The following is a 56,207-nucleotide window of genomic DNA, read 5'->3' on the forward strand; positions in this document are numbered from 1 at the left end:
ACAGCCAGATGCCCGCCAGAATCAGCGCGCCGCCCAGAAACATGCTCAGCGTCAGCCGTTCGCCCAACAGGATCGCACCCGCCAGGGTGATGCGCTCACCGTAGTGGCCGGAGGTTCGTTGCCTTTCGATCCCGATCCGCGCTTTGTAAAGCGGCCATTGCCCCCCGCAATAACCCGGCAGGTCGGTCTGGCGGTGCTGGATCAGCGCCAGGCATCGCCCGCCACAGGGGCATTCATTCAACTGGCAACACGACTGGATTATCGTTGAGCGGCGCAGGCGTCACTGGCCATCTATCATGGGCTCACACCTTGGGCGCTGCGCGCACGCTTCGGCTGCAATCCAGAGCTCTATTCCATCGCGACAGGAAGCGCCCATGCCACTGACCGTCAGGCCCCGCCGCAAGCGCAGCACCCGGATAATAATGACTTTGCTGTGCGGCTTGCTGCCGATCGTACTCGGCAGTGTGATTCTTTATATGCAGGCCGGACGCGCCCTTCAGCAGAGTTCGCAACACACCGCCGATGAAGCCCTGCGTCAGTTCGAATTGATGCTGGACAACACCGCCCAAGCCGCCCGCGAACTGTTGCCTTTGGCCGGCCAGACCTGCGAGACCGTCAAGCTGGCTTTACGCGAACAAGTCACCCGGCGCCCGTTCGTGCGCTCGACCAATCTGGTGTGGGACGACAATCTCTATTGCAGTTCGCTGTTCGGTGACTTCAAGGAGGCCGTGAATCCGGGCGACTACGCCCAGGGCAAATTGTGGCTCATGAACGGCAACCCGGTCACGCCCGACACCGCGCTGCTGGTCTATCGCCTGAGCGAAGGCCGCGGCGGCGCGCTGACCACGCTGGACGGCTATCACCTGAGCAACATCCTGCGTCTGATTGGCCGGCACACACTGTTGCTCCTGCAAGTCGGCAACAACTGGCTCAGCGCCGACGGCAAAGTGCATCAAGGCGCCCTGCCCGCGCTGCCGGTTGCACAAAGTACCTTGCACTCATCGCACTATGCGTTCTCGGTAACAGCCGCTTTTGCGCCAGGAGAAACCTGGCGTTACATGAAAGAAGAGTATCCGCCATTGTTCAGCCTGCTGATGTTCTTTGGTGCGGTATCGGGGGTAATCGGCTACACCCTGCAGAAGCGCTCGACGTCGCCCAGTCACGAGATGCGTAGGGCATTGGAGGCAGGAGAATTCATTCCGTACTTTCAACCAGTGGTGCACGGTGACAGTAAACGGTGGTCGGGCGCGGAAGTGCTGATGCGCTGGAACCATCCCAAGGAAGGCTTGGTGCGTCCGGATCTGTTCATACCGTTTGCCGAACACTCCGGGCTGATCGTACCAATGACCCGGGCACTGATGCAGCAGACGGCTGTCGTGCTGGGGCCGCTGTCATCGACCTTTACCGCGCCGTTCCACATTGGCATCAACATCACCGCCAGCCATTGCAACGATCTGGAGCTGGTTGAGGATTGCCGTGAATTTTTGTCAGCTTTTCAGCCGGGCAGCATCAGCCTGGTTCTGGAACTGACCGAACGCGAGCTGATCGAGCCGTCCGACATTACCCATCAACTGTTCGCGCAACTGCGTGCAATGGGCGTGAAGATCGCGATCGACGACTTTGGCACCGGCCATTCAAGTCTTGGCTACTTGAGAACCTTCAATGTCGACTTCCTCAAGATCGATCAGACATTTGTCGCCATGATCGATAAAGATGCGCTGTCACGGCATATTCTGGACAGCATCATCGAGCTCTCGACCAAGCTGGATTTGGGCATTGTGGCTGAAGGTGTGGAGACGCAAGCCCAGTGTGATTATCTGGCCGCCCACCATGTCAACTTTCTGCAGGGCTACCTTTTCGGCAAACCGATGCCGGCTGCAGACTTCATCGAAGCATTAACTCATCATTAACTTCTCTGGATAAATCCTGATTCGCCGACAGCTCGCACCAAATTGATACAAAACAGCCTTGTTGTTACATGAAGAAAAAGTCAGGATTTACTCTTGCCGCATTAACTACTACAATTTTTCTTACCTGTTGCAAGATGGGCAGGTGAGCCATTATCACCGAGTCGCTTCAAGGCTCTTGGCTTATAGCTTTGTTTGCGGTTGGTATCAGCCAAACACACTATTGGAGTAAAGATATTGTCCAGACTCGCTGAATTTCGTGCAGCTGAAAAGGCCCTTCAAGAACAGCTCAAGCAGCTGGAATCGCTGAAGAACGATGCCGGGCTCAAGAAAGAAATCGAATTCGAAGAAAAGCTCCAGGGGCTGATGAAAACCTACGGCAAAGGCCTGAAAGACATCATCGCCATTCTCGATCCGAACCCGGCGAAATCCGGTCTGCAACTGACCGCCGCACCTAAAACCCGCCGCGCTCGCGTGGTCAAGGTCTATCAGAATCCACACACCGGCGAGCTGATCGAGACCAAAGGTGGCAATCACCGCGGCCTGAAGGCCTGGAAGGAACAATACGGTGCAGCCACCGTTGATTCCTGGTTGCGCGGTTAATCCCTTGCAAACATGAAAGCCCTGCATATGCAGGGCTTTTTTTCGGACAATATTTAACAAATGCAACGATTTTTGTGGCGGGCAAGTTGAGTTTCAAATCGCTCTCGCGCTGAAACTATGCTTCCGAATGTTGCCCCGTTAGCCGGAGATTAACTTTATGTTTAATCAGTTCCGGTATCTAACACCAGACTGACCCCGAACAGACGACTAGAATTTCAAGCTGTTTCGCGCAGCCACTATGTCGTCGCCGCTGGCCTTATAAACCTCCGCCTGCCCTGCATACGAAAGTACATAGGCCTTATCCGCCTCGACCGCTGCAACCAATGTTTGCGACAACACATGACGGCCGTTTTCAGTCACCGTACAAGTGGTCTCAAGCGCTGTCAGCGAGCCCAGCGTACTCGCGTGAACCTTGTTGCAGACACTCTGATAACCGCTCTGGAAAAAGTCTTTCTGCACCGACTTGCGCATCTCAAGCAACACGCCTTGCAAGTTGACCTGATGACCACTTTCCACACGGGTCATCGTCAACTCCATCACCATGACCTGATTGCCATTGGCGTCAGTCTTCACCGCGCGTTGACGGGAGACTTGCGGGGAGGTTTCGGGTAACGCCTCGACTTCCCAGCCGGCGGGCCAGGTGATGCTCGGCACCTCGGCAAAGGCCGGGAGCGCCAGCAGAGAAAAACCCAGGAAAACGAACAGCGATTTGAACGGTCGGATCATTACCAGAGGCACTCGCGGATTGAGTCGTAAAGTCTGAGGCCCGCCCGCTCGCAGGGCAAGCCCGCGCTTTCGGTTTGGCGATGCTGCCAGGCATGCGTATCATTGCGCCCATTCACTCGCCCCAATTTGTTACGGAGGGCCCATGAGCCTGCAAGAACTGAACACCTTCCCTGGCGTCACCGCCACCCCGGACAGCGCAACCCGCCACTTCGTTTTCAACCACACCATGCTGCGCGTCAAAGACATCACCAAGTCGCTGGATTTCTACACCCGCGTACTGGGTTTCTCGCTGGTAGAGAAGCGTGATTTCCCGGAAGCGGAATTCAGCCTGTACTTCCTCGCCCTGGTCGACAAATCGCAGATCCCGACCGACGCCGCCGCCCGCACCGAGTGGATGAAGTCGATTCCCGGCATTCTCGAACTGACCCACAACCACGGCACCGAGAACGACGCTGATTTCACCTACCACAACGGCAACACCGACCCGCGCGGTTTCGGCCACATCTGCATCTCGGTACCGGACATCGTCGCTGCCTGCGCGCGCTTTGAAGAACTTGGCTGCGATTTCCAGAAGCGTCTGACCGATGGCCGCATGAAGAGCCTGGCGTTCATCAAGGATCCGGATGGCTATTGGGTCGAGATCATCCAGCCAGCTCCGCTGTAAAGCTGAACCTGGGCAGAACGCACCCCGCAAAGAAAAAACCCCATCATCGCTGATGGGGTTTTTCTTTTTCAGGCTCGGGATTTACGCCGGAGCCGAAGTGCGAATCAGGTGATCGAAAGCGCTGAGGGAAGCCTTGGCGCCCTCGCCTACTGCAATCACGATCTGCTTGTACGGCACAGTGGTCACGTCACCGGCGGCGAAGATGCCGGGGATCGAGGTTTCACCGCGATTGTCGACAATGATCTCGCCGCGCGGCGACAGCTCGATGGTGCCTTTGAGCCAGTCGGTGTTGGGCAGCAGACCGATCTGCACGAAGATCCCTTCCAGCTCGACAGTGTGCAGCTCGTCAGTATTGCGATCCTTGTAGCGCAGACCGTTGACCTTCTGGCCATCGCCGGTGACTTCAGTGGTCAGCGCGCTGGTGATCACGGTGACGTTCGGCAGGCTGTGCAGCTTGCGTTGCAATACGGCGTCGGCGCGCAGCTGTACGTCAAATTCCAGCAAGGTGACGTGGGAGACAATACCGGCCAGGTCAATGGCCGCTTCGACGCCGGAGTTACCGCCGCCAATCACCGCCACACGCTTGCCTTTGAACAGCGGGCCGTCGCAGTGCGGGCAGTACGCCACGCCTTTGTTGCGGTATTCCTGTTCGCCCGGCACGTTCATTTCACGCCACCGCGCACCGGTCGCCAGAATCACGCTCTTGGCCTTTAGGGTCGCACCGCTCGCGAAGTGAACTTCATGCAGCTCGCCATTCTTGCCCGGGATCAGCTTGTCGGCGCGCTGCAGGTTCATGATGTCGACGTCGTACTGCTTGACGTGTTCTTCCAGCGCGGTCGCCAGTTTCGGGCCTTCGGTTTCCTGCACGGAAATGAAGTTTTCGATGGCCATGGTGTCCAGCACCTGACCGCCGAAGCGCTCGGCCGCCACACCGGTGCGAATGCCTTTACGTGCGGCATAGATCGCCGCCGAAGCACCGGCCGGGCCACCGCCAACCACCAGCACATCAAAGGCTTGCTTGGCGCTGATTTTCTCCGCCTGACGCTCGATGGCGCCAGTGTCGAGTTTGGCGAGAATTTCTTCCAGGCCCATACGGCCCTGGCCGAAGTTTTCGCCGTTCAGGTAAATGCTCGGCACAGCCATGATCTTGCGATCGTTGACTTCGTCCTGGAACAGCGCGCCGTCGATGGCGACGTGGCGGATATTCGGGTTCAGCACGGCCATCAGGTTCAATGCCTGAACAACGTCCGGGCAGTTCTGGCAGGACAGCGAAAAGTACGTCTCGAAGTTGAACTCGCCCTTGAGCGAGCGGATCTGTTCGATCACTTCGACACTGGCCTTCGAAGGGTGGCCGCCGACTTGCAGCAGGGCCAGCACCAGCGAAGTGAATTCATGGCCCATCGGGATGCCGGCGAAACGCAGGCTGATGTCGGCACCGGGGCGGTTGATCGAGAACGACGGTTTGCGTGCATCGTCGCCGCTGTCGATCAAGGTAATCTGATGCGAAAGACTGGCAACGTCTTTCAGCAGGTCGAGCATTTCACGGGATTTCGCACCGTCGTCGAGTGAAGCAACGATCTCGATCGGCTGGGTGACCCGTTCCAGGTACGATTTCAACTGGGCTTTAAGATTGGCGTCCAACATACGGGCGATCTCCTGACTTTATTTGAGGCGAAAAAAAGCCCGAGCGAATCTCGCCCGGGCTTTTCTATTGGGCGGTGCAGCTTACTTGAGTAGGTGCGGAGTCCCGCCCTGCATTGCGTGTGTCACAGACTTAGATCTTGCCGACCAGGTCCAGGGACGGAGCCAGAGTGGCCTCGCCTTCTTTCCATTTGGCCGGGCAAACTTCGCCTGGGTGAGCAGCGACGTATTGAGCAGCCTTGATTTTGCGCAGCAGCTCGGAAGCGTCACGGCCAACGCCGCCGTCGTTCAGCTCAACGATTTTGATCTGACCTTCAGGGTTGATCACGAAGGTGCCACGGTCTGCCAGACCTGCTTCTTCGATCAATACGTCGAAGTTGCGGGAGATGACCTGGGTCGGGTCGCCAATCATGGTGTACTGGATTTTGCCGATGGCTGGCGAAGTGTTGTGCCAGGCAGCGTGGGCAAAGTGGGTGTCGGTCGAAACGCTGTAGATCTCTACGCCCAGTTTCTGGAAGGCGGCGTAGTTGTCAGCCAGGTCTTCGAGTTCGGTTGGGCAAACGAAAGTGAAGTCGGCCGGGTAGAAGAACACTACGGACCATTTGCCTTTCAGGTCAGCGTCCGAGACTTGTACGAAGTCGCCGTTTTTGAACGCGGTAGCTTTGAACGGTTTTACTTGGCTGTTGATGATAGGCATTGATGACTCTCCGTCAGGGTTGTGAATTCGATGGGTGAATCCTACCCAGTCACTCGACGGATGGCTCATTGGCAAACCTGATGCTGCTGATTTGTTTTCGCTATTAGCTGAAGGTATTAATAGAAGAAAACGATATCTACGGCGACAGCGGCTTATCCGTAATCCGGGCCATCCCGTGAAAGGGGCTCGCTTCAACATAGCGCATGGCGGACTTCATATCCTTCCAGCCCACGTAACTCATCAATGATTTGAGATCCCAGCCGCTTTGATGGGCCCATGTTGCGAAGCCGCGACGCAGGGAGTGGCTGGTGTAGCGCTCGGCGGAGATCCCGGCTCGCTCCAGGGCCTGACGCAGCAACGGAATCACGCTGTTGGCGTGCAACCCCTCTTCGCTCAGGTTGCCCCAGCGGTCGACGGCGCGAAACACCGGTCCTCGCACCAGTGCTGCCTCGGTGATCCACTCGATATAAGCCTGCACCGGGCACAACTTCAGCAGCGCCGGGGCCTGATAAGTCTGCCCGAGGTTTTCTCGATCGCCTTTGCTGCGCGGCAGGTACAAGGTGATGCCGCTGCCGGCGTGCGCCTGCACATGCTCGATCTGCACCCGACACAGTTCATCACTGCGAAAGCCGCGCCAGAAGCCCAGCAGGATCAACGCGCGGTCGCGGCAGGCTCGGAGCAGCAGTGGCCGGTCCTGTTTTTCTCGGGCGTCTTTCATTTCTTGCTCAAGCCAGGCGACGGTCTGCTCAAGATCGCGCAGTTGGAGTGGCTCGGCCTGTTTTTCCTGCGCGGGGTGCAGGGCGCGAATGCCCTTGAACACTTTACGCACCACCGGCGACTTGGTGGGATCGGCGAAGCCCTGACTGTTGTGCCACTGCGCCAGTGCCGATAGACGCAACTTCAGCGTGTTGACCGACAGCACGCCCGCATGCGCCACCAGATACCGCGCGATGCTGTCCGCTGTGGCCGGCAGGAACCCTCCCCACCCGGACTCGAAGTGCTCGATCGCCGCGCGATAACTACGGCGGGTGTTGTCGCGGGTGGCGGCTTGCAGATAGCGATCAATATCGCTCATGGGCTGATTTTCTCGTGGCGTACTGAGGGTTCGTGCAGAAACGGATTTTATGGGTTTCACATGGGGTAATACCAGTATATCCCGTCCGTTTATCGGCGCTTATTTCACTTTATTTTCAACATGGTACACTGCGTACTTTAGTGGCATGTACCACAGTACGAAATGGTAGGAGCAGATATGGCCCGTGGCGGCGTTAACAAAGCAGTAGTCCAGATCGCGCGCGCAGCGATCCTCGCCCGTGGCGAACACCCCAGTATCGATGCAGTACGCATCGAGCTGGGCAATACGGGCTCAAAAACCACGATTCATCGCTATCTAAAAGAGCTGGATGACGGCAGCGAGCCAGCGGATCCGTCGGCAGAACCCATCGATGACGAACTGCTGGCGCTCGTCACGCGCCTTGCCCAACGCCTGAAAGAACAGGCGCAAGAGCCGATTGATCAGGCCCGCGAGCAATACGAGCAACAGCGTCAGGCTCTGGAGGACGAACTGAATCAGCTTCGTCAGGATCATGTGCAACTGGAGAAGAAACACGACATTCAGACTGCCGCGCTGTCCAAGGAATCCGAAGCACTGAGTGATACACGCTCAATGCTGCAGACCGAGCAGACGCGCAACGCCGGGCTGAATCAGGCACTGGCGGATTTTGAATTGCGCCTGCAGGACAAGGACGAGCAGATCCGCTCGCTGGAAGAGAAGCACCTGCACGCCCGCGATGCGCTTGAGCACTATCGCAATGCCATCAAGGAGCAGCGCGAGCAGGAGCAAAGCCGTCATGAAAGCCAGGTGCAACAATTGCAGATGGAGTTGCGTCAGGCGCAGCAAAGCGCCTTGGTACGCCAGGACGAAATCACCCAGCTGCACCGCGACAACGAACGCCTGCTGACCGAGAATCGCGGCACCGTACGCGAACTGAGTCTGATGCAGGATCAGCTCAAGCACAGCAATCAGCGTCAGGATCAACTGTTGGAGCAAGCATCTCGAGTCGACAGCGAGCGCACCCTCCTCCAGGAGCGCCTGCGCGTGGCGTTACTGGAAAGTCAGACGCTCAAGCAGAACGTCGACGAACAGTCGCAGCTTAATCAGTCACTGGAAAAGGAATTGGCCACGGTTCAAGCCAGCCTGCGCCTGGCCACCACCATTGCAGCAGCGCCAGACGCAGCAGAACCGAAAAAGACCTAAGCGCCGACCGGCGTACGCATGGTGACAAACTCTTCGGCCGCCGTCGGGTGCACCCCGATGGTGTCGTCGAAGTCACGCTTGGTCGCACCAGCCTTCAAGGCGATTGCCAGCCCCTGCACAATCTCGCCAGCATCCGGACCGACCATGTGACAACCCAGCACCTTGTCGGTTTTGCCATCGACTACCAGCTTCATCAGCGTGCGCTCCTGGCAGTCAGTCAGGGTCAGCTTCATTGGCCGGAAGCGGCTTTCGTAGATCACGACGTCGTGACCCGCTTCGCGCGCCTCTTCTTCGGTCAGGCCGACGGTGCCGATGTTCGGCAGACTGAACACCGCCGTCGGGATCATCTTGTAATCCACCGGACGGTATTGCTCAGGCTTGAACAGACGTCGCGCCACCGCCATGCCTTCGGCCAGTGCCACTGGCGTCAGCTGCACACGACCGATGACATCGCCCAGCGCCAGGATTGATGGCTCGGTGGTCTGGTATTGCTCATCGACCTTTATGAAGCCCTTGTCGTCGAGCTGCACATCAGTGTTCTCCAGCCCCAGATTGTCCAGCATCGGACGTCGACCAGTGGCGTAGAACACACAATCCGCTTCCAGTACGCGACCATCCTTGAGGGTCGCCTTCAGGCTGCCATCCGATTGCTTGTCGACGCGGGCAATATCGGCATTGAATTGCAGACCCATACCGCGCTTGGTCAGTTCTTCCTTCAAATGGTTACGCACCGAACCGTCGAAGCCGCGCAGGAACAGATCCCCGCGATACAACAACGTCGTGTTCGCGCCCAGGCCATGGAAAATCCCGGCAAATTCGACGGCAATGTAACCGCCACCGACGACCAGCACGCGCTTGGGCAGCTCTTTCAGGAAGAACGCCTGGTTCGAGCTGATTGCATGCTCATGCCCCTGAATCTCGGGAATCTGCGGCCAGCCACCGGTGGCGATCAGAATATTCTTCGCGGTGTATCGCTCACCGTTGACCTCGACCTCGTGCGGACCGACGATTTTCGCGTGAGCCTCATGCAAGGTCACACCGCTGTTGACCAGCAGATTGCGATAAATACCGTTCAGACGATTGATCTCGCGATCCTTGTTGGCAATCAGCGTGGCCCAATCGAAATCCGCTTCACCCAGATTCCACCCGAAACCCGAAGACTGCTCGAAGTCTTCGGCAAAATGGGCGCCGTACACCAACAGTTTTTTCGGTACGCAACCGACGTTGACGCAGGTTCCGCCAAGATAACGGCTCTCGGCCACCGCCACTTTCGCACCGAACCCGGCAGCAAAACGCGCAGCCCGCACACCACCGGAACCGGCACCAATCACATAAAGGTCAAAATCGTAGGCCATTTCTATCTCCTCGGCAGGCGATCAGCATACCCGCCGTCGTCCGTTGGGCAAGCACTCCTGCCGATATAGGGGCGGAAAATGAAAAAGCCACCCGAAGGTGGCTTTTTCGTGCAAGCAGATAAGGCGCTATCAGTAAGCCTTGCCAGTCTTGTAGAAATTCTCGAAGCAGAAGTTGGTTGCCTCGATGTAGCCTTCAGCACCACCGCAGTCGAAACGCTTGCCCTTGAACTTGTAGGCCATCACGCAGCCGTTCTGGGCTTGTTTCATCAAGGCGTCGGTGATCTGGATTTCACCACCCTTGCCTGGCTCGGTCTGTTCGATCAGGTCGAAGATGTCCGGGGTCAGGATGTAACGACCGATGATCGCCAGGTTCGACGGCGCGTCTTCCGGCTTTGGCTTCTCGACCATGCTGTGTACGCGGTAGATGTCGTCGCGGATCATTTCGCCAGCGATCACGCCGTACTTGCTGGTTTCTTGCGGATCAACTTCCTGAATGGCGATGATCGAGCAGCGGAACTGCTTGTACAGCTTGACCATCTGGGTCAGTACGCCGTCGCCATCGAGGTTGACGCACAGGTCGTCCGCCAACACCACAGCGAACGGCTCATCACCGATCAGTGGGCGGCCGGTCAGGATTGCGTGACCCAGGCCTTTCATTTCGGTCTGACGGGTGTAGGAAAAGGAACACTCGTCCAACAGCTTGCGGATGCCGACCAGGTATTTTTCCTTGTCGGTGCCCTTGATCTGGTTTTCCAGCTCATAGCTGATGTCGAAGTGGTCTTCCAGGGCGCGCTTGCCACGGCCGGTCACGATGGAGATTTCGTTCAGGCCAGCATCCAGAGCTTCTTCGACGCCGTACTGGATCAGTGGCTTGTTTACCACCGGCAGCATTTCTTTGGGCATGGCCTTCGTCGCTGGGAGGAAGCGAGTACCGTAACCGGCTGCTGGGAACAAGCATTTCTTGATCATATAAGTCCTTGAAAGGGCTGTGTGTACGAGTTTCGGCGCAGTCTAATCAGGCGGCGTGCACCTTACAATGCCCCGCACTGGCTAACCGATGTCAACATAGAGAAATAATCTGGCGGATAGTTCAATCCGCATACAGAGGCTGCGCATTCAGCTTAGCCCAAAGATCTCGGTACGCCGCATCGACCTGCGCCCAATTGCCGATTTACCGTTATCATGGCGCCTTTGAACCAGCCAACGAGGCCGCTAGATGTCCGCAGCAAAAATCATCAACGGATACACCGTCGCCAAGGCGAAAGATGGCCAGTGGCATATCACTGCCGCTAACGGCGAAGATGTGTCCGGGCCGTTGCCCACTGAAGCGATGGCGATTGAAGTAGCCGCGGTGCTCGATTACACGCCTGCAGCACCGAAACGTCGCGGCAAGGATCAAGACTGATCGGCGACGACAAATCCCGGCCCTGCCTTCGCGCAGGGCTTTTTTTGGGCGGCGCACAAAGAAGTGGCCAAACGCTATAACCTTTTCCTGCCTGCGCTGTCATAGCGTCTAGCCCCCTCCTCCTCGAAGACGACACTGCCATGAAAAAAAGCCACTTCATCAACTGCCTGCCCCTGATTGCGCTCGCAGCCCTGGCCGGCTGCGCTACCTCGCAGACCACCTACCTGAACAACGGCGAACAAGGCTTGAGCATTGACTGCTCCGGTGAAGCCAATTCCTGGGCCAGCTGTTATGAAAAGGCTGATGCGTCCTGTGCCGGAACCGGCTATCGCATCGTCGGTACCGACGGCACGCCAGCACCGAAGGAAAGCGACAAGACGCTGGGCGTCGACGTCGGCAACTATAAAAACCGCAGCGTGGTGGTTGTGTGTAAATAGCCTTACATGTGAATTTCGGCGAACTTGATCCCCAACCCGCGCACGACCTCGATCAGGTCGTCGAGCCGGTTGAAGGATTCGACTTCGTCGTTATCGTCGACCAGGAAATAACTGCGACCGGCGCTCTTCTTGAAAAACACGATCCACTCCCCCGGATTCGCCGGGTTCTGGATCACATGGGTCGCCGCAATGAGCCCTTCCTTGTGTCGCTCCCGCACCTGCTCTCTCTTCATTCACTTCTCCAGAAATGAGAATGCCGCCTCAGCAACGCTGTGACGGCATCAAATGCTGACGGCCGACAGTCTATCAGCCGGAGATGCAGGCCGTGGCGGCTTTGCGCACATCCCAGGGACGCAGCGGTACATTGGACATCCGCTCATGCAACTTGATACTGCTGCCACCCGAGCGATCCTCGATGTCGAACACCGCAGCCGGGCCTGACCCCAGCTTGCCCGGAACGATCACTCTGACTTCATCCTTGTGCCGCTCCACCTGCAAGGCACCCCGGCTGCTGGACAGCTTTTCGGACAGGCACTGAGCATATTCATGGGGTTTCTTGCCGGAAATGACGTTCATGGTCGGCAGGGTTTCATTGATTTCCGAAACGCTTGCGCAACCACCCATTGCCAATGCCAATGGCAGAATCACCACACCCCACTTCATACAAAACCTCCAATAAAGACCTTCCGACAGCACGAATGCCGTTTTTCTCCGAGGCCTGCTGTATTAAACCCACATGAAACGTGAATATCTGTTTTTAATTGTCAAAGCGGCGCCCGACGGCCGGATAATAACCCGTCCGGGCTGATAAACTGCGCCAATCGACAATGCTATCGTTTTGATTTTGTAGAAAAAGCCCTTCTGGAGGCGCCCATGAAATTCATTCACCAGCGCGAGCACCTCAACGAAGACGACATCGTCGTCATTCAATGCTCGCAAACCTGCAATATCCGTCTAATGAACGACGCCAACTTCCGCAGCTTCAAGAATGGCGGCCGCCACACCTATCACGGCGGTGCTTTCGACACGTTCCCGGCCCGCATCACGGCCCCAAGCACCGGTTTCTGGAACATCACCATCGACACCGTCAGCCGCCGGGCAATCAGCGTGACCCGCAAGCCGACGCTGACACACTCGATCAAGATCATTCGCCGCTCGAGCTCCAAACTCAGCTGAGCGATTCCGCCAACGCAGACAGGTAAGCATCAACGTGGCCCAAACGACCAAATACGTGATCAAGTACAAACTCAACGGTGAGCGCCGCTTCGAGTTCGCGCAACTGGAAAACGGCACGCCGGAAGAAGCCAAGGCAGCACTGGATGCTCTGCACGGGCAGAGCAACGATGTGATCAGCGACATCAGCGTCAGCAAGGCCCTGTAAGAACCGGGTGACAATTCGACCGCAAGCGGCGGAGTGTTCCAGCTGGGTGAACGGCTCAGACTGATACCTGAATGTGAGCCAAGGAATCAGCATGTCACCCTCACCCGCTACCCCGCTCGAAGCGCTCGAAGCGCTCGACTGGATTGCCCTGGAGCAGCAACTGGATCACGACGGTTGCGCCGTCATCCGCACGCTGCTGCGTCCGCAGACCTGCGATCGGTTGAGTGCGCTTTACCCGCACAGCGAACCGTTTCGGTCACAGGTGATCATGTCCCGCCACGGCTTTGGGCGCGGCGAATACAAATACCTGCGCTATCCGCTTCCTCCCGTGGTGGAACGCCTGCGCAGCGCGCTTTACCCACGGCTCGCGCCTCTGGCCAACCGCTGGCATGAACGAATGGGAATACCAGAACGCTTTCCAGCGCAACACCGTGAATTTCTCGAGCGCTGCCACGCCGCCGGTCAACTGCGACCTACTTCGCTCTTGCTGCAATACGGCCCGCAGGACTACAACTGTCTGCATCAGGATCTGTACGGTGAACATGTCTTTCCGCTGCAAGTGGCGATTCTTCTGTCAGCACCCGGGGCTGATTTCACCGGTGGCGAGTTCGTCATGACCGAGCAACGTCCGAGAATGCAGTCGCGCCCACTCGTGATGGACCTGAGAAAAGGCGACGCGCTGATCTTTGCCGTCAATCAGCGACCGGTCAAAGGCGTGCGCGGTGACTATCGGGTGACCATGCGCCACGGCGTCAGCCGACTGCACAGCGGAACGCGGCATACTCTGGGCATCATTTTCCACGACGCGACCTGACGATCATGCAAACCACCTTCGACCTGTTCGCCGACACAGAATCCGAACAACCTCGGCGCGCCGAACAGATCGGCGAGCAATCCTGGGTGCTGCGCGGTTTTGCCCTGCCGCAAATCGAGCAGCTATTGCCGGCCCTGGAATCGATCATCGCCTGCGCCCCGTTGCGCCACATGATGACGCCCGGGGGCTTCAGCATGTCGGTGGCCACCAGCAGTTGCGGCGCACTGGGCTGGATCACCGATCGAAGCGGCTACCGCTATTCATCCGAAGATCCCGTGAGCCATCAACCCTGGCCAGCGATGCCCGAGGTGTTTCGCGAACTGGCCCAGGCAGCAGCGAAACGCGGCGGATTTGCCGACTTCATGCCGGATTCCTGCCTGATCAATCGTTATGTCCCAGGCGCGAAGATGTCATTGCATCAGGACAAAGACGAAAATGCCTACGAAGCGCCGATCGTTTCGCTGTCATTGGGCTTGCCGGCCACGTTCCTGTTCGGCGGTTTCGCGCGAGGTGACAGGAGCCAGAAAATCTCGCTGCTGCACGGCGACATGGTGATCTGGGGCGGTGTCGACCGGCTGCGCTATCACGGCATCCTGCCGATCAAGCCTGGCCGGCACCCGCGCCTTGGCGAACAGCGTTTCAACCTCACGTTTCGCACCGCTGGATAATCCTGCAAAGTTTGACCGCAAGGGTCGGAGTGTGCCGGCCGGTGGCACTGGTTAACCTGACATTCACAGGTCAACGGACTCTCCATCATGAAAACGCTTTCCACCTCGCTGAACACTGAAGACGATCCACGCTGGGCCGCTGTCGTGGCACGCGACCCTCGGGCGGACGGCCAGTTTGTCTACGCCGTGAAAACCACCGGCATCTATTGCCGCCCCAGCAGCCTGGCGCGCTTGCCGAAACCGCAGAACGTCGAGTTCTTCGACACCGCCGAAGAAGCCGAAGCCGCGGGCTATCGCCCAAGCAGACGAGTGCGCAAGGATCAGACCGAAGTCGCAGCGCAGCACGCCGCTACCGTTGCGGCAGCCTGTCGCCAGATCGAAGCGTCGGACAGCCTGCCGGCGCTCAACGAGCTCGCCGCGTCAGCCGGCTTGAGTGCCTTCCATTTTCACCGGGTCTTCAAAGCCGCAACGGGGCTTACGCCCAAAGGCTACGCCGCCGCGCATCGCTCGCGCCGGGTTCGCCAGCGTCTGGCGGACGGCGGATCGGTGACCGAGGCGCTGTATGACGCCGGCTTCAATTCCAACAGCCGGTTCTACGAGGCGGCCGATCAGGTGCTGGGCATGAAACCCGGCGACTTCCGATCCGCCGGGCAGAACAACGACATCCGCTTCGCCGTCGGCCAGTGCTCGCTCGGCGCCATTCTGGTGGCGCAGAGCGAGCGCGGGATCTGCGCGATTCTGCTGGGGGACGATCCGCACCAATTGGTGTGCGACCTGCAGGACCAGTTTCGCCGGGCCAACCTGATCGGCGCCGACACCGAGTTCGAACAACTGATCGCGCGCGTGGTCGGCTTCATCGAAGCGCCTGCCATCGGCCTGGATTTGCCGCTGGATGTGCGCGGCACGGCGTTTCAGGAACGGGTGTGGCAGGCGCTGCGCGAAATACCGGTCGGCAGCACCGCCAGCTACGCGGACATCGCCTTACGTATCGGCTCGCCAAAAGCCGTGCGCGCAGTGGCCCAGGCTTGTGGCGCCAACAGCCTGGCGGTAGCGATCCCCTGTCATCGCGTTGTGCGCAGTGACGGCAATCTGTCGGGCTACCGCTGGGGCGTGGAGCGCAAGCGCGAATTGCTCGAGCGCGAAGACAAAACCCGACAGTGATCAGCGATTCACATCCACCACGACCCGCCCCCGGAGCTGCCCCGCCAGCAACTTCGGTGCCGCGTCGATAGCTTCGCCGAGGCCGATTTCATGGCTGATCAGTGACAACAGAGCGAAATCCAGATCCTTCGCCAGACGATCCCAGGCTTCGATGCGGCGGGCCTTGGGCTGGGTCACGCTGTTGATCCCTGCCAACGTCACGCCACGCAAAATGAACGGCGCGACTGAGGCCGGGAAGTCCATGCCCTGAGCCAGACCGCACGCAGCCACGGTGCCTTCGGCTCGAGTGCTGGCGCAGGCATTGGCGAGCGTGTGGCTGCCGACCGAATCGATGACGCCCGCCCAGCGCTCCTTGGCCAGCGGCTTGCCGGGTTCGGACAGTGTGGCGCGATCAATGATTTCGCTGGCACCCAGTTGTTTCAGGTATTCGTGTTCCGACACCCGACCGGTCGAAGCGACCACGCGGTAGCCCAGCTTGCTCAACAATGCGATGGCAAAGCTGCCGACGCCACCGTTGGCACCGGTCACCAGCACTTCGCCCTGTTGCGCTGTCACGCCATTACGCTCCAGTGCCATGATGCACAGCATCGCCGTATAGCCCGCGGTGCCGATGGCCATGGCTTGCGCGGCGGTGAATGCCTTGGGCAGCGGAATCAGCCAGTCACCGTTCAATCGCGCTTTCTGTGCCAGGCCACCCCAGTGGCTTTCACCGACGCCCCAGCCATTGAGCAGCACCGCGTCGCCAACCTTGTAGTCCGGGTGTGAGCTGATTTCGACGGTGCCCGCCAGATCGATCCCCGGCACCATCGGAAACTTGCGCACCACCGGGCTGCTGCCGGTGATCGCCAGGCCGTCCTTGAAGTTCAGCGTGCTGTACGCGACGCGAACCGTCACATCGCCCTCGGGCAACTGCTCGTCGTTGATCTCATGCAGGTTGGCGCGATAACCGCGGTTGTCTTTATCGATCAGAATGCCTTTGAACATGACTGCCTCTTACCGGTGAAATTCAGGATGTCGAGGCATTGGAATAACACATCTGCAACATTTTGCCCCACTCGACCTTTAGCCAATCGCGCCCCGACGACGAGCCAGCTTCGACTGTTCAAGCTACAAATCTGTGCTGGTCATGGGGTTGGCTTTGCGTTAAAAAAACCGGCAGCTACCGTCCCTGCCCTGTTTTGTCGTCGGAGAAGCTATTCCATGAGCCAATGGCCTGATACCCACATTCTTGACCTGTTCGGCATCGAACTGCCGATCATCCAGGGCCCCATGGCCGGAGCCACTAACTCATCCATGGTCATCGCGGCGTGCAACGCAGGTGGCCTCGGTTCAATGCCAGCCGCGATGCTGACCATCGAGCAACTGCGCGAAGAACTGAAGACCATTCGCCAGGGCACGAACAAACCGTTCAACGTCAACTTCTTCTGCCATCAACCGCCGGCCGCCGATGAGCAAAAGGCACGTGACTGGAAAAACCTGCTGGAACCCTACTATCGCGAACTGGGTGTCGACTTCGATGCACCGACGCCGGTGTCCAACCGCGCGCCGTTCGATGCGGCTGCCTGCGAAGTGCTGGAAGAATTCCGCCCTGAAGTGGTGAGCTTTCACTTCGGCCTGCCGGAAAAAACCTTGCTGGATCGGGTGAAAGCGACCGGCGCGAAAATCATCTCGTCGGCGACCACGGTTGATGAGGCGATCTGGCTTGAGCAAAACGGCTGCGACGCGATCATCGCCATGGGTTACGAGGCCGGCGGCCATCGCGGGATGTTTCTCAGCGACGACCTGAGCAGCCAGGTCGGTACCTTTGCCTTGGTGCCGCAAGTGGTCGACGCCGTGAGTGTGCCGGTGATCGCCGCCGGTGCGATTGCCGATGCGCGCGGCGTGGCGGCAGCGTTCCTGCTCGGTGCTTCGGCGGTTCAGGTCGGCACGGCTTATCTGTTTACTCCGGAAGCGAAAGTCAGTGCGTCGCACCACAAGGCCCTGCGCACCGCCAAGGAAAGCGAAACGGCGGTAACCAATCTGTTTACCGGGCGCCCGGCGCGGGGGATTCTCAATCGGGTGATGCGCGAACTGGGCCCGATGTCGGACAAGGCCCCGGCATTCCCGCTGGCGGGTGGGGCCTTGATGCCGCTGCGCGCGAAGGGCGAAGCGGAATTCAGCAACCTCTGGGCCGGCCAGGCTTTCACGCTCGGCAAAGACCTCGGCACCGCCGAACTGACCCGGCAACTGGCGGAAGGCGCACTGGCAAAACTGACCCGTTGATGAGCCCGAACGGGTGAGGAGCGTGGCACCCTCACCCGGTTTAAAAGCAGTGCTTCCCGTTTGGCGGCGTTTCGCTATATATTTCGCTATATAGCGTTTCACCCCCTTGCATCGGCGCAGTCTCCCCATCCAATAACAACTGCCCACTGCACTTGCCACCCACGGAGCCGTTACATGATCAATCGTGCCTCACGTTTTGCCCCTGCCCTGCTCGCGGTATTCTCCATCGGCGCGGCACAGGCCGATGAAGTGCAAGTCGCTGTCGCGGCCAACTTCACCGCACCGATCCAGGCGATTGCCGCCGATTTTGAAAAAGACACCGGGCACAAACTGGTCGCAGCCTATGGCGCCACCGGCCAGTTCTACACCCAGATCAAAAACGGCGCACCGTTCGAAGTGTTCCTCTCGGCGGACGACACCACCCCTGAAAAACTCGAAAAAGAAGGCGACACCGTCAAGGGTTCGCGCTTCACCTATGCCATCGGCACCTTGGCACTGTGGTCGGCCAAGGAAGGTTACGTCGATGCCAAAGGTGATGTCCTGAAGAAAAACGAGTACCAACACCTGTCCATCGCCAACCCGAAAGCCGCCCCTTATGGTCTGGCCGCCACTCAAGTGCTGGAGAAACTGAAGCTGACTGAAGCCACCAAAGCCAAGATCGTCGAAGGCCAGAACATCACCCAGGCTTACCAGTTCGTGTCCACCGGCAACGCCGAGCTGGGCTTCGTCGCCCTGTCGCAGATCTACAAGGACGGCAAGGTCAGCAGCGGCTCGGCGTGGATCGTTCCGGCGAGCATGCACGACCCGATCAAGCAAGACGCGGTGATCCTCAACAAAGGCAAGGACAACGCCGCTGCCAAGGCGCTGGTTGATTACCTCAAAGGCCCGAAAGCCGCTGCGGTCATCAAGTCTTACGGTTACCAGCTGTAAATGTCGCTCACGAGTGCCGATTTCGCGGCGATCTGGCTGACCCTGAAACTGGCGTCCCTGACCACCGCGATCCTGCTGGTCATCGGCACTCCGATTGCCCTGTGGCTGTCGCGCAGTCGTTCGTGGCTGCGCGGCCCCATCGGCGCGATTGTTGCGTTGCCGCTGGTGCTGCCACCGACGGTGATCGGTTTCTATCTGTTGCTGGCGCTCGGTCCCAACGGCTTCATTGGTCATTTCACCCAATGGCTGGGGCTTGGCACCTTGACGTTCAGCTTCACCGGCCTTGTGATCGGTTCGGTGCTCTATTCCATGCCGTTCGTGGTGCAGCCATTGCAAAACGCCTTCTCCGCGATCGGCACACGCCCACTGGAAGTGGCCGCAACCTTGCGCGCCAATCCCTGGGACACCTTTTTCAGCGTAATTCTTCCCCTCGCCCGCCCCGGTTTCATCACTGCGGCAATCCTCGGCTTCGCCCATACCGTCGGCGAATTCGGCGTGGTGCTGATGATCGGCGGGAATATTCCTGACAAGACCCGGGTGGTTTCCGTACAAATCTACGACCACGTCGAAGCCATGGAGTACGCGCAGGCGCACTGGCTGGCCGGGGCGATGCTGGTGTTTTCATTTCTGGTGTTGCTGGCGCTGTATTCCAGCCGCAAGACCCGCGCGGGCTGGAGCTGATCGATGATTGATGCACGTCTGAAACTGGCCTGGTCGGGCTTCAGCCTCGATCTTGACCTGCATATGCCCGGTCGCGGTGTGACGGCGCTGTTCGGTCAGTCCGGCTCGGGCAAGACCACGTGCCTGCGCTGCATCGCCGGGCTCGAACGCGCGCCGCAGGCGCTTATCCGCATCAATGGCGAAGTCTGGCAGGACAGCGAGAAAGGCATTTTCGTGCCGCCGCACAAACGCGCGCTCGGCTATGTGTTTCAGGAAGCCAGCCTGTTTGAGCATCTGTCGGTGCTGGCCAATCTGCAGTTCGGCCTCAAGCGCATTCCCAAGGCGCAGCGCCGGGTCGACATGAACCAAGCCACCGAACTGCTGGGGATCGGCCACTTGCTGGATCGCCACCCGCAAAACTTATCCGGCGGTGAGCGTCAGCGTGTCGGCATCGCACGCGCGCTGTTGACCAGCCCTCGACTGCTGCTGATGGATGAGCCTATGGCCGCCCTCGACAGTCAGCGCAAAAGCGAAATCCTGCCCTACCTGCAACGCCTGCACGACGAACTGGAAATCCCCGTCCTGTATGTCAGCCATGCGCAGGACGAAGTGGCCAGGCTCGCCGACCATCTGGTGCTGCTCAGCGACGGCAAAGCGCTGGCCAGCGGCCCGATTGGCGAAACCCTGGCGCGACTCGACCTCCCCCTGGCCATGGACAATAACGCCGGCGTGATCATCGAAGGCCAGGTCAGTGGCTACGATGCCGACTATCAATTGCTCACCCTGCAACTGCCGGACTCGTCACTGAACATTCGCGTGACCCACGCGCCGATGAAGACCGGCCAGAGACTGCGTTGCAAGGTACATGCGCGCGACATCAGCCTGACCCTGCAAAACAGCGAATTCAGCAGCATCCTCAATCGCCTGCCGGTCACGGTCGTCAGCGAACAGCCTGCCGATAATGCCGCGCACGTACTCATTCGCCTCGATGCCGGGGGCACACCGCTGCTGGCGCGCATCACTCGTTATTCGCGGGATCAGCTTGGCGTGCATCCGGGCCAGTCGTTGTGGGCCCAGATCAAGGCCGTCGCGGTGCTGGCGTAAATCCGCGGGCACGACCGTCATGGCGTGCGGTCAATGGCTTTAACAGCCTGATCTGCCGCGAAGGAAATCCGCCATGCCCGATACTGCGCTCACCGAGGTATTGCCTTCGGATCTGCATTACGTCGATGACACACAGCCCGGTATCACCCGCAAAAAACTGCGAGGAAAATTCGCCTATTTCGACCCCGCAGGCCAGCGCATCACCGATCCTGACGAGATCAAGCGCATCAACTCGCTGGCCGTTCCGCCCGCCTACACCGACGTATGGATCTGCGCCGACCCGCGCGGCCATCTGCAAGCCACCGGTCGCGACGCTCGCGGACGCAAGCAATATCGCTATCACCCGCGCTGGCGCGAAGTGCGTGATGCGGACAAATATTCGCGCCTGCGCGAATTCGGTCTTGCGCTCCCCAAATTGCGCAAACAGCTGGAGGCATTGCTGGCCTCGCCCGGTTTCAGCCGGGATAAAGTCATGGCAACGGTCATCACGCTGCTCGACGCCACGCTGATCCGCGTCGGCAACACGCAATACGCGCGGGACAATCGCTCTTACGGCCTGACGACCCTGCGCAGCCGGCATGTCGAGATCAACGGCAGCGCGATCCTGTTCCAGTTTCGCGGCAAGAGCGGCATCGAGCATCAGATCACGGTGAAGGATCGGCGCCTGGCGCGAATCATCAAGCGCTGCCTTGAGCTACCGGGGCAGAACCTGTTTCAGTATCTGGATGAAAACGGCGAGCGACACACCGTCAGCTCTTCCGACGTCAACGCCTACCTGCAAAACCTGACCGGGGCGGACTTCACCGCCAAGGATTACCGGACCTGGGCCGGCAGCGCTCTGGCGTTGGCGGTTCTGCGGGAGCTGCAATGGGAATCCGAAGCCGAAGCCAAGCGGCATGTAGTCGAGATGGTAAAGGGAGTTGCGCGGCAGCTGGGCAACACGCCGGCGGTCTGTCGCAAATGCTACATCCACCCGGCGGTGGTCGAACATTTCATGCTCGGAGCGCTGGCAGAACTGCCTAAACCACGCATCCGCAAAGGCCTGCGCAAGGAAGAAGTCGCGCTGGCGGTGTTCCTTGAACGGATGGTCGAACAGGCTGACGCGACTTGAAGCCTTCGGCCGTCTCGACTAGGCTACGCACGCCTACCTTTCCAGGACGACCGCAGAAGTGAACAACTAAGCCTTCAAAAATGTAATCGCGACACGCCGTTCATGGCGCTTGTCAGTGTTCACAACATTTTTTGGAGGTGCCGATGACTCACGTCTCGCGTACGCCTGCACTCGTCTCCCTGAACCAGCTGGGTTTTCAGTTCGCCAATGGCGAGACGATTTTCACTGCACTCAATCTGAAATTCGATCACACCCCGACTGCTATCGTCGGGCGCAACGGCGTGGGCAAAAGCGCACTGGCGCGCCTGATTGCCGGACATTGGCGCCCCACCAGCGGCAGCGTAACGCGCGCCGTGGCGGCGACCTACGTGGCGCAAACCTTAGTCACGCTACCCGGCGAAACGGTCGCCGATACCACTGGCTGCGCCGCGATTTTTCAGGCGCTGGGGCGAATGAACCGGGGCTGCGGATCAGTCGAGGATTTCGACCTCATTGGCGAACAATGGGATCTGGCAGACCGCTTGCGCCGCCTGCTCGATGACGCCGGACTGAGCAACGTCGCCTTTACTGATTTGACCGAGCACCTGAGTGGCGGCCAGCAAGCGCGCATTGCCCTGATTGGCGCGTTTTTGAGCCGGGCTCCGCTGCTGATTCTCGATGAGCCGACCAACCATCTGGATGCATCGGGACGGCAATGGCTGATGAGTGAACTCGAGCGCTGGCAAACAGGTTTGATCGTCGTCAGCCATGATCGGCAACTGCTCGACCGGATGTCGCGAATCGTCGAGTTGAACGCATCGGGGGCTGTCGAATTCGGCGGCAATTACACGGCATTCCGCGAGCATCAACGGATCCATCAAGCCGCAGCGCAAGCACGTCTTGAACAGGCCAGAAGCGAACGCCAGCGCGAGTGGATTCGACTTCGCCGCGAGCACGACACGATACAGCGTCACGCCGCCAACTCGCGCCGCCACGCCGAGACCGCCAACATTGCCAGTTTCGAATACGTCGCGATCAAGGGCGCCGCCCGGGAAATCATGGGACGTGTCCGTCAGGGACATCAGGACCGCAAGTCCGAGCTGGATGCCCAAGTGCGCGACGCTTACGCCAAGGTGCAACCCGAGGACAGCGTGCTGATTAACTTGCCCGGGAGCGCCGTGCCCAACAACCGTCAGATCTGCACGCTGATTGAGGCCCGATTGCCGTGGCTGCCGGGCGATGCACTGAATCTTGCAATCCACGGCCCGATGCGGATCGCTGTCAGCGGCCCAAACGGCTGCGGCAAATCAACCTTGCTGAAGGTGCTTGCCGGGGAACTGGCACCCTTGGAGGGAATCGCCACAACACATGTGCCCTTCGCATTCCTGGATCAGCAATTGGCGCAACTGGACGATCAGCGTTCCATCACCGAACAGCTGATGACGCAGGGAGCTGCGCTGAGCGAGGGCACCCTGCGCAGCTATCTCGCCCACTTGCAACTGGATGCGAACCGCGCCACTGGGCCCTGCGCCTCATTGAGCGGTGGAGAACGCTTGAAGGCCGCATTGGCGCTGGCCTTGTGGCGAACGGATCCTGCGCAGTTATTGTTGCTGGATGAGCCGACCAATCATCTGGATCTTCCTTCGGTGGAAGCATTCGAACGAGCGTTGCAGACTTTTCCGGGCACCATTGTCGCCGTTTCCCATGATCAGGATTTCCTCGAGGCGTTGAATCCAACTCATCACTTGCGCTGGCACCGATCAGCCTGGCAACTGTACCCGACGAACTGACTTGCCTATTTTTTGCACGATTGGTCAGGGCTTCTATAGTTGATCTGATACGAATCAGCCGCGGTGAAGCCATGGAAGACATATTCGTCGTGAAGCGCTGCAACAAGATTGTCATCCACGGCCGACGCGCCGGAGAAAGCCTCCATGAACCCGCCGAAGCCTTGGGCTGGTATCGCATCTGCGACACGCGAACCGGCGGTTTCATCGGCGATGGCTACGATCGGGAAGAAGACGCCCGCAAGGAATGCCATCGGCTCAACGCAGCGAGTTCGCGAGCGACCGCCCCCGAGTCGTCGGGCTGATAGCTGTCATTTACGGGTCTATACTCAAACCAGCTGAAGGAGCAGCGCCCCAACGGCAGAAGGCTCGCGCTTGGCGGGCTTTTTGCTGGCACCGAGCGGATTTAATGAACGGAGGTGTTCCATGTCCGAAAAAGAGTCCATCACCACTCTCCTGACCTTGCTCGAGGCTCGGGAGGCGCGTCTCGCGGCAGCCTGCAAAGAGATCGCCGACTGGGTCGATCATCAAGGCGGACACCCGACCGCTCTGCGCATCCGCGACCGGCTGAACGATATCGACAAGGACACTCCGCTGATTCGAAGCACCCTGTCATCGCTCAAACCGATCGACCGGCCGCTGCCACGCTTCAGATAGTTGGTCGATTCGGCTGGCGCATGAAAGAACGCCCCTGGTCGTGAAAGGTCAAAACCTTTACACGTCACCAAGGAGACGTCTCATGGTCATTCATTTCAAAGTCGACGGGCATCTGGCTTGTGGGCACAAGGGCAACAACCTCTCCTCCAGCAGCGAACTCAATCGAGTGAAATGCCGTAGTTGCCGCAATACCGATGCCTATAAGGATGCGCGGAAAAACCAGCGCAACGCGGCGCGGCGCGCGGCGCGCCATTCCAGGGTTGCCCACACGGCGTCTGACTGGCGCTCGGAGTGGATCGAGCGGTTGACTGCAATGGCTGGACTTCAGCGTTTACCTAGAGGGTTTAGCGGGCAAGCGTTTGTCTGAGCACAAAAAAGGGCTTGCATGAGAAATGTCATGCAAGCCCTTGATATTCATGGTGCCCGAAGCCGGAATCGAACCGGCACGCCCTTACGAGCGGGGGATTTTAAGTCCCATGCGTCTACCAGTTTCGCCATTCGGGCGGTAGCGCGGTGTTGCTTTACTCTGACGACGATTCACAGTCCTGACAGGAACTGCACGTCGGCGGCAGAGGGGGAAATATATACATCACTTCACGGTGAAGCAAGTTTGCAGTTGCCGTTTCAAAGACTAAATCTTTCAGGGCAATGCAAATAAAAAAGCTCCGTAAATCATGGATCTACGGAGCTTGTTTATAGTGGAGGCCGAGGTCGGAATCGAACCGGCGTAGGCGGATTTGCAATCCGCTGCATAACCATTTTGCTACTCGGCCTCAAAACATTTGCTGTCAGTAGCGCAACAACAAACGCTGTACAAATTGGAGCGGGAAACGAGACTCGAACTCGCGACCCCGACCTTGGCAAGGTCGTGCTCTACCAACTGAGCTATTCCCGCTTGGTGTGGCGCATTCTATAGATTCCAGATGCCCCGTCAACCCTTTGATTCAAAAAAGTTTTATTTCTTTTCAACATCGGTCTTCAGATGTGGCCAGGCAGCACGAAGGTATTGAACCATCGACCAGAGGGTCAGCCCTGCCGACACCATCAACAATGCATAACCAATGAAAACCCAGAAACTGAAAACCTTGGGGTTGGCCAGCAGGATAACCAGTGCGAGCATTTGCGCAGCGGTTTTCCACTTGCCCAGATTCGACACGGCTACATGAGCCCGGGCACCCAGTTCGGCCATCCACTCACGCAGCGCCGAGACAACGATCTCGCGACCGATGATGACAGCGGCCGGCAGAGTGAGCCAAAGGTTGCCATGTTCTTGCACCAGCAAGACCAGGGCAACAGCCACCATCAGTTTGTCAGCAACAGGATCGAGAAACGCACCAAACGGCGTGCTTTGCTCCAGACGTCGCGCCAGATAGCCATCCAGCCAGTCCGTTGCCGCCGCAAAGGCGAATACCGAACTTGAGGCCATATAGCTCCATTGGTAAGGCAGGTAGAACAGCAGAATGAAGATCGGGATAAGCAGGACGCGGAGAACGGTAATCAGATTAGGGATATTCATCGGCACAACTGGCTACGAGGTGAATGGGCATTCTACTCACTATGCAGGTTTGCATAAATCGACTCTGCTAGCTTTTTGCTGATCCCCGGTGCTTTGGCGATCTCTTCGATGCTTGCACGAGACAGCTCCTGCAATCCACCAAAATGTTTCAACAAGTCCCGACGCCGGGTTGGCCCGACGCCCGCTACACCCTCCAGCGTTGACGTACGGCGGGTCTTGCCGCGCCGTGCACGGTGGCCGGTGATTGCAAAGCGGTGGGCCTCGTCGCGAATCTGCTGAATCAGATGCAGCGCCGGCGAATCACCCCGCAAGGTGAACTCGTTTGCTGCATCATTCAGATACAAAGTCTCGAATCCCGCCTTGCGGGTAGCGCCCTTGGCGACCCCCAGCAGGATCAGATCCGGAACAGCCAGTTCGTTGAGCACATCACGCGCCATCGACAACTGCCCCTTGCCGCCGTCCACCAACAGAATATCCGGCAACTTGCCCTCACCTTCCTTCAGCTTGCTGAAACGTCGGGTCAGGGCCTGATGCATGGCGGCGTAATCGTCGCCGGCCGTCACGCCTTCGATGTTGTAGCGGCGATAATCCGACTTGATCGCCCCTTCAGGGCCGAATACCACGCAGGACGCAACTGTGGCCTCACCGCTGGAGTGGCTGATGTCATAGCATTCCAGCCGTTGCGGCGGCTCGTCGAGGTTCAACACTTCTGCCAACGCTTCGAAACGTGCGGCAACGTGCTGACGATTGGCCAGCCGCGCACCCAGTGCCTGTTCGGCATTGGTCACGGCCAGTTGCTGCCAGCGCGCCCGGGTGCCACGCACCCGATGACTGATGCTCAACTCACGTCCGCGCAGCGCCTGAATGGCCTCGATCAGTGCAGGAAAGTCGTCATGCACGACGTTGACGATCAGCTCGCTCGGCAAGTCGCGTTCCGGGCTGCTGATGAAGTATTGCCCCAGAAACGCCGCCATGACTTCGGCAACGTCCTCTTCGATCCCGACCTGTGGGAAGAAATTCTTGCTGCCAAGCACCCGCCCTCCCCGCACGCTGATCAGATGAACACAGGCACCGCCAGGATTGACGAACGCGGCGATCACATCAATGTCGCCCGTTCCGCCTTCCATGCTTTGTTGATCCTGCACCCGGCGTAGTAGCGCAATCTGGTCGCGCAGTTCGGCGGCACGCTCGAACTCGAGATTGATCGCAGCCTCCTCCATCGCCGTCGACAACTCATTGGTCAATGCGTGGCTGCGCCCTTCGAGGAACATTACAGAGTGACGCACGTCCTCGGCGTAAACCTCAGGCTCGACGAGTCCGACACAAGGCGCCTTGCAACGCTTGATCTGATATTGCAGGCACGGACGGGTCCTGTTCTTGTAGTAGCTGTCCTCGCACTGACGCACGAAAAAAGTCTTCTGCAAAAGGCTTAGGCTTTCGCGAATTGCCCCGGCACTCGGATAGGGACCGAAATACTTACCCTTGGCCTTCTTGGCCCCGCGATGAATGCTCAGGCGCGGAAATTGCCCGTCAGACAAAAAGACATAGGGATAGGATTTGTCGTCGCGCAGCAGGATGTTGTACGGCGGCCGCCACTCCTTGATCAGGGTTTGCTCGAGCAGCAACGCCTCTGTTTCATTGGACGTGATGGTGGTTTCGACTTGAGCGATGCGCCCGACCAGTGCTGCGGTTTTCGGCGCAAGGCCGGTCTTGCGGAAGTAGCTGGCCAGACGTTTTTTGAGGTTCTTCGCCTTGCCGACGTACAGCAGACGCGCATCGCTGTCGAACATGCGATACACGCCGGGACGCCCGCTGACGGTTGACAGAAAGGCGCCTGAATCGAAGGTTTCAGTCATGATCAGAGGCTGGCATCAACCATGCCGTGACGAACTGCCAGAAGCGTCAGCTCGACATCGCTGCTGATCGAGAGCTTCTCGAAAATGCGGTAACGGTAGGTATTCACGGTTTTCGGCGACAGGCACAACTTGTCGGAAATGATCTGAACCTTCTGACAGCCGACAATCATCAGCGCAATCTGGATTTCCCGCTCGGACAACGCATCGAATGGTGAATCGTTGGTCGGCTGAAAGGATTTTATGGCGAGTTGCTGGGCAATTTGCGGACTGATATAGCGCTGGCCGGCAAACACCAGGCGTATGGCCTGAACCATTTCCGGCAGTCCGGCGCCCTTGGTCAGATAGCCCGCCGCACCGGCCTGCAGCAACCGTGTAGGAAACGGGTCTTCCTCACACACGGTGACCGCGACCACTTTGATGTCGGGATGGCTGCGCAACAGTTTGCGCGTGGCTTCCAGGCCGCCGATGCCCGGCATCTTGACGTCCATCAGCACCACGTCGGGCTTCAACTCACGAGCCTTGATGAGGGATTCTTCCCCGGACTCGGCCTGGCCCACTACCTGCAGGCCATCGATGTCGGCCAGCATACGTGTAATGCCTGTACGAACGAGATCATGGTCGTCGACCACTAGCACCCTAATCAAGCAGACACCTCGCGATATGGTCTTATTGGGATGCCGGACACCTTAGCAAAAAGTGCCGGGCAGACCTAGCGGCAAGCGACATATAAAAAGTTTCAATTCTTCATCGGGGGCTTGCCGGCCGTGGGTTTCAGAGCACAGGTGTACTCAAATCGAGCTGCATTCGCAGGAAACACTCGTCCTCGCCCTGCACCAACATTCCTTTTCTTCGATAAAGGTTTTGCGCCGGATTGTTTTTGAACACCGTCAGGCGCAGCGCCGGCCGACGCTCCAGCCGGGCCATCGCACTAACCTGATCGATCGCCCAGGATCCCGCGCCCTGGCCTTGAGCGCTTTCGACGATCTGCAATTCGCGGATATACACGGCCCGAGCATCACGACTGAGACTGAAATACCCCATCAATTCGCCTTCGCGAAGGATCAACCAGTTTTCGCGCCCTGCCCAGGCGACATCGAACGCCTCGTCCTGCCACAGCAAGTCATAGTGAATGTAGTACCCAAGCATGTTTCGGCAAGTCAGCTCTCGTACAAACGACAGGTCGGCGGACGTTGCCTGGCGCAACTGAAAACTCATTTCTGCCTCGATCTTATTCAAGTTCATGCCCCTTCCTTGAGCGCGAGCTCAGAAAGCAGAGTGTGTCACACCTTGGCAAGCGCTCAACCCATAGAGGCCCTCTTGTACATTCGATAGCATTTTCTGATTGCTGACGCGCAGTAGCCTCTAGTAAGCTCGGCGCATTCATTGGAGACAGCTCATGCTCGACACCCTTTCACAGCTTCGTACCGCCAGCGCCTTGCGCTCGGTTGCGGCTGCCCGGGTGAATGGCGCCTGTGCTGCTCCAGCAAGCTTTTATTTTGGGTATTGGTTTAGCCACTGGCGCGCCTGATACCCAACACGGCGCCCACTTCAACGGGTCGCCTACCAGAGATTTCTCAACCCCCGGTCGGCCTCCCGACCGGGGGTTTTGTTTTTTCAGGCCCGAACTTTTTTCAGCAATACACCAGACACTTTGAGGATTCAGCCAATGAACTACGCCACTTATTACCGTTACGACAGTTTTACCGCTTGGCGATTTACCAGCCTCCGCTCGGGACAGCCTGCCGCCTCCGATCGGTCACCCATAGGTGGCAAGCCAACACACGTAGCCAATCCGGCCAATTGTCGAACACTCCAGTAGGGCCGAGTGAGCGGGAAGCCCCCGCCCTCCGCCCAGGAAAACCGAATATGAACTCGTCCGTTTCTGCCCTGCCACTGTCCACCCTGAACCCTGCCAACGAAGCATTGACCCTGCGTCTGCCGAGTGCGCTGCAACTCAAACAGCAATTGCCGCTGAGCAATGCGCTGAACCAGCAAGTCATCGCCCACCGCCAGGCGGTCCGTGCGATTCTTGATGGCCATGACCCGCGTTTGCTGGTGATTGTCGGCCCCTGCTCGATTCACGACCCAAAATCAGCGCTCGAATACGCAGCGAAGCTGGCGCAGCTGTCCAGCGAAGTCCGTGATGACATGCTGCTGGTGATGCGTGCCTACGTCGAAAAACCTCGCACCACCGTCGGCTGGAAAGGACTTGCCTACGATCCTCATCTGAATGGCAGCGACGACATGGCGGCCGGCCTCACGCTATCGCGCGAACTGATGCTGGAAATGATCCGCCTCGGGCTCCCGATTGCCACAGAACTGCTACAACCCATGGCTGCCGGATACTTCGACGACTTGCTGAGCTGGGTCGCCATTGGCGCCCGTACCACCGAATCACAAATCCATCGTGAAATGGCCAGCGGACTTGGCATGCCGGTCGGCTTCAAGAATGGAACCGATGGGGGCGTCGCCATTGCCGTCGATGCAATGCGCTCGGCAGCTCATCCCCATCGCCACTTCGGCGTCGACAGCCAGGGTCACCCGGCAATCATCCAGACCCCGGGCAATCCGGACACCCATCTGGTGTTGCGTGGCGGTCACCAAGGGCCGAACTACGGCCGTGAAAGCGTTTCCCGAATCAACACCGAACTGAACCGCCTGAAAATCCCGAGCCGGATCATGGTTGATTGCAGCCATGCCAACAGTGGCAAGGACCCGCTCCGCCAGCCGGCCGTGTTCAACGATGTGCTGGAGCAGCGCTTGCAGGGCGATCGTTCGCTGATCGGCATGATGCTTGAGTCACACCTGTTTGAAGGATGCCAACCGTTGAGCGAGTCGCTTCGATACGGTGTTTCGGTTACCGATGCCTGCCTTGGGTTCGAAGCCACCGGGCAGTTGCTGCTCGAAGCAGCGCATCGCCTGCGAAAACAGGCCTCGGCCTGATGGTGAGCACCGCCCTCCGATGCGTTTTCTACCGGAGGGCGGTACAAGGTTCACAATAGATGTCACGCCTTCACTTGCAGCAACATCACCCCGGACTGCTGACTGACGTCGTCCAGCCGCTCGACCGAGTACGATAGCCGCACGACGGTACCCACGTGCTCGCGCCAGAACCGATAGGGCACAATGAACACCAGAGGCTGCATGGCCATCCCCCTCAGGATTTCCCGGTCGTCACGGTGAAAAAAAGACTCGCCGTCGCACTTGAGATAAACCAGCTCGCCTTCCTCCACTCGCGCATCACTGATCAACACGCTGACACCATCGATGGCATCCTCCAAATCGAGCACGCCGTCATCCGCTTCAAGCACCTGAGGAGCCGGCAGCTCACCTCGTACCAATGGCGCAATGCTGATTCGCGTAACACCTGACTCGCGTACTGCTCCGGTGTTCTGCTCAATACAGTAACGAACCATCACCTCGCCACCCAGATGCGGGCCGATGAATTCTGGAGCGATGCCGAACACCAGGGGCTGACCCACGCTAAAGAACTCAACGATGAAAATGTCTCGAAACGATGCCTCCGGTGAAGGCCCTTCCCAGATCAGCTGCACCCGGTCGCCCGCACTCATGCCGGCATAGGGTTGAAGGATGGCCGTCGTTCCGTCAGGTACGCGAGCCGGATCGAGACTGCCTCCGACGGCATCCTCGATGAGGGCTGGCAACAGACTGTAGCGGACGTCCCCGACATCCAGCTGTAGACGCAATGAAGCGACAGGCTCCGACCTCGTGACACTGGTCAACGTCCAGAACACTTCCAGAGAGCCACCGTCCAGCGCCGCGATATGAACGTCCCGTACGACCAGCACCATATCTTTGCCCAGCTGCCCTTCACTGACGGATCGCGAAATGTCGTGGCGATACGGCAAACCTTCCATGTCAAGGCCATGCCAGCTCAAGACCACCCTATCCCCGCAGACCATTCCAGGCCAGGGCGCAATCCTGATGACAACCCTGCTCAATGACGGATCAACGACCGCACCCTTTACTGAATCCAGTGCAGGTGCCGGCAACGGCAAATCCCGTTCAACCTCCCGACACTGCCCGAACGACCGAACGCTCTCACCTGCCATCCCTGTGGCCTTTTCCTGCAAAACCGTAGCTTGTGCATCATTCATCAGTCATCTCTCCACTCCCTGGAAATGACACGTCGCCTGAACGCCGCGTCGAAGGACTCCTATTTAAAGCCTTTCATCATCGACCCGATGTCAGCTCATCACGTTTCAAGCCTGAGTCAAATGCACTGGAGGAAGTAGGCAAATATGGGAAAACGACTTCCAACGAGGCGAGAGCTGTCTAAATGTTCCGAAGTGGATTTCGTGCAGAAGTGAAAATTCACACACACATTGCTCCAGTTTCCAACGCGTGACGGCGAATCTTCAGGCATCCCAAGCCGCACGACTGTTTTAGAGTGGCACGCAGAAAACATCGACGATCTTCTGCGATCAAGGACGAAAAATGCTACTAAATGCGACAACCAATCATCCCATTCTGCTGGTGCATGGCCTGTTCGGATTCGAGCGTATTGGACCTTTCGAACTGTTTCATGACGTTAAACAGGCGCTTAAAGCGGCCGGCGTGCAGGTGTTCGTGCCTCATCTGTCGGCGGTCCATGACAATGAAGTTCGCGGGGAGCAGCTGCTCTCGCAAATCGACTCCGTGTTAAGAGGCACAGGCGCGACCAAAGTCAACCTGATCGGTCATAGTCAGGGCGCACTCACAGCACGCTACGCTGCAGCGCTTGCCCCACACTGCGTCGCTTCTGTGACGTCGGTCAGCGGGCCCAATCATGGCTCGGAACTGGCCGACTTCCTGCGCAAGGCGCTGATACCGGGAAGACTGCCGGAGCTCGTGGCCCAGAATGTGGCGACAAGGTTTGCAGACTTTCTGTCCCTGCTCAGCGGGCATACGACATTGCCACGCAGTGCACTGGCCGCGCTGGGTGCGCTGACTACGGAAGGGGTGTGCAACTTTAATGACAAATACCCCCAGGGCCTGCCCAAAACCTGGGGCGGCCAAGGTCCCGAGTGGGTAAATGGCGTTCGTTATTATTCATGGAGTGGTGTCGTAGCGGAGCTTGACGGGCCGACACTCGACCCGGTCCGGAGTATCTGCAGCACCCTGTCCGAATACTTCATTACAGAACCCGCGCAGAACGACGGCTTTGTCGGTCGTTTCAGCTCTCACCTGGGGACCGTGATCCGTTCCGACTACCCACTCGACCACTTGGGCACTCTGCGACGAACCACCGGGCAATATGCCATGGCACACGATTCGATCGGGCTCTACCTGGAGCACGCCTTGCGTTTGCAAGCAGCTGATCTCTAGCGGTATCAGACAAGCGAACGGAACTTTGCCGAGAAATCGGCCACTGATTCCGGTAGGCTCCCCCCTTTACTGATTTGATTGGAGAGTTTCCCCATGGCTAAAGCCACTGCCCGCCACATCCTGGTTTCCAGCGAAGCCAAGTGCAACGAACTCAAGGCCCAGATCGAAGGTGGCGCTGATTTCGCCGAAGTGGCCAAGGCCAACTCCACCTGCCCGTCCAGCCGTCAGGGCGGCGACTTGGGTTCGTTCGGTCCAGGCCAGATGGTCAAGGAATTCGATACCGTGGTATTCAGCGCGCCGATCAACGTCGTGCAAGGCCCGGTGAAGACCCAGTTTGGCTACCACTTGCTGGAAGTCACCAGCCGTCAGGACTGATAGTCAGCCCGACCTGCTGTGCAACGGCCCGCCTGATGGCGGGCCGTTTTGTTTTGGTTACACCGCACCGCTGGCGAACGGCGCGCCGCTCGCGTACAAATTGCGCTTATCGATTACCCGGCTTTAAGGCTGACAATGCGACTGGCTTTCCCGACATTGATGTTCACTGCCGTGACCCTGCTGCTGGGGATCACCGGTGTGGACGCCGCACCGCAACATGCGATGACCGTCTATGGCGAACCGGCAAAGTATCCGCCCGGTTTCAGTCACTTCGATTACACCAATATCCAGGCGCCCAAGGGCGGTACCATGCGCCGCTCGGCCATCGAAATCGGCCACTTCGACCATCTCCTGCCCTATATCGACAAAGGTATTGGCGTCAGCCAGATCGACGGTCTGCTGTATTCTCCGCTGGCCCAGCGCTCGCTCGATGAGCCCTACACCGTATACGGTCTGGTGGCGCAGAAAATGGAGCGCTCGGATGACGGCCTGTCCCTGCGTTTCTTTATCAATCCCAAGGCCCGCTTCGCCGATGGCAAGCCGATCACCGCCGAAGACGTGCGATACACCTATGATTTGCTGATGACTCAGGGCAGCCTGCGTTATCGCACCCAGTTTGCCGACGTCAAAGGCGTCGAAGTGGAAGCCCCGCTCACCGTGCGCTTCGATTTCAAGAGCAACGAAAACCGCACCCTGCCGCTCGATATCGCGACCCTGCCGGTGTTTCCCGAGCATTGGTGGAAGACCCGTGATTTCGCCGGCGGTGGCGGCTATGAACCGCCGCTGGGCAGCGGGCCGTACCGAGTCGGAAAAGTCGACTCCGGGCGCAGCATCACCTTTGAACGCAACCCTGACTGGTGGGGCAAGGACCTGCCGGTCAGCCGTGGCCTGTACAACTTCGACCATTTCAGCATCGAGTACTTCGGCGACACCGACGTCGCTCGCCAGGTCTTGCGCGGTGGCGCCTATGACTACAACCGAGAATTCTCTGCCACCGGCTACTCCATCGGCTACGACAGCCCCGCGCTGAGCGACGGTCGCCTGCAAAAGGCTCATCTGGCCACCGAGGCGCCGCAGTCGGCCCAGGGTTTCGTGTTCAACCTGCAAAAGCCGATGTTCCAGGATCGTCGGGTACGCCAGGCGCTGGCCATGCTCTGGGATTTCGAATGGAGCAACCGGCAGATGATGCGCAATATGTACATCCGCCAGCAGAGTTACTTTTCCAACACAGATCTGGCCGCCCGGCAGTTGCCGGATGCCGCCGAGCTGAAGATTCTCGAACCCTTGCGCGGCCAGATTCCCGACGAGGTGTTTACCCGGGTCTTCGAGGCACCGAAGACCGATGGCAGCGGCATTATCCGCGACAAACAACTGCAAGCGCTGGAGCTGCTGGAACAGGCCGGCTGGAAACCCGATGGCGACCAGTTGGTCAACGAACGCGGCGAGCCGCTGAGTTTCACCTTTCTGGTCAGCCAGAACGGCATGGATCGCCTGCTGCTGCCCTACAAGCGCACGCTGAAACAGATCGGCATCAACCTCGACATCCGTCGCATCGATTCCTCGCAGTACGTCAACCGCCTGATGAGCCGCGACTACGACATGATCGTTACCGGTTATCCGGTCACCACTTCTCCCGGCGGCGAACTGTTGAACTACTTCGGTTCGGCGTCGGCCAACGATCCCGGCGCCAACAACTACATGGTGCTGAAGAACCCGGCGGTCGATACGTTGATCAACGGCCTGATCCGCGCCTCGACCCAGCCCGAAATGCTGCGCTATGCCCATGCGCTGGATCGAGTGCTGCAATGGAACTACTACTGGATTCCCAACTATTACCCACCGGGCACGTCCACCGTGTGGTGGAACCGTTTCGGCATTCCCACCGTGCAGGCGAGCAATGACGAAGCGATCGAGAGCTGGTGGGAAATCAGCAGCACACCGCTGACCAACCAGCAGATGACGGCCGAGAAGATCAGCCGTGGCAGACCCGGAGGGCCGCACTGATGTGGGCTTACATACTGCGGCGCCTGCTGCTGATCATCCCGACGCTGGTGATCATTCTGCTGGTCAACTTCGTGATCATCCAGGCCGCGCCGGGTGGTCCGGTGGAACAGGCCATCGCCCATTTGCAAGGCATCGGCGGTGCCAGTGTCGGCGGCGGTGCGAGCGAGACCATGAGCGGCACGTCCCGCGCCAGCCGCGGCCTCGATCCGCAACTGATCAAGGACATCGAAAAACAGTACGGCTTCGACAAACCGGCCCATGAACGCCTGTGGCTGATGCTCAAGAATTACGCGCAACTGGATTTCGGCAAAAGTTTCTTCCGCGGCGCCACGGTCACCGACCTGATCCTGCAGAAAATGCCGGTGACCATTTCCCTCGGACTATGGGCAACGCTGATCACTTATCTGGTGTCGATCCCGCTGGGCATCCGCAAAGCCGTGCACCACGGCAGCCATTTCGATATCTGGAGCAGCACGGCGATCATCATCGGCTACGCCATGCCGGCATTCCTGTTCGCGATGTTCCTGATCGTGGTGTTCGCCGGCGGCACCTCGCTGAACTGGTTTCCGGTGCGCGGGCTGGTGTCCGACAACTTCGATTCCCTGTCGACACTGGGCAAGATCACCGATTACTTCTGGCATCTGGTGTTGCCGGTCACGGCACTGGTGATCGGCGGTTTCGCCACCCTGACTATCCTCACCAAGAACTCGTTCCTCAATGAAATCACCCGCCAATATGTAGTTACCGCGCGCGCCAAAGGCCTGAGCGAAAACCGTGTGCTCTATGGGCACGTGTTCCGCAACGCAATGCTGCTGGTGGTGTCGGGCATTCCCCAGGCGTTCATCAGCGTGTTTTTCGCCGGCTCATTGCTGATCGAGGTGATTTTCTCCCTCGATGGCTTGGGGCGCATGAGTTACGAGGCGGCCGTGTCCCGCGATTATCCGGTGGTGTTCGGCTCGCTGTTCATCTTCACCCTGTTCGGCCTGCTGATAAAACTGATCGGCGACCTGTGCTACACACTGGTCGACCCGCGCATCGACTTCGCCGCGAGGAATGCCTGATGTTCAAGCTCTCGCCTCTGGGTCGTCGCCGCTTCGAACGCTTCAAGAAAAACCGCCGGGGCTGGTGGTCGCTGTGGTTATTCATCGGCCTGTTTCTGCTCAGCCTTGGCGGCGAACTGATCGCCAACGACAAGCCGTTGGTCGTCAGTTATCAGGGCCAGTGGTACTTCCCGGTGTTCAAGCGTCACACCGAACAGGAGTTCGGCGGACAACTGCCATTCCAGGCCGACTACCGCAGCGACTACGTGCAGAAACTGATCCGCAAGGACGGTGGCTGGTTGCTGTTTCCGCCGATTCCGTTCAGTGACGACACCCCGAACTACGACCTCAACAAACCGGCACCGAGCCCGCCGACTTCGGTCAACTGGCTGGGCACCGACGATCAGGCGCGCGACGTCCTGGCCCGGGTGATCTTCGGCGCGCGGGTGTCGATCCTGTTCGCCCTGATGCTGACGTTTGTCAGCGCCCTGATCGGCATCGCGGCCGGTGCCCTGCAGGGCTATTACGGCGGCTGGGTCGATCTGCTGGGTCAACGATTGCTGGAGGTCTGGTCAGGGTTGCCTGTGCTTTACCTGCTGATCATCCTCTCGGGGTTCGTCGAGCCGAACTTCTGGTGGCTGCTGGGGATCATGGCGCTGTTTTCCTGGCTGGCGCTGGTGGACGTGGTACGCGCCGAGTTCCTGCGCGGGCGCAATCTCGAGTACGTCAAGGCTGCCCGGGCCCTGGGCTTGAGCGATCGCAAAGTGATTGTCCGGCACATCCTGCCCAACGCGATGAACGCGACCCTGAGCTACCTGCCCTTCATTCTGACCGGGGCGATTTCCACCCTGACCGCGCTGGATTTCCTGGGTTTCGGCATGCCCGCCGGCAGTGCATCACTGGGCGAGCTGATCGGTCAAGGCAAGCAGAACCTGCAAGCGCCGTGGCTCGGCTTGACCGCGTTTTTCACCCTGGCGCTGATTCTTTCCCTGTTGGTATTCATCGGCGAAGCGTTGCGCGATGCCTTTGACCCGCGCTCATGAACGGATCCTTGAAATGACTGACAACCTGATCGAAATCCGTGATTTGAGCGTCGCCTTCCATGGCCAGACCGTGGTGCGCAACCTGTGCTTGGACATCCGCCCCGGCGAGTGCCTGGCACTGGTCGGCGAGTCGGGTTCGGGCAAGTCGGTGACGGCCCACTCGATACTGCAACTGCTCCCCGAATCCGATGCCAGAACGACCGGCAGTATTCGTTATCGCGGACAGGAACTGGTCGGCGCCGATCCCAAGACCCTTCGCGATCTGCGGGGCAACCGCATCGCCATGATTTTCCAGGAGCCGATGACCTCGCTCAATCCGTTGCACACGATTGAAAAGCAGATCGGCGAAACCCTGTTGCTGCACCGCGGCCTCGGCGGCAAAGAGGCTCAGGCGCGGATCCTCGAACTGCTGGAACTGGTGGGCATCCAGAAACCGAAAGAGCGACTGAAGGCTTATCCGCACCAACTGTCCGGTGGGCAGCGCCAGCGGGTGATGATTGCGATGGCCCTGGCCTGCGAGCCGGAATTGCTGATCGCCGACGAACCAACCACCGCACTCGATGTGACCGTACAGCGCAAGATTCTGTTGCTGCTCAAGTCGTTGCAACGGCGCTTGGGCATGTCGCTGCTACTGATCAGTCATGACCTCAATCTGGTCCGCAGCATCGCCCAGCGTGTATGCGTGATGAAGGCCGGTGAGATCGTCGAGCAGGCGCCGTGCGAAACCCTGTTCACCGAGCCGAAACACCCTTACAGCTGCGTGTTGCTCAACGCTGAACCGGAGGGCGAAGCGCTGCCCCGGGACGAACGCGAAAACGTGCTGGAAGTCGATGACCTGCGGGTTGATTTCACCGTCGGCGGCGGGTTGTTCCAGCGCAAGCAATACCTTCGTGCGGTGGACGGTATCAGCCTGAACATCCAGCGCGGCAAAACGCTGGGGATCGTCGGCGAGTCCGGTTCGGGCAAGTCGACCCTCGGTCAGGCGATCCTGCGCCTGCTCGACTCCAAGGGCAGCATTCGTTTCCAGGGCACAGCCCTCGACGGCCTCGACCAGAAACAGATGCGCCCGTGGCGCCGACAAATGCAGGTGGTGTTCCAGGACCCGTTCGGCAGCCTCAGCCCGCGCATGTCGGTGGCGCAGATCATCAGCGAAGGGCTGGAGGTGCATTGCCAGTCCACCGCCGAGGAGTGCGACGATCAGGTGATCCGCGTGCTCAAGGAAGTGGGCCTCGACCCTGAAAGCCGTCACCGCTACCCCCATGAGTTTTCCGGCGGCCAGCGCCAGCGCATTGCCATCGCCCGGGCACTGGTGCTCAAACCGGCGCTGATCCTGCTCGACGAGCCGACTTCGGCGCTGGACCGTACCGTGCAGAAACAGGTGGTCGCGCTGCTCCGCCAGCTTCAGGAAAAACACGGCCTGACCTATTTGTTCATCAGTCATGACCTGGCCGTGGTGCGGGCGCTGGCCCACGACATGATCGTGATCAAGGACGGCAAGGTGGTGGAAAGCGGTGCCAGCCATGACGTGTTCGACTCACCGCAGCATCCCTATACCAAAGAGCTGTTGGCGGCGGCGCATCCGGGATAGGCATAATCAGCGCCACCTGACTTCCGCCAATGGACGCCGCCATGAACACCACCGAAAGCCTCAAGGATTACCAACGGGTTCGCACCCTGGCGATCCGTTCGTTGTTCGAGATCATCGAGCAATCCAGTGAAGGCACGGTGATTGTCGACCGCGACGCAAACATCGTCTGGATGAACGAGCGCTACGCCCGGCGCTTCGGGCTCGATTCCGCCGCCGGGGCCATCGGCAAGCCTTGCGAAAGCGTGATCCCCGGAAGCCTGTTGCGTGAAGTGGTGCGCACCGGGCGGCCGATTCTGCTGGACATGCAGGACACCCCGAAAGAACCGCTGGTGGTGATGCGCCTGCCGATCCATGACGATGCCGGGGCGGTGATCGGCGCCATCGGTTTTGCGTTGTTCGACGAATTGCGCACGCTGTCACCGATGCTCAAGCGCTACCTGAGCATGCAGGAAGAACTGGCCTCGACCCGTTCGCTGCTGCGCGCCCGGCAGACCAAATACAACTTTGCCCACTTCATCGGCACCAGCGCTGCCAGCCTGGAAGTCAAACGCCGAGCCCGTCGCAGCGCCAGTGCCGAGTCGCCGGTGCTGTTGCTGGGCGAAACCGGCAGCGGCAAGGAGTTGCTGGCTCAAGCGATCCACGGCGCTTCGCCTCGGGCACACAAGGCGTTCGTCAGCATCAACAGTGCGGCGATTCCTGAAGCACTGCTTGAAGCCGAGTTCTTTGGCACCGCCCCCGGTGCTTTTACCGGCGCCGACCGCAAGGGTCGCACCGGCAAGCTGCAGATTGCCCAGGGCGGGACGCTGTTTCTCGACGAGATCGGCGACATGCCACTGCCGCTGCAAAGCAAATTGTTGCGGGTGCTTCAGGAGAAAGAGTTCGAACCCGTAGGCTCCAACGACGTGATCCAGAGCGATGTGCGGGTGATTGCCGCGACCTCGACGGATCTGGAGGCGGCAATCAAGCGCGGCGAATTCCGCGCCGACTTGTATTACCGCCTCAACGTATTGCCAATTCAGGTGCCACCACTGCGTGAACGACTGGACGATCTGCCGGCCCTCAGTGAGGCGATTCTTGAAGAACTGCGCAGTCAACATGAACTGAACCGCGAAGCGCTGGAGCTGCTGGGTCAGCATGCCTGGGCAGGCAATATCCGCGAGCTGCGCAATGTGTTGGAGCGGGCAGCGTTGCTCAGCGATGACTTGATGCTGACGGCGGATGACATTCGCTCTGCCATTGGAACGTTTACACCGGTTGAACGAACGCTCGCACCCTTGCCTGAACCGGCAACCCACGAGACCTTCAGTCAAGCCCGGGAGCGTTTTGACCGGCAGTTGATTTCATCCACCCTCGCGCAATGCGGGGGCAAGGTGATCGAGGCGGCTGAGCGGCTGGGACTGGGTCGCTCGACGCTGTACAAGAAAATGATTGCGCTGGGGATCGCAGAGTCTCAATAAGGAGACAAGATTCTCCAAATCAAGACACCATCAAAAGCATCGCGGGCAAGCCCGCTCCCACAGGGGATTGCGCCAAACTGTGGGAGCGGGCTTGCCCGCGAAAGCGCCTTCCGAGCCATAGAAGTCTCAAAATAGAGACAAATTCTATGAAACCATCACCAAAATCAAAATTAATTTCTTTGTTTTCAACAAGTTAAGCGTCTGGCACAGATCTCGCTATAGCCCTCCCCACACCCGTTCCACCCACAAAAATAACAATCGAAGGAGCACACCATGAGTGTGATCATCGCCTTGGCAGCTCTCGCGCTGCTGATGCTCGCGGCCTACCGTGGCTACAGCGTTATCCTTTTTGCCCCGATCGCCGCCCTCGGCGCCGTCCTGCTCACCGACCCGTCCGCCGTCGCCCCCGCCTTCACCGGCGTGTTCATGGAGAAAATGGTCGGCTTCATCAAACTCTACTTTCCCGTTTTCCTGCTCGGCGCCGTGTTCGGCAAGCTGATCGAACTCTCGGGTTTCTCCCGCTCGATTGTCGCGGCAGCGATTCGCTTGCTCGGCACCCGCCAGGCGATGCTGGTGATCGTGCTGGTCTGCGCCCTGCTTACCTACGGCGGCGTTTCGCTGTTCGTCGTGGTGTTTGCGGTCTACCCGTTCGCAGCGGAAATGTTCCGCCAGAGCAACATACCCAAGCGCCTGATCCCGGCGACCATCGCCCTCGGCGCGTTCTCCTTCACCATGGACGCCCTGCCCGGCACGCCGCAGATCCAGAACATCATCCCCAGCACTTTCTTCAATACCACCGCCTGGGCGGCGCCTTGGCTGGGTGTGATCGGTACGATTTTCGTGTTCTGCGCCGGCATGCTGTTTCTGCAACGCCAGCGCAACAAGGCCCAGCGTGCCGGTGAAGGCTACGGCACCGAACTGCGCAACGAACCGGAAACCGCCGAAGACCTGAAACTGCCGAACCCATGGATCGCCCTGTCGCCGCTGCTGGCGGTGGGCATCATGAACCTGTTGTTCACCCAGTGGATTCCGCAGTGGTACGGCAAGACCCACAGCCTCGCGCTGCCGGGCATGGCCGCGCCGGTCACCACCGAGATCGCCAAACTGACCGCGATCTGGGCGGTACAAGCGGCCCTGTTGGTCGGCATCCTGATGGTGCTGGCATTCGGCTTTAAAGCGATCAAAAGCAAGCTTGCCGAGGGCAGCAAAAGCGCAGTCAGCGGTGCGCTGCTGGCGGCAATGAACACTGCTTCGGAATACGGTTTCGGCGCAGTCATCGCCTCGTTGCCGGGGTTTCTGGTGCTGGCCGACTGGCTCAAGAGCATCCCCAATCCGCTGGTCAACGAAGCGATCACCGTGACCCTGCTGGCCGGTATAACCGGCTCCGCCTCGGGGGGCATGAGCATCGCGCTGGCAGCGATGTCCGAACAATTCATCAGCGCCGCCCACGCCGCCAACATTCCGCTGGAAGTGCTGCACCGGGTGGCCGCGATGGCCAGCGGCGGCATGGACACCCTGCCGCACAACGGCGCGGTGATCACCCTGCTCGCCGTCACCGGCCTGACTCACCGTGAGGCCTACAAGGACATTTTCTGTATTACGCTGATCAAGACCCTGGCGGTTTTCGTGGTGATCGGCACTTTCTACGCCACTGGCATTGTGTGAGGTATTGATGACGACTCTTTCTGGCAAGACCGCACTGGTTACCGGCTCCACCAGCGGCATCGGGCTGGGCATCGCCCTGACGCTGGCCAAGGCTGGCGCCAACCTGATCCTCAACGGCTTTGGCGACGCCTCCAAGGTGATCGCCGAAGTCGAGCAGTTCGGCGGCAAAGTCGGCCATCACCCGGCAGACGTCAGCGATCCGGCGCAGATCGCCGACATGATCGCCTACGCCGAGCGCGAGTTCGGCGGCGTGGACATTCTGGTCAACAACGCTGGTATCCAGCACGTTGCGGCGGTTGAAGAATTTCCGGTGGAACGCTGGGATTCGATCATCGCGATCAACCTGTCGTCGGTGTTTCACAGCACCCGCTTGAGCCTGCCGGGCATGCGCGCCAAGGGTTGGGGGCGGATCGTCAACATCGCCTCGGTGCACGGTCTGGTCGGCTCCACCGGCAAGGCTGCGTACGTGGCGGCCAAGCATGGGGTGATCGGCCTGACCAAGGTGGTCGGCCTGGAAACCGCCGCCAGCAACGTCACCTGCAACGCCATCTGCCCGGGCTGGGTGCTGACGCCGCTGGTGCAGAAGCAGATCGATGATCGCGCAGCCAAGGGCGTCGACCCGCAGCAGGCGCAACACGATTTGCTGGCCGAAAAACAGCCGTCGCTGGAGTTCGTCACGCCTGCACACCTGGGTGAACTGGTGTTGTTCCTGTGCAGCGAGGCCGGCAGCCAGGTGCGTGGCGCAGCGTGGAATATCGATGGCGGGTGGCTCGCGCAGTAAGCGTGCAAATGATCGCTCCCACGCTGTCGTGGGAGCCTTCTGACCAACAATAAGAGGCAAACCATGTCCGACATTCTCTGGCAGCCCGATGCCAAACGCATTGCCCGCTCCCGCATGGACGGCTTTCGGCGCTTCATCAATCAGCGCCACCACCTGAAGCTCGACGACTACCCTGCGCTGCACCAATGGTCCATCGACCAGCGCGAAGCGTTCTGGCAAGCGATCGTTGATTTCTTCGGCATCAGTTTTCACACCCAACCGGACGCCGTTCTGCGCGGAGGCCTGAAAATGCCGGGTGCCGAGTGGTTTCCCGGTGCCACCCTGAACTTCGCCGAGCATCTGCTTAGCCGACGCGACGATGCCATCGCCGTGATCGCTATCGGCGAAAACGGCCAGCGTGAACTGCTGACCTGGGCCGAACTGGCCCAGCAAGTCGCCGGGTTCCAGGCCAGCCTGCAAGCGGCCGGCGTGGCGGTTGGCGACCGGGTCGCGGCCTGCATGCCCAACACCTGGCAAACCCTGGTGGCGATGCTTGCGACCACCAGTCTCGGCGCAATCTGGTCATGTTCCTCGCCGGACTTCGGCACCCACGGCGTGATCGACCGCTTCGGCCAGATCGAACCGAAGGTGCTGATCACCTGCGCCGGTTACCGTTACGCCGGCAAAGAGATCGACCAGACCGTCAAGGTCAATGAAATCCTCGAACAGCTACCGTCACTGCAACAGCTGATCATCGTGCCCTACGCGCGACCTCAAGCCCATGCCACGGATTACCGGACACCCGCCAACGTCACGCTGTGGGACGACTTCTACGAACCCGGCGATGAACCACACTTCGTCCCGGTGCCCTTCGACCATCCGCTGTACGTCCTGTATTCCAGCGGTACCACCGGCGTGCCGAAGTGCATCGTTCACAGCACCGGCGGCGTGTTGCTGCAACACGCCAAGGAACACGGGCTGCATGTCGATCTGGGTCCCGGCGACCGGTTGTTCTACTACACCACGTGTGGCTGGATGATGTGGAACTGGCTGGTCTCGGCGCTGGCGGTCGGCAGCGCGGTGGTGCTGTATGACGGTTCACCGTTTTACCCGGACAACGAGCGGTTGCTGGAGCTGCTCGACCATGAGCAGGTCAGCGTGTTCGGCACCAGTCCGAAATTCCTCGCCACACTGGAAAGCAGCGGCATCAAACCGCGTGAAAGCCATGACTTCAGCTGCCTGAAAACCCTGCTCTGCACCGGCTCCGCACTGTCACCGCAGAGTTATGACTTTGTCTATCGCGACTTCAAATCAGACGTTTGCCTGTCCTCGATGTCCGGCGGTACGGACATCGTGTCCTGCTTTGTCAACGGCAATCCGATGACGCCGGTACGCCGGGGCGAGATCATGGGCAAGAGCCTGGCCATGGCAGTGGAAGTGTGGAACGACGCCGGGCAACCGGTGATCGGCGAAAAAGGTGAGTTGGTGTGCACTCGCCCCTTCCCGGCGATGCCCATCGGACTCTGGAACGATCCCGATGGCGAGAAACTGCGCAAATCCTATTTCAGCCAGTTCCCCGGCGTCTGGGCCCAGGGTGACTACGCCGAACAGCAGCCCCACGGCGGGATGCTGATTCACGGCCGCTCTGACGCCGTGCTCAACCCCGGCGGCGTGCGTATCGGCACGGCGGAAATCTACCGTCAGGTGGAGAAAGTCCCGCAAGTGCTGGACAGCGTCGCCATCGGCCAACAGTGGCAGGACGACGTGCGGGTGGTGCTGTTCGTGCGCCTCAAGGACGGCGTAGCGCTGGATGAGGCGCTGCAACAGCAGATCCGCCAAGTGATCCGCGCCAACACCACACCGCGCCATGTACCGGCGAAGATCGTCGCGGTCACCGACATTCCGCGCACCATCAGCGGCAAAGTGGTGGAGCTGGCCGTGCGCAATGTGGTGCACGGTGAACCGGTGAAAAACACCGATGCGCTGGCCAATCCGCAAGCGCTCGAGCAGTTTCGCGATCGACCGGAATTGAACAGCTGACAACAGCGCTCCTGTGCCAGGAGCGCTGTTCTGTAATGCAGACGGATTATTCAGGTCGGTTCAGGGTTAGCACCACCGGTTCGGCAATCGCACCGGTGCGACGGGTCGCGAGACAGGCTTCAAGCGTGTGGAGGTTGCGCTCGAATTCCGGTTTGTCGGTGTAGTACTGGCCAAGCAACGAGATGACCAAGGCCAGTGAGTCAGCGTTTTCAACGGCCTTGGTTGCCGAGTGATATTGCGTCGTGGCGCCGTCCTCATCCGTCGCAAGTCTGCCGCTGGCAAGATTGAGCAGCGACGCAACGTTCAGCATCTGGTCAGTGCCGCCACTCTTTGCAGTATCGCTGGCGTAGCTGACATCTTCAGTCTGCGCTGCACCGTGCAGCATCTCGTGAATCAGGTCATCCGCCACTACCGCGTGGTTGTAAGCGTGCCCGATGAAATGAGCGTTCAGATTGCGCGTATAGATTTCCATGAACATCACCTTGGGTCGCTCGTTGGCGCTGGCGGCGATCCATTGCCGGTACAACTGCGGATTGAAGGAGGCGATATTGCCGTTGTCCTTGTACGGGTCAAGGATCAGATTGCTCAGTGAAAAACCGGCGAAGTCCGTGCGGATCAGCTTCAGGTATTTCAACAACCGGTCCTTGGCATCCGAGGTATTGCTGCCTAGAAAGGCCTTGATGATGAAATCCCGCTCCTTGGTGAAATCATGATCGCCAAGGGCCTTGATCGCCTGTTCGATCTTCGCCTTGGCCTTCGGCAAGCTGTTCTCGATGACGGCCCGGGTGTAACTGATCGGCAGTGTTTTATGGAATTGGCTCACCCTGAAAGGCGAATCGATCGCGAAATGGCTCAGCTTTGGCCCCCAGGCCTTGCCCGTGCGATCAAGTGCGTACCAATGGAAGTCTTCACGCGCAGCCAGGACGGTCAGGGTGTCGGCACTGACCGCTCTCGGGCGCCAGGTGCCTTGTCCGACGATCGCGTTGTGACGGATACCGAGCAGTCGCCCGGATTTGTGAGTGCCTTTGATATGACTCATCTGTGATTTGGCCAATGCAATGATTTCCTGAGTCTGCCGACTCAAACGCATCCCGCCCTTATAGACGAGCTTGCCCGTGCCGCGCACGACTGAAGGCAGGTCATCCAGCGGGTTGAAAATGGCAATCCCGGTGGCAATTGCCAGCTTGGCGAGGTGCCCCAGTCTGGTGGTCAGCGAGGAAGCCTTTGAGACGATCGAAGCTGTTTTGCTGGCAACACCCGCAGCGGTGCCCACCAGTGCAATGGCATCCATGGCGCAACCGTAGAGGCCGTCGACCACCAGATTGTGTTCGCCGGAACTGAGGTCCTGAATGCAGCGTTTGAATGGCACGGCGAGGTCCACGATGTAGGTCGCCACCACTTCACCCTTGGCCCGTTCACGTTCGAGTTCCGTGGGTACAGTAGCGGCCGCCCGCAGTTGCTCAAAGGTCATCAACGGATGCCGCGACACGACAAGAGCCGAAATCTGCTCGATCCGCGGATCAGAGAAATTCTGGTACTCGCTGTTTTTCGGTTTCGAAGGCGTGGTCGGTGCAGACAACACCATCAACTTGTCGATAATCGCCTCGCTGCGCGTGACTTTGAAATCATTCGCCACGCCTTCGATGTAGCACTTGATATTGATCGGCAACCGCTGTTTGGGAGTCGGTGCTACGTGGGTCTTCAGATCGCCCTTGAAATCCACCCGCGCCGGGGCCTGGAGCTTGCCACTGCTGACGATCAGTCTGGCCAGTTCATCGTTACGGTGGATTTCACCCCGCAGGGTGAACACTTCATAGCAACTCGTTTTGCCGCCATGGGTGGCACACATGACAACACCGAACCGTCCCGTCGCGGCATCCTTTGCGGCCTGGCTCTCGACCGGCTCTTCTCGGGTCAACGGCCCGCCTATTGGAGTGGTACGAGTGATGACGGCAGAGTCACGTACGGTCAGAAACGTCAATTCACCGCGCAGCACATCCTGCAGGTCGAAATAAGACATCCGCGACAGCGCCAGCTTGAGGGTTGTAGCCAGGGCTTCGTTCAACTGGTCCAGATGACTTCGCAGCTGACGGATGAATTCGACATTGTTATCTACCAACCGCAACAGTTGTGGATAGCGACGGTAAATGCTCTCGACCGATGGATCGTGAAGTGCAGGTCTGCTGCCGGTTATCTGGGATAGCAGATCGGGCGCCTTGCTGTCTGGAAAGAAAGGGCGAAAGTTCCACTGCTGTGTTGTGAGGTCGCCGGACATGTGCAGGTCGATCATCGACAGGGTGGTCGGGGACGCCCCAAGTCCAGGACGCTGATTGAGCCGCGGCTTTTCCAGGAAGTCGCAACCCGGGGTGGCAGGCTCCAGCGCTGCCCTGGCGATGGCCCTGCGGTCAGGCAGTGGCGTGGAATAGGCAATGCTGACCTGAGAAAAATTCGCCACGTATTGCTGATAGGCGACGATGGCCCGCTGCGTTGTCGCCTGCTCGTCCTGCTTCAGCTCGGTTTCAGTGACGACAGCGTTGATCAACGCCCAGTCCACGATCGGATCGATCAATGCCAGCGTATGCACATCAGCCAGCGCCTGACTGACTGGCTCCAGCTGCGCATACGCCATGATCTGCGCATAAGTCATCACGCGCGCAGCGCCTTGAACGACCGCTTCGACCAAAGCGACACCCCGACAGAACGCCACCCACTCGAGCGACCCGATCGTGATGGAGGTCGGTACCTGCCTGACAATGAATTCAGGGGCAACCTGTGCCAGACACAAGTGAATCGCCAGCGGTGCCGAATCGTGCCTGACCCATTGATTGCTCACCATATGATCACGCAATCCCTCCAGGACAACCGATGCCGGCCTGCCGAGATAACGTGACGAGTACATCTCGTAACTGCCGACAGACTTTCTGTTCTGCGGCTTGCCGATAAATGGATTGATATCCAGCAACAGCGCGGTCACCAACAGCTGGTCAAGTTGCGACTCGGGCATCGTCTGCCCCGCCTGCGATCCATACCAGCCCAAACGCTGCAGGCATGAGCGCGCCCAGTCCTGCGATATCGAGTGGCCAATGACTTGTTTTAACAACACCGCTGCATTGTCATGCACTGCAACCCCGATCCGGGAACCCGACATCAAACTGTCCAACAACCTGGATTGACTGGGTAATTGCTGAGACGTGACGTTTTTGATCGCCAGGCATTGTTCGGAAGACAACGTAATGAATGATTGATCGTCCACGACGAGTTGCCCGCTATAGTTCCCAAGCTCATCAACTTCCGGAAAATCGAACTCGAAGTAAGCAATCAGATTATTCAGCTGAGCCGCCGTAGTGGGCACATCATAGCCATGAAACCCCAGCCATTGTTCCACGGTAATTTCGTTGTCTGTCCATACATACCCACCCGTTTCCCTGGCGATATCCGTTATCAGCGACAACACCGAGTGATCGAATCCCAACCCTTCGCGATTCTTGTGATCCTTGAAATCAATCCAGCCATCTGGAGCGAATACTTCCATTTTTCCCGACTGAGCAACGCAAATCGGCGGTCGGTCCTGCTGTGTCAGGCCCAGCAACAGACTTCGCATGGCAACTGTTTGGGTCAAGCGACTCAAGAGCGCCTTGCCAGGCGCATGAATCAAATCCAGAGAGGAGTTTTTTTGCAATTCGATCTGGTAGTCCCATCCCAGAATTTCCTGGTCTGTCGCACTGTTCGCCAGACTCAACTTAAGTTCCGCCAATACCAGACTGCGCTCTAATGCATCAGCATCAAGGCGCTGTTGTGCGTCTATACCGGCTGCATACTTGAAAAATTTCTCGTTCGTTTTATAGCTCATAGTTCCCTCATGAATAACAATGTATGCCCGCTTGGCGGAGGCGATCCTACTTCCACCCAACAAACTTTCCAGTCGTTATTCATGAGACAACATTTCAATCAAACAAACCGAAGCTAAAACCAACCCCTTCAATCAGCCAACCCCCATTCACCCGCATTTGAAGTGGGTGTCTCGCCCTGGTGCTCCAACTTCAACTTCAACTTCAACTTCAAATTATTGATTGAGTCAGCATGTTTAAGTGCCTCCTGCACACTTAAAACACCTTCAACCACCAACTTGTAAAGTGCGTCATCGAAAGTCTGCATGCCCAACTCTGTGGATTTTTCCATGATGACTTTCAACTCGCCCAGTTCATTGCGACGAATGAGGTCGGCAATGGTGGGTGACCCCAACATGACTTCCACTGCCGCCCGTCGCTGGCCATCAAGCGTGCGTACCAGACGTTGGGAAACGAAGGCCTTCAAATGATTGCCTAAACTGTGCAGCAATTGCGGGCGGCGCTCTTCGGGAAAGAAATTGATGATCCGGTCCAGCGCCTGATTGGCGTTGTTGGCGTGCAAAGTCGACAGGACCAGATGCCCGGTTTCGGCGAAGGCCAGCGCGTGCTCCATGGTCTCGCGATCACGGATTTCGCCGATCAGCACCACGTCCGGGGCCTGGCGCAGGGTGTTCTTGAGCGCAGCGTGAAAGCTGCGGGTATCGACCCCGACTTCGCGCTGGTTGATGATCGACTTTTTGTGCCGATGGATGTATTCCACCGGGTCTTCAATGGTGATGATGTGCCCGCTGCTATGGCGATTGCGATGATCGATCAATGCCGCCAGCGAGGTCGACTTGCCCGAGTCCGTAGCACCGACAAACAGGATCAGCCCCTGTTTGAGCATCACCGTTTCCAGCAATACCGCTGGCAATTTGAGGTCTTCGAATCGCGGAATGTCGAGTTTGACGTTACGGATCACGATCGACACGTCGTTGCGTTGTTTGAAAATATTGACCCGGAAGCGGCCGATCCCGGTGCGGGAAATCGCCAGGTTCATTTCCAGATCCCGGTCGAACTCCCGTCGTTGTTCGGCGTCCATCAGGGAGACGGCGATAGTGGCCACCTCACCGGGTTTGAAGGGCTGCTCGCTCAAGGGCGTGAGCACCCCGTCGAACCGCGCACTGGGTGGTGCGCCCGTGGACAGGAACAGATCCGAACCGTGACGGCTCGCCAGTTGTTTGAGCAGTGCGTCGATTTCCATGGCCAAAAGCACCTGCGAAGCTTTCAATGAACACAAGACCGCGCCGTGACGCGACGTGCCTTACAGCGTCTACCGCACTAGGATAGTAGACGCCGCCTCACCGACCGACGCTCAGGATTGATGTGATGAACGCTGTACCGAACACCAACGACGCCCAGACATTGATAGCCCGAACCGACTGGAGCCGCAGCCCGCTGGGCGCCGCCGGCACCTGGCCTCAGAGCCTGCGCACCGCGGTGGACATCGTGATTCACTCGCCGATGCCGATGCTGCTGTTGTGGGGCCCGCAATTGACCCAGATCTACAACGACGGCTTCGCGCTGCTGGCCGGCAACAAGCATCCGCACGCTTTCGGACAACCAGCGCACCAGATATGGCCGGAACTTCGAGACTTTACCGACCCTATTTACAGCGCCGTCCTACAGGGCCAGGTGCGAACCTACAGCGAACGACGCTTCACCCTGCAACGGGACGGCCAGGAGTCCGACTTCTGGCTTGACCTGACCTACAGCCCGATCCGCGACGAAAGCGCGCAGGTGGCCGGAATTCTGGTCACCGCCATCGAAACCAACGAACGCCGACGCATTGCCCTGGAACTGCAACAGCGCTCCGAAGACAGCCTCAAGGCCCAGCGCGAAAGCGAAGAGCGCCTGCAACTGGCGCTGGCAGCTACCGATGCGGTGGGCACCTGGGATTGGGACATCGGCGAAGACCGCTTCATTGCCGACGCGCATTTCGCCCAGTTGCACGGTGTCGATCCGGCGCTGGCCGGTCAGTTGCCGATCAGCGAGTATCTGCACGGCGTGCACCCCGAAGACCGCGCAATGATCGCCCGCAGTATCAAGCATTGCATTACCCACGGCACCGAATACGCCGAGGAATACCGCTTGCTGCAGGCCAACGGCGAGCTGCGCTGGGTGTTCGCCCGCGGGCGTTGCTACAAGGATCATCATGGTCGGCCGACGCGCTTTCTTGGCGCTGCGCTGGATCTGACCGAACGCAAGCACACCGAACAGGCATTGCGGCAAAGTCAGACCGAGCTGCAACTGATCATCAACGCCATGCCGATCCTGATCAGTTATGTCGACCACGAGGAACGCTTTCGCCTGAACAACGCCGCTTACCTCGACTGGTACGGGCTCACGCCGCAGGAGCTGTACGGTCGCACGATCCGCGAGGTGATCGGCGAAGAGGCCTATTTCCTGCGGGCGCCGTACATCGCCGAAGCCCTGGCCGGTCGCCCCTGCTCGTTCAGCCTGTACACGCCGCACCGCGACGGCAGTCAGCGGCATGCCTTGATGAATTACCTGCCGCGCCACGGTGCGGACGGGACAGTGAACGGTTTCTACATCTTCGTGATCGACGAAACCGAACGAAAAAAGACCGAAGAAGCCCTGCGCAACCTCAATGAAACCCTTGAGGAACGTGTGAGTGCGCGCACCGAACAACTGGCCCAGGCCAACCAGCGTTTGCAGAACGAGATGTTCGAACGCGAGCGCGCCGAAGACGCTCTGCGCCACGCGCAGAAAATGGAAGCGGTCGGCCAGCTGACCGGCGGCATCGCCCACGACTTCAACAACATGCTGACCGGCATCATCGGCAGCCTCGACCTGATGCAACGCTACATCGCCAGTGGCCGCGCCGATGAAATCGGCCGTTTCACCGATGCGGCGGTGTCCTCGGCCAACCGCGCGGCCGCGTTGACCCACCGCCTGCTGGCGTTCTCCCGGCGTCAGTCGCTGGATCGCAAGACCCTCGACGTCAACGAGCTGATCCATTCGCTGGAAGACCTGATCCGCCGCACCAAGGGTGATCCGATCGAACTCAAGTTGCGCCTGGCCGACAATGTATGGCCGGTCAGCACCGATGTCAGCCAACTGGAAAACGCCCTGCTCAACCTGGTGATCAACGCCCGCGACGCCATGCCTGACGGCGGTGAGCTGCTGATCGAAACCGCCAACGTCTACCTCGACGGCAACGACATCACCACCCTCGAACCGGTCAAGGCCGGTGATTACCTGATGCTGGCGGTGAGCGACAACGGCACCGGCATGACGCCATCAGTACGTTCCAAAGCGTTTGATCCGTTCTTTACGACCAAACCCATCGGGCAAGGCACCGGGCTCGGCTTGTCGATGATTTATGGCTTTGCCCAGCAATCGGGTGGGCACGTCAGCCTCGACAGCCTGCCCGGCCAGGGCACTTGCGTGCGCCTGTACTTGCCGCGTTTGTATGCACTGGAAGCGGAGCAGCCGGTTATCGAAGCGGTTACCGAGGCCCCCGCTCTCGCCACTGGCGAAACCGTGGTGGTGGTCGAGGACGATCCAGCGGTGCGCATGCTGGTGATGGACCTGCTCAAGGAGCTGGGTTATCTCGCCCATGAGGCCGAAGATGCCAAGGGTGCCTTGCCGCTACTGGAATCCGACCTGCGGGTGGACCTGCTGGTGACCGACGTCGGCCTGCCGGGCATGAACGGTCGGCAAATGGCGGAGATCGCCCGCCAGCATCGTCCGGGGCTCAAAGTGTTGTTCATGACCGGTTACGCGCAGAAAGCCGCCGAGCGTCAGGGCTTCCTCGAAGACGGCATGGACATGGTCGCCAAACCGTTCTCCATCGAGCAACTGGCCGGCAAGATCCGCACGATGATCAGCCAAAACCCGTGACTTGAGGCATAATCCGCGCCCCGCCGTCACCCCGCTACAGGTATTGCACGATGAAAGCCCAAGCCCGCCACATTCTGGTGAAGACCGCCGAAGAGGCTGAAAAACTCAAACAACGCATCGCCAACGGTGAAGCGTTCGATGTGCTGGCGAAGAAGTTTTCGACCTGCCCGTCCGGCAAGCGCGGCGGCGATCTGGGTGAAGTGCGGCCAGGGCAAATGGTCGGTGCGATCGATGCGGTGATCTTCAAGAAACCGCTGCGCACCGTGCACGGGCCGATCAAGAGCAAGTTCGGCTATCACCTGGTGCAGGTGTTTTACCGCGATTGATCCAGTGCCCTGAAGGCGTGGCTTTCGCCAACGCCTTCAGGGCACTGGATCAATCCTTGGGGATCAGCGCCCCCGGTACTTGAATGACCTGACTGGCCAAGCGATGTCCCGCCTCCGCCGCCTGCGCTGGGCTTGCTCCCGACAAGCGACTCGCCAGATACGCCGCACTGAACGAATCCCCCGCCGCCGTGGTGTCCACTACCTTTTCGACCTTCTGCGCCGGCACTTCAAACGCTTCCCCGTCGCAACGGATCAGGCACGCTTCGGCACCGCGCTTGAGAACCACTTCCGGCGTGCCGATCTGCGCGTACGCTGCAAACACCGCATCACAGTCTTCGAAATGAAACAGCGCCTGCTCGTCGTCAACCGTCAACAATGCCAGATCGACGTGAGGCAACACGCTGCGATACTCCGCTCGCGCCTCCTCCACTGAAGCCCACAGGCGTGGGCGGTAGTTGTTGTCGAACACGATCCGCGCGTCGCGCTGACGGGCCTCGATCAAGGTCTGAATCAGTTTCTCCCGCCCCTGAGCACCGAGTACCGCCAGCGTGATACCGCTGAAATACAGCACGTCGTAATCCGCCAGCGCCGCCAGAATCGGCGCGGCCGCCGGCGTGGTGAAGCAGTCGCGCACGGCGGCTTCGTTGCGCCAGTAAAGGAAACGACGTTCGCCGGCAGCGTCCGTTTGAATGCAATACAGGCCCGGCAAACGACCGGGCAAGCGCTGGACCAGATCCAGACCAATGCCTTCGTCGGCCCAACTGCGGCACATCGCGTCACTGAAGCTGTCGTCGCCCAGCGCCGTGACGTAATCGACCTGCGCCTTGTCGCCCATGGCGCGGGACAGATAGACCGCCGTGTTCAGTGTGTCGCCGCCAAAGCTCTGTTGCAGGCTGCCGTCGGCACGTTGCTGGAGTTCGATCATGCATTCGCCGATCAGGGCGATGCGCGGGGTGTTCGGACCCAAAGGATTGAGCGCGCTCATCAGAAACAGGTTTCCATGGTTTCGATCACCGACAGTTGCTCGTCCACCAGCAGCCCCACGCGCCACTTGTCGAAGGTCAGGCATGGGTGCGAAGTGCCGAAGGAAATGATGTCGCCCACGCGCAATTCCACGCCCGGCGCCACGGTCATGAACGCGTGCTGGTCCATCACCGCCGTCACCTTGCAGGCGCCGACATCGTCGCCCACCGCCGGCAGCACGCCGGCCTTGTAACGCAGCAGCGGCACCGGCATCCCGGCATCGAACGCCACGTCACGCTTGCCCAGGGCAATCACCGCAAACCCCGGCTCCGGCAGCGACTGCACGTGGGCCCAAACTTCCAGCGCCGGGCGCAGGCCTTCGTGCAGGTCGCTGCGACGGTCGAGCACGCAGCACTGCGCCTCTTTATAGATGCCATGGTCGTGGGCCACGTAACTGCCGGGACGCAATACGCTCAGGAAACGCCCGCCAGCGTTCTGCGCTTCGAACGATTCGGCAATCAGGTCGTACCACGCCGACCCCGACGCAGTGATGATCGGCTTGGCAACGGCGAATGCGCCGCTGTCCTGCAACTGCACGGCCAGGCGTACCAGCGAAGCCGCGAATTCACGGATGCCGCTGACGGCGTGATCGCCATGGATCACGCCTTCGTAACCTTCGATACCGGTCAAGGCCAGCGCCGGTTGCGCACCGACAGCCTTGGCCAGTTCAATGACTTCCTGCTCGCTGCGGCAACCGCAACGGCCGCCGACCACGCCGTATTCGATCATCACGTTCAGGCGCACACCGCGCGAGGCGAAATAAGCGCCCAGATCGGCGACGTTGTCCGGGTGATCGACCATGCAATAGAAATCGAAGCCGGAATCGGCCGCCAGCAGATCGGCAATCAGCGCCATGTTCGGCGTACCGACCAGTTGGTTGGCCATCAACACCCGGCGCACGCCGTGGGCGTAAGCAGCTCGGGTCTGGGTCGCGCTGGCGAGGGTGATGCCCCACGCGCCGGCTTCGAGCTGACGACGAAACAGCGCCGGGGTCATGCTGGTCTTGCCGTGGGGCGCGAGTTCGGCGCCGCTGTCGCTGACGAAGTTCTGCATCCAGCGGATGTTGTGTTCCAGCGCTTCGCGGAGCAGCACCAGTGCCGGCAGGCTGATGTCACGTACCAGTTGCGCGCCGAGGGCGGCATCGCCCTTTTCCACGGCAGCAGTGTTAATGGCAGTCGTCATGGTCGAACTCCTCACAGTCGCGCCCGCAGGCAGGCGCGGTTATTCGTTGATTCGCCGGGCGAGGCTGTTGGCGCTCTCGATCAAGACCCGGCGATAGTCGTTGTAATTGTTCTTGGCATCGGCACGCGGGGCGACGATGCACAGGGTGCAGATGGCAACGCCTTGAGGGTCTTTGACCGGGGCGGCGAAGCAATGGGTAAAGGTGTCGGCGACACTGTCGAAAGAGAAGAAACCGTCGATGCCGGCCTGACGGATTTCCGCCAGAAACGTCTCCATCGGCAGACGTTCGCCACCCGGCAGGATGAAGTCGTCAGGGTCGATCAGGTCGCTGATCTGCTGATCGCTCAAGTGCGCCAGCAGCAGGCGACCGGAGGCGGTCCACGGGATCGGCGCGTTTTCGCCGATATCGGAAGAAATGCGGAAATGCCGCTCGCCCTCCTTCATCAGCGCCACCGTGTATTTGCGCCCGTTGAGCAGGCACATCTGCGCGGTTTCCCGGGTCTGGCTGACGATCTCCTGCAAGGCGTGATCGGCCTCGCGACTGAGGTCGAAATGACGCAAATGCGCCTGGCCGAGGAAGTACAGCTGACGACCGAGATAGACGTGACCGTCCTTGCCCACCGGTTCGAGAATCCGCCGTTCGAGCAACGACGCCACCAGCTCGTAGACCGTGGATTTCGGGCTGCCGATGCCGTTGGCGATGTCGTTCGGACGCAGTGGCTGGCCGATTTCCTTGAGGAAATCGAGAATATCGAACGCCCGGTCCAGACCGCGTGCCCGGCGCTTGATGGTGTCTTCGGTCATTTCTGTGGTTCCCATAAAAGATGCCGGGATGGTAACTGGCCCTTCGCGCTGTGTCAGTTGGATCGCAGCCCTCACCCCCCGCCCTCTCCCAGGGGGAGAGGGAGCCTGATCGCATCGATACAAATGCCATCGTCTGACACAACAATCTGCATCGATAGAGATCAGTCCCCTCTCCTGGGGGAGAGGGCCAGGGTGAGGGGTCTACGGCCTCAGCAGCGCCACATCTCTCAAGCCTTCTTC

Annotated in this window: 53 protein-coding genes, 3 tRNA genes and 2 pseudogenes (2 of these 58 cut by a window edge); 34 read left to right on the forward strand and 24 right to left on the reverse strand. The window is 59.3% G+C overall.

The window, feature by feature from the left end; genetic code table 11:
- A pseudogene (locus tag QLG12_RS05130) lies at window positions 1–85 on the reverse strand (EamA/RhaT family transporter); its annotated part reaches 44 nt to the left of the window's first position; the annotation flags it as partial.
- Here QLG12_RS05130 and QLG12_RS05135 point away from each other — a divergent pair.
- The 3 genes and pseudogenes from QLG12_RS05135 to QLG12_RS05145 all read left to right on the forward strand — a co-directional run.
- Window positions 83–268: pseudogene (locus QLG12_RS05135) on the forward strand (LysR family transcriptional regulator); the annotation flags it as partial. The pseudogenes QLG12_RS05130 and QLG12_RS05135 sit on opposite strands and share 3 nt — an antisense overlap.
- Before the next feature lie 106 nt (window positions 269–374).
- Window positions 375–1,910 carry an EAL domain-containing protein gene (locus QLG12_RS05140; RefSeq protein WP_197867853.1) on the forward strand — a complete coding sequence of 512 codons (1,536 nt, stop codon included), beginning with the start codon at window positions 375–377 and terminating at the stop codon, window positions 1,908–1,910.
- A 234-nt stretch (window positions 1,911–2,144) separates the two neighbouring features.
- The gene (locus QLG12_RS05145) at window positions 2,145–2,510 is read left to right on the forward strand and encodes a histone-like nucleoid-structuring protein, MvaT/MvaU family (protein WP_064381416.1); all 366 of its coding nucleotides are present in this window, start codon (window positions 2,145–2,147) and stop codon (window positions 2,508–2,510) included.
- Between the two features lie 207 nt (window positions 2,511–2,717).
- On the opposite strand, the gene QLG12_RS05150 is transcribed toward QLG12_RS05145, so the two are convergent.
- Complete coding sequence (locus QLG12_RS05150; RefSeq protein WP_197867854.1) at window positions 2,718–3,236, reverse strand: DUF4946 domain-containing protein; 519 nt, start codon at window positions 3,234–3,236, stop codon at window positions 2,718–2,720.
- Between the two features lie 142 nt (window positions 3,237–3,378).
- Between QLG12_RS05150 and gloA the strand changes: the two genes are divergently transcribed.
- On the forward strand, window positions 3,379–3,900 hold the full coding sequence (gene gloA / locus QLG12_RS05155) for a lactoylglutathione lyase (RefSeq protein WP_197867855.1): 522 nt from the start codon (window positions 3,379–3,381) through the stop codon (window positions 3,898–3,900).
- Between the two features lie 81 nt (window positions 3,901–3,981).
- Here gloA and ahpF read toward each other — a convergent pair whose 3' ends face one another.
- The 3 genes from ahpF to QLG12_RS05170 all read right to left on the reverse strand — a co-directional run bounded on the left by ahpF (window position 3,982) and on the right by QLG12_RS05170 (window position 7,313).
- A complete protein-coding gene (gene ahpF, locus QLG12_RS05160) occupies window positions 3,982–5,544 on the reverse strand; it encodes an alkyl hydroperoxide reductase subunit F (RefSeq protein WP_197867856.1) in 1,563 nt (520 codons plus the stop codon).
- Window positions 5,545–5,674: 130 nt separating this feature from the next.
- Window positions 5,675–6,238, reverse strand: coding sequence for an alkyl hydroperoxide reductase subunit C (gene ahpC / locus QLG12_RS05165; protein WP_007958941.1), 564 nt, complete (start codon window positions 6,236–6,238; stop codon window positions 5,675–5,677).
- Window positions 6,239–6,374: 136 nt separating this feature from the next.
- Window positions 6,375–7,313 (reverse strand): site-specific integrase, encoded by a 939-nt coding sequence (locus tag QLG12_RS05170; RefSeq protein ID WP_197867857.1) that lies wholly within the window; start codon window positions 7,311–7,313, stop codon window positions 6,375–6,377.
- Window positions 7,314–7,490: 177 nt separating this feature from the next.
- On the opposite strand from QLG12_RS05170, the gene QLG12_RS05175 reads away from it, so the two are divergent.
- Complete coding sequence (locus QLG12_RS05175) at window positions 7,491–8,495, forward strand: DNA-binding protein (protein WP_282474059.1); 1,005 nt, start codon at window positions 7,491–7,493, stop codon at window positions 8,493–8,495.
- Here QLG12_RS05175 and gorA read toward each other — a convergent pair.
- On the reverse strand, window positions 8,492–9,850 hold the full coding sequence (gene gorA / locus QLG12_RS05180) for a glutathione-disulfide reductase (RefSeq protein ID WP_282474060.1): 1,359 nt from the start codon (window positions 9,848–9,850) through the stop codon (window positions 8,492–8,494). The two genes, QLG12_RS05175 and gorA, sit on opposite strands and share 4 nt — an antisense overlap.
- 129 nt (window positions 9,851–9,979) lie before the next feature.
- Entirely contained in the window at window positions 9,980–10,819 is an 840-nt protein-coding gene (galU, locus tag QLG12_RS05185; protein WP_039768735.1) for a UTP--glucose-1-phosphate uridylyltransferase GalU, read from the reverse strand.
- 247 nt (window positions 10,820–11,066) lie between these two features.
- Here galU and QLG12_RS05190 point away from each other — a divergent pair, with 247 nt between their 5' ends.
- Together QLG12_RS05190 and QLG12_RS05195 are read left to right on the forward strand one after the other, a co-directional pair.
- Window positions 11,067–11,255: a hypothetical protein gene (locus tag QLG12_RS05190; protein WP_041475286.1), complete on the forward strand. Its 189-nt coding sequence runs from the start codon at window positions 11,067–11,069 to the stop codon at window positions 11,253–11,255.
- A gap of 140 nt (window positions 11,256–11,395) precedes the next feature.
- Window positions 11,396–11,692: a hypothetical protein gene (locus tag QLG12_RS05195; RefSeq protein ID WP_064381403.1), complete on the forward strand. Its 297-nt coding sequence runs from the start codon at window positions 11,396–11,398 to the stop codon at window positions 11,690–11,692.
- Between the two features lie 2 nt (window positions 11,693–11,694).
- Here the strand turns inward: QLG12_RS05195 and QLG12_RS05200 are convergent, their stop codons facing one another.
- Complete coding sequence (locus QLG12_RS05200; protein ID WP_011334337.1) at window positions 11,695–11,925, reverse strand: hypothetical protein; 231 nt, start codon at window positions 11,923–11,925, stop codon at window positions 11,695–11,697.
- Between the two features lie 73 nt (window positions 11,926–11,998).
- Window positions 11,999–12,355, reverse strand: a complete 357-nt coding sequence (locus QLG12_RS05205; RefSeq protein ID WP_197867860.1) for a hypothetical protein — start codon at window positions 12,353–12,355, stop codon at window positions 11,999–12,001.
- Between the two features lie 210 nt (window positions 12,356–12,565).
- On the opposite strand from QLG12_RS05205, the gene QLG12_RS05210 reads away from it, so the two are divergent.
- From QLG12_RS05210 to ada, 5 genes are all read left to right on the forward strand, one after another.
- Window positions 12,566–12,868: a DUF1883 domain-containing protein gene (locus QLG12_RS05210; RefSeq protein WP_039768744.1), complete on the forward strand. Its 303-nt coding sequence runs from the start codon at window positions 12,566–12,568 to the stop codon at window positions 12,866–12,868.
- A 34-nt stretch (window positions 12,869–12,902) separates the two neighbouring features.
- Window positions 12,903–13,073, forward strand: coding sequence for a hypothetical protein (locus tag QLG12_RS05215; protein WP_170928922.1), 171 nt, complete (start codon window positions 12,903–12,905; stop codon window positions 13,071–13,073).
- Between the two features lie 91 nt (window positions 13,074–13,164).
- Window positions 13,165–13,887, forward strand: coding sequence for a 2OG-Fe(II) oxygenase (locus QLG12_RS05220; protein ID WP_197867861.1), 723 nt, complete (start codon window positions 13,165–13,167; stop codon window positions 13,885–13,887).
- A 2-nt stretch (window positions 13,888–13,889) separates the two neighbouring features.
- Complete coding sequence (gene alkB, locus QLG12_RS05225; protein ID WP_282474088.1) at window positions 13,890–14,555, forward strand: DNA oxidative demethylase AlkB; 666 nt, start codon at window positions 13,890–13,892, stop codon at window positions 14,553–14,555.
- A gap of 87 nt (window positions 14,556–14,642) precedes the next feature.
- Window positions 14,643–15,716, forward strand: coding sequence for a bifunctional DNA-binding transcriptional regulator/O6-methylguanine-DNA methyltransferase Ada (gene ada / locus QLG12_RS05230; protein ID WP_282474061.1), 1,074 nt, complete (start codon window positions 14,643–14,645; stop codon window positions 15,714–15,716).
- On the opposite strand, the gene QLG12_RS05235 is transcribed toward ada, so the two are convergent.
- A complete protein-coding gene (locus tag QLG12_RS05235) occupies window positions 15,717–16,700 on the reverse strand; it encodes an MDR family oxidoreductase (RefSeq protein WP_282474062.1) in 984 nt (327 codons plus the stop codon). It abuts the gene before it with no gap.
- Window positions 16,701–16,916: 216 nt separating this feature from the next.
- Between QLG12_RS05235 and QLG12_RS05240 the strand changes: the two genes are divergently transcribed.
- The 9 genes from QLG12_RS05240 to QLG12_RS05280 all read left to right on the forward strand — a co-directional run bounded on the left by QLG12_RS05240 (window position 16,917) and on the right by QLG12_RS05280 (window position 24,573).
- Window positions 16,917–17,978, forward strand: coding sequence for a nitronate monooxygenase (locus QLG12_RS05240; RefSeq protein WP_282474063.1), 1,062 nt, complete (start codon window positions 16,917–16,919; stop codon window positions 17,976–17,978).
- A 174-nt stretch (window positions 17,979–18,152) separates the two neighbouring features.
- A complete protein-coding gene (modA, locus tag QLG12_RS05245; protein ID WP_282474064.1) occupies window positions 18,153–18,908 on the forward strand; it encodes a molybdate ABC transporter substrate-binding protein in 756 nt (251 codons plus the stop codon).
- The gene (gene modB / locus QLG12_RS05250) at window positions 18,909–19,589 is read left to right on the forward strand and encodes a molybdate ABC transporter permease subunit (RefSeq protein ID WP_085686959.1); all 681 of its coding nucleotides are present in this window, start codon (window positions 18,909–18,911) and stop codon (window positions 19,587–19,589) included. It begins immediately after the preceding gene.
- Window positions 19,590–19,592: 3 nt separating this feature from the next.
- On the forward strand, window positions 19,593–20,672 hold the full coding sequence (gene modC, locus QLG12_RS05255; protein WP_282474065.1) for a molybdenum ABC transporter ATP-binding protein: 1,080 nt from the start codon (window positions 19,593–19,595) through the stop codon (window positions 20,670–20,672).
- 73 nt (window positions 20,673–20,745) lie between these two features.
- Entirely contained in the window at window positions 20,746–21,783 is a 1,038-nt protein-coding gene (locus QLG12_RS05260) for a DNA topoisomerase IB (RefSeq protein WP_282474066.1), read from the forward strand.
- 143 nt (window positions 21,784–21,926) lie between these two features.
- The gene (locus QLG12_RS05265) at window positions 21,927–23,552 is read left to right on the forward strand and encodes an ATP-binding cassette domain-containing protein (protein ID WP_282474067.1); all 1,626 of its coding nucleotides are present in this window, start codon (window positions 21,927–21,929) and stop codon (window positions 23,550–23,552) included.
- A 71-nt stretch (window positions 23,553–23,623) separates the two neighbouring features.
- The gene (locus QLG12_RS05270; RefSeq protein ID WP_197867869.1) at window positions 23,624–23,854 is read left to right on the forward strand and encodes a hypothetical protein; all 231 of its coding nucleotides are present in this window, start codon (window positions 23,624–23,626) and stop codon (window positions 23,852–23,854) included.
- A 121-nt stretch (window positions 23,855–23,975) separates the two neighbouring features.
- A complete protein-coding gene (locus QLG12_RS05275) occupies window positions 23,976–24,206 on the forward strand; it encodes a hypothetical protein (protein ID WP_039768768.1) in 231 nt (76 codons plus the stop codon).
- A gap of 82 nt (window positions 24,207–24,288) precedes the next feature.
- On the forward strand, window positions 24,289–24,573 hold the full coding sequence (locus QLG12_RS05280; protein WP_197867870.1) for a hypothetical protein: 285 nt from the start codon (window positions 24,289–24,291) through the stop codon (window positions 24,571–24,573).
- A gap of 50 nt (window positions 24,574–24,623) precedes the next feature.
- Here the strand turns inward: QLG12_RS05280 and QLG12_RS05285 are convergent.
- The 7 genes from QLG12_RS05285 to QLG12_RS05315 form a co-directional block, all read right to left on the reverse strand.
- A tRNA-Leu gene (locus QLG12_RS05285) sits at window positions 24,624–24,710 on the reverse strand.
- 195 nt (window positions 24,711–24,905) lie between these two features.
- Window positions 24,906–24,979: transfer RNA gene (locus QLG12_RS05290), tRNA-Cys, on the reverse strand.
- Between the two features lie 46 nt (window positions 24,980–25,025).
- Window positions 25,026–25,101 (reverse strand) — tRNA-Gly (locus QLG12_RS05295).
- A 60-nt stretch (window positions 25,102–25,161) separates the two neighbouring features.
- On the reverse strand, window positions 25,162–25,722 hold the full coding sequence (gene pgsA, locus QLG12_RS05300; RefSeq protein WP_115078090.1) for a CDP-diacylglycerol--glycerol-3-phosphate 3-phosphatidyltransferase: 561 nt from the start codon (window positions 25,720–25,722) through the stop codon (window positions 25,162–25,164).
- A gap of 32 nt (window positions 25,723–25,754) precedes the next feature.
- Entirely contained in the window at window positions 25,755–27,578 is a 1,824-nt protein-coding gene (gene uvrC / locus QLG12_RS05305) for an excinuclease ABC subunit UvrC (RefSeq protein ID WP_064381369.1), read from the reverse strand.
- 2 nt (window positions 27,579–27,580) lie between these two features.
- Window positions 27,581–28,222, reverse strand: a complete 642-nt coding sequence (uvrY, locus tag QLG12_RS05310) for a UvrY/SirA/GacA family response regulator transcription factor (RefSeq protein WP_032829778.1) — start codon at window positions 28,220–28,222, stop codon at window positions 27,581–27,583.
- 127 nt (window positions 28,223–28,349) lie between these two features.
- Window positions 28,350–28,793 (reverse strand): GNAT family N-acetyltransferase, encoded by a 444-nt coding sequence (locus QLG12_RS05315; RefSeq protein WP_282474089.1) that lies wholly within the window; start codon window positions 28,791–28,793, stop codon window positions 28,350–28,352.
- A gap of 651 nt (window positions 28,794–29,444) precedes the next feature.
- On the opposite strand from QLG12_RS05315, the gene QLG12_RS05320 reads away from it, so the two are divergent.
- Window positions 29,445–30,521 carry a 3-deoxy-7-phosphoheptulonate synthase gene (locus QLG12_RS05320; RefSeq protein WP_197867938.1) on the forward strand — a complete coding sequence of 359 codons (1,077 nt, stop codon included), beginning with the start codon at window positions 29,445–29,447 and terminating at the stop codon, window positions 30,519–30,521.
- A 62-nt stretch (window positions 30,522–30,583) separates the two neighbouring features.
- Here the strand turns inward: QLG12_RS05320 and QLG12_RS05325 are convergent, their stop codons facing one another.
- On the reverse strand, window positions 30,584–31,696 hold the full coding sequence (locus QLG12_RS05325; protein WP_282474068.1) for a hypothetical protein: 1,113 nt from the start codon (window positions 31,694–31,696) through the stop codon (window positions 30,584–30,586).
- 340 nt (window positions 31,697–32,036) lie between these two features.
- On the opposite strand from QLG12_RS05325, the gene QLG12_RS05330 reads away from it, so the two are divergent.
- From QLG12_RS05330 to QLG12_RS05375, 10 genes are all read left to right on the forward strand, one after another.
- The gene (locus QLG12_RS05330) at window positions 32,037–32,906 is read left to right on the forward strand and encodes a triacylglycerol lipase (protein ID WP_282474069.1); all 870 of its coding nucleotides are present in this window, start codon (window positions 32,037–32,039) and stop codon (window positions 32,904–32,906) included.
- Window positions 32,907–32,999: 93 nt separating this feature from the next.
- Window positions 33,000–33,281, forward strand: a complete 282-nt coding sequence (locus tag QLG12_RS05335; RefSeq protein WP_007952068.1) for a peptidylprolyl isomerase — start codon at window positions 33,000–33,002, stop codon at window positions 33,279–33,281.
- Window positions 33,282–33,416: 135 nt separating this feature from the next.
- The gene (locus QLG12_RS05340; protein ID WP_197867939.1) at window positions 33,417–35,285 is read left to right on the forward strand and encodes an extracellular solute-binding protein; all 1,869 of its coding nucleotides are present in this window, start codon (window positions 33,417–33,419) and stop codon (window positions 35,283–35,285) included.
- Window positions 35,285–36,346, forward strand: a complete 1,062-nt coding sequence (locus tag QLG12_RS05345; protein WP_197867940.1) for a microcin C ABC transporter permease YejB — start codon at window positions 35,285–35,287, stop codon at window positions 36,344–36,346. Before QLG12_RS05340 ends, QLG12_RS05345 begins: the two co-directional genes overlap by 1 nt.
- Window positions 36,346–37,368: an ABC transporter permease gene (locus QLG12_RS05350; RefSeq protein ID WP_007952058.1), complete on the forward strand. Its 1,023-nt coding sequence runs from the start codon at window positions 36,346–36,348 to the stop codon at window positions 37,366–37,368. The genes QLG12_RS05345 and QLG12_RS05350 overlap by 1 nt, the downstream gene beginning before the upstream one ends.
- A gap of 13 nt (window positions 37,369–37,381) precedes the next feature.
- Window positions 37,382–38,956, forward strand: coding sequence for an ABC transporter ATP-binding protein (locus QLG12_RS05355; RefSeq protein WP_282474070.1), 1,575 nt, complete (start codon window positions 37,382–37,384; stop codon window positions 38,954–38,956).
- A 41-nt stretch (window positions 38,957–38,997) separates the two neighbouring features.
- Complete coding sequence (locus QLG12_RS05360) at window positions 38,998–40,413, forward strand: sigma 54-interacting transcriptional regulator (protein ID WP_282474071.1); 1,416 nt, start codon at window positions 38,998–39,000, stop codon at window positions 40,411–40,413.
- A gap of 273 nt (window positions 40,414–40,686) precedes the next feature.
- On the forward strand, window positions 40,687–42,078 hold the full coding sequence (locus QLG12_RS05365) for a GntP family permease (protein WP_007952055.1): 1,392 nt from the start codon (window positions 40,687–40,689) through the stop codon (window positions 42,076–42,078).
- A 7-nt stretch (window positions 42,079–42,085) separates the two neighbouring features.
- Window positions 42,086–42,859 (forward strand): 3-hydroxybutyrate dehydrogenase, encoded by a 774-nt coding sequence (gene hbdH, locus QLG12_RS05370; RefSeq protein WP_007952053.1) that lies wholly within the window; start codon window positions 42,086–42,088, stop codon window positions 42,857–42,859.
- Window positions 42,860–42,922: 63 nt separating this feature from the next.
- Window positions 42,923–44,878, forward strand: a complete 1,956-nt coding sequence (locus QLG12_RS05375; RefSeq protein ID WP_282474072.1) for an acetoacetate--CoA ligase — start codon at window positions 42,923–42,925, stop codon at window positions 44,876–44,878.
- A 46-nt stretch (window positions 44,879–44,924) separates the two neighbouring features.
- Here QLG12_RS05375 and QLG12_RS05380 read toward each other — a convergent pair whose 3' ends face one another.
- A complete protein-coding gene (locus QLG12_RS05380; protein ID WP_282474073.1) occupies window positions 44,925–48,728 on the reverse strand; it encodes a hypothetical protein in 3,804 nt (1,267 codons plus the stop codon).
- A 128-nt stretch (window positions 48,729–48,856) separates the two neighbouring features.
- Entirely contained in the window at window positions 48,857–49,969 is a 1,113-nt protein-coding gene (locus tag QLG12_RS05385) for a PilT/PilU family type 4a pilus ATPase (protein WP_282474074.1), read from the reverse strand.
- Window positions 49,970–50,094: 125 nt separating this feature from the next.
- Between QLG12_RS05385 and QLG12_RS05390 the strand changes: the two genes are divergently transcribed.
- Together QLG12_RS05390 and QLG12_RS05395 are read left to right on the forward strand one after the other, a co-directional pair.
- Complete coding sequence (locus QLG12_RS05390; RefSeq protein ID WP_197867946.1) at window positions 50,095–52,632, forward strand: PAS domain-containing sensor histidine kinase; 2,538 nt, start codon at window positions 50,095–50,097, stop codon at window positions 52,630–52,632.
- A 50-nt stretch (window positions 52,633–52,682) separates the two neighbouring features.
- Window positions 52,683–52,958, forward strand: a complete 276-nt coding sequence (locus QLG12_RS05395; RefSeq protein WP_007952044.1) for a peptidylprolyl isomerase — start codon at window positions 52,683–52,685, stop codon at window positions 52,956–52,958.
- Window positions 52,959–53,007: 49 nt separating this feature from the next.
- Here QLG12_RS05395 and QLG12_RS05400 read toward each other — a convergent pair whose 3' ends face one another.
- From QLG12_RS05400 to QLG12_RS05415, 4 genes are all read right to left on the reverse strand, one after another.
- A complete protein-coding gene (locus tag QLG12_RS05400) occupies window positions 53,008–53,943 on the reverse strand; it encodes a sugar kinase (RefSeq protein WP_282474075.1) in 936 nt (311 codons plus the stop codon).
- The gene (locus QLG12_RS05405; RefSeq protein WP_282474076.1) at window positions 53,943–55,163 is read right to left on the reverse strand and encodes an amino acid deaminase; all 1,221 of its coding nucleotides are present in this window, start codon (window positions 55,161–55,163) and stop codon (window positions 53,943–53,945) included. Before QLG12_RS05405 ends, QLG12_RS05400 begins: the two co-directional genes overlap by 1 nt.
- A gap of 39 nt (window positions 55,164–55,202) precedes the next feature.
- Window positions 55,203–55,967 (reverse strand): IclR family transcriptional regulator, encoded by a 765-nt coding sequence (locus QLG12_RS05410; RefSeq protein ID WP_085603279.1) that lies wholly within the window; start codon window positions 55,965–55,967, stop codon window positions 55,203–55,205.
- A 227-nt stretch (window positions 55,968–56,194) separates the two neighbouring features.
- On the reverse strand, window positions 56,195–56,207 hold the final stretch of the coding sequence (locus QLG12_RS05415; protein WP_007912330.1) for a RidA family protein. 377 nt of this gene lie beyond the right edge of the window; only the last 13 of its 390 coding nucleotides appear in the window; its start codon lies off the right edge, out of view — the gene reads right to left on this strand; it ends in the stop codon at window positions 56,195–56,197.

It is taken from the genome of Pseudomonas sp. V88_4, from assembly GCF_029967985.1.
Classification (GTDB): Bacteria; Pseudomonadota; Gammaproteobacteria; order Pseudomonadales; family Pseudomonadaceae; genus Aquipseudomonas; species Aquipseudomonas glycinae.

Bases quoted from the DNA above. Each gene is read 5' to 3' on its own strand.
- QLG12_RS05140 (WP_197867853.1), top strand. From the start codon at position 375: ATGCCACTGACCGTCAGGCCCCGCCGCAAGCGCAGCACCCGGATAATA.
- QLG12_RS05150 (WP_197867854.1), bottom strand. From the start codon at position 3,236: ATGATCCGACCGTTCAAATCGCTGTTCGTTTTCCTGGGTTTTTCTCTG.
- gloA (WP_197867855.1), top strand. From the start codon at position 3,379: ATGAGCCTGCAAGAACTGAACACCTTCCCTGGCGTCACCGCCACCCCG.
- ahpF (WP_197867856.1), bottom strand. From the start codon at position 5,544: ATGTTGGACGCCAATCTTAAAGCCCAGTTGAAATCGTACCTGGAACGG.
- ahpC (WP_007958941.1), bottom strand. From the start codon at position 6,238: ATGCCTATCATCAACAGCCAAGTAAAACCGTTCAAAGCTACCGCGTTC.
- QLG12_RS05170 (WP_197867857.1), bottom strand. From the start codon at position 7,313: ATGAGCGATATTGATCGCTATCTGCAAGCCGCCACCCGCGACAACACC.
- QLG12_RS05175 (WP_282474059.1), top strand. From the start codon at position 7,491: ATGGCCCGTGGCGGCGTTAACAAAGCAGTAGTCCAGATCGCGCGCGCA.
- gorA (WP_282474060.1), bottom strand. From the start codon at position 9,850: ATGGCCTACGATTTTGACCTTTATGTGATTGGTGCCGGTTCCGGTGGT.
- galU (WP_039768735.1), bottom strand. From the start codon at position 10,819: ATGATCAAGAAATGCTTGTTCCCAGCAGCCGGTTACGGTACTCGCTTC.
- QLG12_RS05190 (WP_041475286.1), top strand. From the start codon at position 11,067: ATGTCCGCAGCAAAAATCATCAACGGATACACCGTCGCCAAGGCGAAA.
- QLG12_RS05195 (WP_064381403.1), top strand. From the start codon at position 11,396: ATGAAAAAAAGCCACTTCATCAACTGCCTGCCCCTGATTGCGCTCGCA.
- QLG12_RS05200 (WP_011334337.1), bottom strand. From the start codon at position 11,925: ATGAAGAGAGAGCAGGTGCGGGAGCGACACAAGGAAGGGCTCATTGCG.
- QLG12_RS05205 (WP_197867860.1), bottom strand. From the start codon at position 12,355: ATGAAGTGGGGTGTGGTGATTCTGCCATTGGCATTGGCAATGGGTGGT.
- QLG12_RS05210 (WP_039768744.1), top strand. From the start codon at position 12,566: ATGAAATTCATTCACCAGCGCGAGCACCTCAACGAAGACGACATCGTC.
- QLG12_RS05220 (WP_197867861.1), top strand. From the start codon at position 13,165: ATGTCACCCTCACCCGCTACCCCGCTCGAAGCGCTCGAAGCGCTCGAC.
- ada (WP_282474061.1), top strand. From the start codon at position 14,643: ATGAAAACGCTTTCCACCTCGCTGAACACTGAAGACGATCCACGCTGG.
- QLG12_RS05235 (WP_282474062.1), bottom strand. From the start codon at position 16,700: ATGTTCAAAGGCATTCTGATCGATAAAGACAACCGCGGTTATCGCGCC.
- QLG12_RS05240 (WP_282474063.1), top strand. From the start codon at position 16,917: ATGAGCCAATGGCCTGATACCCACATTCTTGACCTGTTCGGCATCGAA.
- modA (WP_282474064.1), top strand. From the start codon at position 18,153: ATGATCAATCGTGCCTCACGTTTTGCCCCTGCCCTGCTCGCGGTATTC.
- modB (WP_085686959.1), top strand. From the start codon at position 18,909: ATGTCGCTCACGAGTGCCGATTTCGCGGCGATCTGGCTGACCCTGAAA.
- modC (WP_282474065.1), top strand. From the start codon at position 19,593: ATGATTGATGCACGTCTGAAACTGGCCTGGTCGGGCTTCAGCCTCGAT.
- QLG12_RS05260 (WP_282474066.1), top strand. From the start codon at position 20,746: ATGCCCGATACTGCGCTCACCGAGGTATTGCCTTCGGATCTGCATTAC.
- QLG12_RS05265 (WP_282474067.1), top strand. From the start codon at position 21,927: ATGACTCACGTCTCGCGTACGCCTGCACTCGTCTCCCTGAACCAGCTG.
- QLG12_RS05270 (WP_197867869.1), top strand. From the start codon at position 23,624: ATGGAAGACATATTCGTCGTGAAGCGCTGCAACAAGATTGTCATCCAC.
- QLG12_RS05275 (WP_039768768.1), top strand. From the start codon at position 23,976: ATGTCCGAAAAAGAGTCCATCACCACTCTCCTGACCTTGCTCGAGGCT.
- QLG12_RS05280 (WP_197867870.1), top strand. From the start codon at position 24,289: ATGGTCATTCATTTCAAAGTCGACGGGCATCTGGCTTGTGGGCACAAG.
- pgsA (WP_115078090.1), bottom strand. From the start codon at position 25,722: ATGAATATCCCTAATCTGATTACCGTTCTCCGCGTCCTGCTTATCCCG.
- uvrC (WP_064381369.1), bottom strand. From the start codon at position 27,578: ATGACTGAAACCTTCGATTCAGGCGCCTTTCTGTCAACCGTCAGCGGG.
- QLG12_RS05315 (WP_282474089.1), bottom strand. From the start codon at position 28,793: ATGAGTTTTCAGTTGCGCCAGGCAACGTCCGCCGACCTGTCGTTTGTA.
- QLG12_RS05320 (WP_197867938.1), top strand. From the start codon at position 29,445: ATGAACTCGTCCGTTTCTGCCCTGCCACTGTCCACCCTGAACCCTGCC.
- QLG12_RS05325 (WP_282474068.1), bottom strand. From the start codon at position 31,696: ATGAATGATGCACAAGCTACGGTTTTGCAGGAAAAGGCCACAGGGATG.
- QLG12_RS05330 (WP_282474069.1), top strand. From the start codon at position 32,037: ATGCTACTAAATGCGACAACCAATCATCCCATTCTGCTGGTGCATGGC.
- QLG12_RS05335 (WP_007952068.1), top strand. From the start codon at position 33,000: ATGGCTAAAGCCACTGCCCGCCACATCCTGGTTTCCAGCGAAGCCAAG.
- QLG12_RS05340 (WP_197867939.1), top strand. From the start codon at position 33,417: ATGCGACTGGCTTTCCCGACATTGATGTTCACTGCCGTGACCCTGCTG.
- QLG12_RS05345 (WP_197867940.1), top strand. From the start codon at position 35,285: ATGTGGGCTTACATACTGCGGCGCCTGCTGCTGATCATCCCGACGCTG.
- QLG12_RS05350 (WP_007952058.1), top strand. From the start codon at position 36,346: ATGTTCAAGCTCTCGCCTCTGGGTCGTCGCCGCTTCGAACGCTTCAAG.
- QLG12_RS05355 (WP_282474070.1), top strand. From the start codon at position 37,382: ATGACTGACAACCTGATCGAAATCCGTGATTTGAGCGTCGCCTTCCAT.
- QLG12_RS05360 (WP_282474071.1), top strand. From the start codon at position 38,998: ATGAACACCACCGAAAGCCTCAAGGATTACCAACGGGTTCGCACCCTG.
- QLG12_RS05365 (WP_007952055.1), top strand. From the start codon at position 40,687: ATGAGTGTGATCATCGCCTTGGCAGCTCTCGCGCTGCTGATGCTCGCG.
- hbdH (WP_007952053.1), top strand. From the start codon at position 42,086: ATGACGACTCTTTCTGGCAAGACCGCACTGGTTACCGGCTCCACCAGC.
- QLG12_RS05375 (WP_282474072.1), top strand. From the start codon at position 42,923: ATGTCCGACATTCTCTGGCAGCCCGATGCCAAACGCATTGCCCGCTCC.
- QLG12_RS05380 (WP_282474073.1), bottom strand. From the start codon at position 48,728: ATGAGCTATAAAACGAACGAGAAATTTTTCAAGTATGCAGCCGGTATA.
- QLG12_RS05385 (WP_282474074.1), bottom strand. From the start codon at position 49,969: ATGGAAATCGACGCACTGCTCAAACAACTGGCGAGCCGTCACGGTTCG.
- QLG12_RS05390 (WP_197867946.1), top strand. From the start codon at position 50,095: ATGAACGCTGTACCGAACACCAACGACGCCCAGACATTGATAGCCCGA.
- QLG12_RS05395 (WP_007952044.1), top strand. From the start codon at position 52,683: ATGAAAGCCCAAGCCCGCCACATTCTGGTGAAGACCGCCGAAGAGGCT.
- QLG12_RS05400 (WP_282474075.1), bottom strand. From the start codon at position 53,943: ATGAGCGCGCTCAATCCTTTGGGTCCGAACACCCCGCGCATCGCCCTG.
- QLG12_RS05405 (WP_282474076.1), bottom strand. From the start codon at position 55,163: ATGACGACTGCCATTAACACTGCTGCCGTGGAAAAGGGCGATGCCGCC.
- QLG12_RS05410 (WP_085603279.1), bottom strand. From the start codon at position 55,967: ATGACCGAAGACACCATCAAGCGCCGGGCACGCGGTCTGGACCGGGCG.